Raw genomic sequence first — 40,846 nt, forward strand, 5'->3', positions numbered from 1 at the left:
AAAGCAAAAGTTTTGACTGCCAGCCGGAAACCCATTCCGTCAATCACGAAAGACGTGGGCTATTCGTTGCGCTCACGATTGATTGTTCCGGCTGGCATCTTCAACTGCGAGAGTTCGCCAACCCTCCCCGCATTCGACAAGCCGACAGTGGCAAGGCAGGCGGCATGGGCTTCGCCGGAGCGCCGCGTTGCGACATGATGCTTTTGCACGCTACGCGAGGTCATCATCTGCACCGCTTCGCCATACCCGGCCTGTGCCAGTCTTTCCTGCAATAAGACTGCCGGATCGACATCCAGCGTCAGATCGTCATTGCGCACTTCCAGCCAGGCGACGGACTGCGCCGAGACGAAACCCGGACATGTCAGTGACCAGCTCAGAATGTTTTGCCGGTCTGGAAATTCAGCCGTGAGCACCGGGCCGGAACAATGGATCGTAAAAGGCAGCATGACCAACCTATCGCAGATCGCTGCGGAGTTCGCGACCAGCGCCTTCCAGCCATCCACAAGACTGCCCATAGGACTGGGATGTTGGAATGGGACCGGCGCGGCGATAAAGCACGCCTTCGTGACTTGGCCACGGTTTCACAAGACGGTATCTATCTGCGAATATTGTTTCGCGCGTCACGGAAACGGACAAGCGGTTTGCTCTGGATTGGGACATGATTAACGATCTCACCGATGAGATATTCTGGATATTCACCATCGGGTGCTGCATCCTTTTTATCATGCGCCTTCTTTCGCCTCCCCCGCGTCATAAGGTCGATCAAACACAAGACCTGACTGCATTGCGCCCTCGCCGCCGTTCACGTCGCCGTCGCTTTCAGACACCGGACTGATTTTAAGCCTGCTGACCACATCAAGCTTAAAAGCGTCAATCCTTCGTAAGCTGTTCCGGCATCCGCCTATAGCCCTGGCGTCAATTGCCGTTATGAAGCGCCAATTTCAGTGATTATTTAATCGATCACACCGCTGAAAGACGCTGCCAAACAATCCGCTTAGGCCACAGTTCTCTGGCTTCCCTGTTCATTTTGCTGTTGATGCAGGATCAGTTGATCTCCTTGGGCTTCATGAACGATACGAAACCTAAATGGCTCTTTGGTTCTGTCAGTCTGATTGAGCTTTATGGTTAACGATTTTGCCCATTCAGCGCTGCCATAAGCATTGGTCTGATCGAGAATGAGCCATTGGCAGCCTTTTCCGTCAGAATTCGCAAATAGCCACCAGCGGACTGAATCTGCTCATAGCGCTGCAGGATATAAGCGATCACGATGGATGCATTATGTGTTCCCAGCGTTTTCTTTGCGAGATCATAGAGCTTTCCATCGATCCCGAGGAAGGAGCGTACTCTCTCTGCCGTATTGGCCAAATCGTGCCAATGTCGGATGGATGAAAGGGCATAGGCCGTGATCTCTGGACAGGAACGAAGCACCATGTCGAGCGAAACCGTTGGCTCAACTGGAGCGCTGGTGATGTCTTTTACGCGCTGGTCGATAAAATCAGGCGTTGCCATTTCAAAATGGGAATCTGGATTCGATTCAATTTGCTGCCGCTCATTTTGAGATTCATTGGCGTGCAATTTTTGAACATTTTCATGAAGTTTCAATGCGTTATCGATTTCCGCACGAATGCGCAGCAAGGATTCGACCAGCGCTGCCAGTTCTCGATGCTCTGCACGACGCGGAATGCTGTCGACGATCAGGCGGAAACGATGATGGATGTCCTGCCAGTTACCGGCAAGATTCTCCTGAGCGGCGAATTCAACAAGCTTGGTGATATCACGGCGCAGCAAGGTCAGGCGTTCGCGCATTTCACGTAACGCTGTCTTTTGGGCCCTCACCTGCTCTGCAGCTGTTTCCAGTTCACAGGCACGGGCCAAGAGCGGTGTCAGTGAAAAGCCGAATGCAATCTGCACGTCTCCACCCTTGGCACGACGCGCATAGCGCTTGCCATTCGGGCTGTCCTGTCGAAGGATGAAACCGGCATCGACCAGCGCTGCCAGATGACGGCGCAAGGTTGCGTCTGCCATGCCATGGGCACGTAATGCCAGTTGCTTATTGGACGGGAACACAATCAGGCTGCTCTGCGCATTCAGTTCTGCTTCCGGATAGAATGATAAAAGCGCCGAAAGAACCGCCAGAGAACGATCATTCAGATTGAAATGCGTCTTTGCTTCACACAGCCAGCGATGCAGTTGCCATTTATCGGCAACCGTTCCCGGTGCGATCTGCTGTGTGTTCTGTTGACTTGCCAACAAGGCAAGCGTCATCCTTCGACTGCCAAACGGCGTCGAGGCCAATTGAATCTCCATTTTCTTTCACCTTCCACAAGGCAAAAGAAATCCACCCGCCGAAATGACGCTAATTACACTTGACAGTGATTCGTGGATTTGCGATTCTCTAGCTGCTAAACCAATGAGAAGGGCTTCCACACGGCGACGTTTGGGGGCCTTTTTCTTTTGCTGTCTCGTTCCTCTTCCTGAACAGTTTCGACGCAAATACACTTACTATTGAACGCTACACAATCGAACCACGGCAACTGCCATCGTTCGTTACGCTTACTTACTTCTCCTCACTCTGGAATGACGCATAGAGCTCATCCAGGTTGCGAGAAAGCCAATCGGCAAAACGAGGCCCGTTGGCAGCACTAAGCGCCAATGTAGCCGATTTGCCATTTTGTTTGATAATGGCGCTGACCGACTTGTCTGAAGCCGTCCAGCTGCTTCCGGGCCGCTGAGCCGCCTTGGTGACGGGCTTCTTCTGCTTGCTGCCCTTCAGATAGCCGTAAAGCTGCTCAAAGCGATCAACGGATGATGCATTTTCGAATGCCGATGTTGCCAGCAACTCTTCCGCGGCATCCTTTTTACCGGGGATTTCGATCAGCTTGCGCAGTTCCAGCCAGCGGTCACGCCCAATGCCCTTCGCTGCGCCGATGGCGAGAAGAATATGCTCCGGTATGGCCTTCGGAATGGTCAGCATCTTCGACAGCGTTTGATAATCGATCGTCAGTGCTGCCTGAATGGCCTCACGTTCAAAGCCGAGCGCTTCGAGGCGCGCCGCAAAGAAAACACGTTCAATGAAGCTCAGATTAGCTCGGGCGGAGTTTTCCTGACCCTGGCTCAATATATGTTCCAGATCGGCGAGGGGCTTGATGACCGCCCTAACCTTGATGCCCAGTTCCTTGGCCACCCGCGCGCGGCGATGACCGAAAACGATCATATAGCGGTCGCTGGTCTCGGGATGCGGACGCACGAGAATAGGGCTGTCCTGTCCGCGCTCGCGGATGGCTTCCAGAAGTTCCTGGTATTCTTCGTCATTCGTTTCAGGCAGGCGGTCCGCTACGAAGGAAACATCCAGATTGGCGGGATCAAGCTCGACAATGGCTTCCCCGTCGAGCTTTTGGGCAGCCTGTTTTGCGAGTTCGTCTATCGAAGCGGATAGAGACTTGGCGGCACCGAACCGGCGCGATACGTTTTCAACCGGCTGCGAAGCCTGTTCGGCAGCCGGTTCGTCCCGCATAACGCTTTCAAATATGTTCTTTCTTGCCATTCTCATGTCCTCAAACCGGTCAGAGACCTGATTTTATTCAATATTCGCCGCTTTAGACGGCAGTCTAGCGCCCCCATGCCTCGTGAATGAGGCCGCGAATTTCGGCGTTGACCGCTTCCATGGCTTCCATGGCGCGATCATAGGTGCCGCGATTCATCGATGAACGCTCAACCTCGTAAAGCGTCTGCTTGGTCAGGCCAGCGTCCGAAATCGCGGTTGATTTCAGCATCTGATGCTTCAGCATATGTGAGGCGAGCATGCTCTGCATGAAACCGACCATCTGTGCCTGGGGAACGTCGGTCGGCTCGTAACGGGTGATCAGATAGCGGAACCAGTCGAGCTGCACCGCACCACCTGCCTGACGAACGGTCTTCAGAATGTCACCAAGCATCAGGAGGAACTGCGACATCGACATGAGGTCGAGCATCTGCGGGTGAACAGTAATCAGGACGGAAGTTGCAGCAGAGAGTGCCGTCAGTGTCAGATAGCCAAGCTGGGGAGGGCAATCGATGACGACCACATCATAGTCACTATCCACATCGGAGAGAGCCTGCGCGATACGGTTCCAGAACGTTTTGCCCTCACCGCCATTCTGCATGGCGAGTGGCGTATCATATTCATACTCCTGAAGCTCCAGCATGGCCGGAATGATATCGAGACCGGGGAAATTCGTCCGGCGAATAACCTCGCGAATAGACTTCTTTTCGGAGTCGTAACGAATAGCCTCATAGAGTGACGGAAATTCATCCAGCTCCGGCTGGATGCCGTGCAGGGCCGAAAGCGAAGCCTGCGGATCGAGATCGATTGCAAGCACGCGATGACCGGTCAGAGCCATATGTTGCGCCAGATGCGCAGCTGTGGTGGTTTTGCCGGAACCACCCTTGAAGTTGACGACGCCGATGACCTGAAGTTTTTCATTGCCGCGGCGATGCGGAACGTAGCGCTTCACCTCGGCGCGCCCGTTCTGGTCAAGCCATTGGCGCAGTTCTTGAATCTGTTCGACGCTATAGGCACGGCGGCCACCTGTCAGAATGGTTGGCTCGACACCTTTGCCTTCCAGGTGTAGTTTCTTGAGATTGCTCGGAGAGACACCAAGGAAATAAGCAGCCTCGGCCATCGAAAACTGGCGCAGCATGCTTTTGCGCGCATCCGGCGGAAAGTTTTCGTGACGCAGCAGATTGAGCTTGCGAGAAATCTCGCGCCCTTGCGATAGTATCATGTCGTCAAACGACAAAGCTGCTGCTGGATTTGCGATATTCATTACTTGGGATCCCTAGTGACGGCATTGGAACTGTTACCGCCTAAATACCGTCATTATGTCCGATTCTTATTCTATCGCAAGAGGCAGCCGCATTAACAAAGAGTTAGCGCGGACATTAAAATTAAACAAAATTTTATCGATTCTACTGGGATGGCTCTATCCTATTGTTTTTATGATGTTTTATGCGTTTTAGTCGGCCGTCTATAATTCAAGGATATCATCGGTTGCGAAATTTCAATCGAGAAGAGTCTATTTCCACACGGGAATAGGGCGGTTTCTCCAGCCGGCCAGAGAATTCAACCGATTCTGTGTGGCGCGAACCTTGATGGCAACATTCCGATGTCGGATCGATAAGATCGGAGCCGAACGGGGTCGTTTTTAGTTCTGTTGCTGGTCAGGGAAACTGAACCATGCGCCGCTTTCCATTGAGTGTCGCAATCGGAAATGCGCTGGCGCGAATGACCGAGACCGGTTGCAGGCATATGATAGCTCGTTATGTCGACCCTGCGTCTCTTTGGTTTTTGGGGCGATTGCGGGTGATGGTTTACTTGGTTGTTTTAGCCATCCGCTGTACCTGTGTCTCGATGCATGAATGGTGGGGGGCTGCATTGCATGCGGGGGAGGGCGACCATTGTACTTATGGAGTCCTGCTCCGAAACTCCGTAACGGTGTTCAGCCATGTCGAGCTTTCTCAGATCGTTCAAGGCGGCAGTGTGCGACATGAAATTACGCTATGGCGGGCCCAAGCCCCAAATGAACGCGCCGGCCTTGAGCTTGTGCATCAGGAGGGGGGCAGACTTCGGGAGGCGATAGCGATCTTATCCGGCTGGCGGTTGGTTCGAGATGAGAGACTGGATTTCAGGACTGAAAGCCAGTCTGCAATAACACATTTGATTTTTGTCGCTGTTAGAGCGCGTTTCGATCTGATTGAAACAGATCGGCGCTCTAATCATTTGTTTTTACGCGCATCTTTTCCGAAAACCGTTTCACACTTTTCGGGATGCGCTCTAATGTGGTTTTCCACTTGGTGCGGGATGGATTTCTTAACCAAATCAGGGTAGCATCCAGACTATCAAAAGTGCTTGCCTATTTCGCCGCCTGCAGGCCGTTGCGGCACCAATATAATCTTCCTAAAGAGCCGATTCAGACCGTCAGACTAGCGAAAGCTAATTGTCGTTTTGCTTTAGCGTGATTTTAGATGGCTATATTTTTCAATAGGATGCCCGGAGGCATTCTCTCGCCTCCTAGGGGTGAGCGGGGCAGATTTGATGGGATGCCACTTCGCTGAGCACGGTCTCTCGGAGAATGGCTGATTGCGCATCTTGTCTTGGAGTTTCATAACATGATGAGATGACGCTACTCGGGAGGCATGCCGATGCCCCAGATCGATATTGATGGCTTAAGCGAAGAGGAACTCTATGCGTTGAGCGGCCGGATTTAGGATCAACTCGCGGCATTAGAGCGTTTCATCTTTAACGGAACCATATCCGACATTTTCGAGATAGTTTTGGCATTCGGCGGACTGGATGGTTTCGACCAGCCTGCCGATATGACGCCATGTGTCGTCGATGGTGCGCTTTTGTGCATTTCTCATCCAATGTTTAATCTTGGAGAAGGTCTGTTCGATCGGATTGAGGTACGGCGAGTAGGGTGGCAGGAACCAGGGCCGCGTCGGCGGCTTTAATCAATTGGCGGATGGTTGCGGTCATCGGATGCTGGCCTCCATCCAGCCAGCATCAATGAATCAGAACAAAGCTGATTTGGGAATCGCATTCGATTCAGAAGACCCGAAAATGCTCTACCGTACGATTTTTGACTGCTCTTGTTCCGCCCCGATCTTGGCATCCCGCGTCTTCACATCAACCGAGGGCCCCGGTTTCTCTGCCACCTCGTCCAGAAGCTGCTTTCTCCAATCCGCGATCTGGTTCGGGTCCACGTCGAATTGCTGCACCAATTCCGCAGGCGTCTGTTCCCCCTTGATCGCGGCCAAGGCTACTTTTCCTTGAGCGTGGGGCTGTGGTTCGCCGTGGCCGTTTGCTCAACTTGATTCTCCTGTCGCGGCTATCTCACCGCTTTCAGGCATCGAACGTAAAAGAAAACGGCGTAAAGGATGACACTTTTAGGAAAATGAGCCCCTTTGAAATCGATTGCCATACCCTGTCACCTCACTCAATTATGCGCTCCGAAGGGACAGTAGTGCAGCAGAAGTGAAAATTTCGCGACAGAACCAGTCAAAATCATATCAATTTGGTATAAGCCGTATTTCCTCCAAATCATAACTTTGCGCCAGAACCTTGCGTTCGCCCGGCGCGCAAGGCGCACCTCGCCAAGCCCGTTAAGCGCTATCGCGCGCAAAGGCATGACGCTCACTCTTGCTGAGAAATCCACCGCGAATCATTGTATATTGACCCACCAAGAAACACCGTTGTCGTCGATGTATGGATCTCCACGGGCTGCACGTACACGTGCTAGTTCGTCTTCAAGTCTCTCTTGGTTCCTCGTAAGACTTAAACCATGCTCAAAATCCTGGGTAATATTTGGGTGCAAACCCCTCCCAAGGCTTCGAATATTTATAAGTTCGTGTATCGTAGATGGACCGGTGTAATTCCGACGCCACTCATTCAACGCTTGACTGTTAACTAACTCATCAGCGTTCAACTGATCAAACCTATTTTGCAATGATTCATCTGGAACGTTGCGCGGGACATCTATAAATTCATCGCTACTATAATGACTAATACTACTACTTCTGCTACTACTTCTGCTGCTGCTGCTTATGCTACTACTTCTGCTACTACTTCTGCTACTATTTTGGTCGCCGCCGCCGTGGAGCCGAGATCTTTCGCAAATTCTGCAGCAGGAGCTGGAAATCCGCCACGTGCTGGATTCCTCATGTTGAACCAACCAAACGCGAGGCCGGAAATCAAGGCGCCACCACCGGATCCCAATGACAGCTCCCAGCCACGGATGTTGAGCGAGAATTGACCAAGAAGAAGGCCGACGACGATACCGAGGCCGAGAAAGACAAAGTCCGTACTGCCGACTTTGGGCAGTGGCTTACCCAATGCATGTATCGCGCGTGTGACGGGCTCATCCTGACCATAAAGGGTCAGGACGTCTCCTTCATGGAGAACTGTACCCGGTAATGCCGGAATGGTCTGACCCAAACGGCGAACGTTGGATATGAATATTCCGCGCCGAAGATCCGGCGACGCTAATTGGCGCAATTGGCGGATCTGACGTCCAAAAGCTTCTTTTCGAATGAGAACGACTTCGCGGGTAACAAGCGCCAGACTGGTGCCGTCCGGTACGGGCACTTCCTCGCCAAAAAAGTCCTGAACTGCGATAACCGCGTTGCGGCGTCCATGGACAATAACAATATCACCTGGCTTCAACAGGAAATTGGGATCTGTTTGAAGGATTCTTCCATGACGACGAACACGTTCAATCGTGACTGCCCAGTTCCAGTCTTTCTCCACCCCACTAATCGTCTGCCCGGCAAGGGACCCTGCGCGAAAAGCACGGGCCACGAACATGGGTAAGCCCTCAACCTGATTCTCCTCATCGTCCTCAGAACCAAGTTTGCGGGCGAGAACCTGGGCTTTGGTTTTGAGGTCGACTCTTAAAAGCATTGGTGCAAGCTGGGTGGTAAACAATACAATCGCGATCAGGCCGAACAGATAAGTAAGACTATAGGCCGTAGCGACATTGGCCTGTAGCTGTTCGATTTGTTCTGGCGAAATAGCCAAATGTGAGATTGCTTGAGATGCTGTTCCGATAACCGCAGATTCAGTCGCAGATCCAGCAAAAAGCCCAGTTGCTGTTCCAATATCGAGCTTGAACAGAATGATAGCCGTCGAGACAAGAAAGGTGACGCATACAACTTCGATTATGGAAAAGACTCCATAACGCCATCCGCCTCTGATATTGGCAAAGAACTGTGGCCCGGCAGTAAACCCCAGCGCGTAAATAAAGAGGGTGAACGCGCTGTCCTTCAGGTCCGCAGACATGCGAACACCGAGCTGTCCTATAGCCAGTGCCGCCAATAACGTCCCGCAGACTCCACCTAATCGGATAGGACCGACGCGCAGCTGACCGATGAGGTAACCAATCGCGAGTGAGACAAAGAGCGCTACGACAGGGTCCTTGAGAAAATACATCGTTGATCCCCATCTCAGCGCTTTTATATTCTATATGTGATGCATAGAAAATATAATAGTGGTGTTTTTCTATCTGTCCATATTCTGAAAAGCGTTTCTAGAATAATTATCCAATCTGTTACTTGCCGGGACATCATTATTGTCAGATTTCATTAACGGCCTTGAGTGGAACCGAAAACCCGTGCCAATTAGTGGAACGCTGTTACAAAAGCGAATTCCTGATGCGTGCCACTTTCGGCTTCACGAAACTTGTCTTTAAGCGAGGGCTGCAATGCTAGGTCTCCTGCTGTCTAGAAGATTAGTAGTCAGCGGAGAATAGTCGCATTTTGTGGTCGACATGACTGCGCGAACCAATCTCAGCTACACGAGCCTAGGGAATTCGTCACGATTCCTGACTGGCAATCAACTTGGAACGTATTCACACGGATGATATAACTAAGCTGTTACGTTTCAGAACCCATGAAATCCATATTAATCGCGTATCTTATCTCGCCGTTAGAATTGACGATAACGTTCGAGAGGTAAGCCATTTGCTTCGACGTATCCATTTGAGCTGTGCATCGTCGCGCGATTATTTTCTTTCCAAAGTGCTGACTTAGCAGCAGCCAACGCTTGCGCAATCCCAATCTGGGCTGCAGGCGAATTATCTATCTTGTGGCGACGTGCTTCAGAAAGAAGTTCACTGTAACTTCTGGCCAGAGAATGGCAGCAGACCGGTCGCACTGCTGTGCTTGGTCTGTCATCCAACGAGATGTCGATGCGTCGTCATGCTTTCTATATAAGGAGCTACCAACCAGTTCAGTAGATCTCTGCTTTCCGATATTGACGTGGAGCTCAGCATCGGAACAATTTCGGCGTTTCATGAGTTTGTCTCCGTATAAAAATGTATGTTTCGGCGCCAGTATGGAGGAGGGCGAGATGGGAGAATTGTTGTTCTGGATTGTTCTGGTTGGACTGCCAGTGCTTCTCGCGGGCGGCTTCGCATATGCGCGCTATATGCAGCGTACAGGTGGTACGAGTTCGGGCGAAGATGGTGCTTAACGAAAGCAGGGATAAATCGATGGCACCCCGCGCAAACTGGAAAGGCCAGCTGAAAATTGATCAGCTTTTGTGTCCGGTCGCACTTTTCACGGCGGCATCGACCTCTGAGCGTGTTTCGTTTCATCTGATTAATCGCAAAACCGGAAATCGCCTCAACCGGGAATTCGTAGACAGTGATACAGGCAAACCAGTACCGCGCGAAAATCAGGTCAAGGGCTATGAAGTGTCGTCGGGCACCTATTTGAGTTTCGACGAAGCGGAAATCGCCGGGGCCATTCCCGAAAGCGACAAGACGCTGAATGTCACCCGATTTGTCAAATGCGGCGAAATCGATGATGTCTATCTCGACCGGCCATATTATCTTGCCCCGGCTGGAGACAGCGATAGTTTCGTACTCGTTCGCGAGGGCATCAAATCTGAAAATGTAGCCGCAATTGCCGAGACTGTCCTTTTCCGCCGCGCGCGACAAGTTCTGATCCGTGCCGACGATGATGGTCTGATAGCTACGACGCTTAATTTCGAATATGAGGTACGAGCGGCAGCGGAGGCATTTGCCGACTTGGGCACTTTCAAGTTCGATCAGGAAATGCTCGACCTGGCGCAGCATATTATCGACACCAAGATGGGCAGTTTCGACCCCACAGGCTTTGATGACCGTTACGATGCAGCACTGGCAGATTTGATAAAGGCCAAGATTGAGGGGAGACCGCTCAAGAAGCCGGTTGCGCCGAAGACTGCCGAGGTTATCGATCTCAAGGAGGCTCTTCGCAAGAGTGCAAGCCTGGGTCGGGCGGGGCAGGCGCCGACCAAAGCAATAAAAGGCAAAGCCAAGTCCGGGGCAACATCTGGGACAAAGTCTAGAAAAAAGGCCGGTTGATCATGGGACAGCCGCTTGAAACCTATCGCAGGAAACGCGATTTTACGCGGACTAAGGAACCACGCGGTAAGTCCTCACGAATGAAAGGTGATCTCTTCGTCGTGCAGAAACACGATGCCAGAAGATTGCATTATGATTTTCGCCTTGAGATGGATGGCGTGTTGAAAAGCTGGGCCGTGACGCGCGGTCCAAGCCTTGTTTCCGGTGAAAAGCGACTTGCTGTGCATGTCGAGGACCATCCTCTTGAATATGGGGGCTTCGAAGGCACGATCCCGAAAGGTGAATATGGGGGAGGTACAGTTATCGTCTGGGATACAGGGCGCTGGAAACCCATTGGCGACCCACATAAGCAATACAAAAAAGGACATCTTGAATTTGAGCTCTACGGGGAAAAGCTCAAAGGTCGCTGGCATTTGGTCCGGATGCACGGAAAGCCAGACGAGAAGCGAGAGAATTGGCTCCTCATCAAGGGTGAGGATGAATTCGTCAGAAATCCAGATGAACCTGACATTCTCGAAGAGATGCCGAAATCAGTAAAAACCCGTCGCGTCATCGCCGATGTCGAACACGAAGCGCCAGGTTGGTCGTCGAAAACTGGTCCGATCGACAAGAAGTCGACCGCTCAAGAGAAGGGTGGGGGCGCAAATATCAAAAATGCGAAGAAGCGACCGATGCCGAATTTCGTCAAACCTGAGCTCGCTACGCTCGTGTCATCTGCTCCAGATGGAAACCGCTGGCTTCACGAGATTAAGTTCGACGGTTATCGCATCCAGGCTCATATTGCGGGGGGCAAGGTCGCCCTTTATTCGCGTGGGGGACTGGATTGGACTGAAAAATTTGGCCAGCAGATCGCCAGCGATCTTGTTGGTACGGGTGTGAACGAAGCCATATTTGACGGGGAAATCGTTGTCGAAAACCAGTCGGGACTGTCCGACTTTTCAGCTTTACAAGAGGATTTAAGCGAAGGGCGTTCGGATCGGTTCGTCTATTATCTCTTCGATCTTCTGCATGTTGATGGCGAAGATCTCCGCCAGACTCCTCTGGTTGAGCGCAAAACGTTGCTTGAAAAATTAATTTCCGGATCATCGTCAACGCTTCGCTTCAGCGAGGCTTTTGATGCCGATGGGGCTGCGGTACTGAAGAATGCCTGCGGACTTGGCCTTGAGGGCATTGTGTCGAAGCTCAGGGAGGCCGCTTATAGAAGCGGTCGCAGCAACGATTGGCGTAAGTCGAAATGCATTGGACGACAGGAATTCGTCATTGCAGGCTATGTTCCCTCGACGGCAACGCGAGCGGCAATCGGTTCGCTCCTTTTAGGTGTACAGGATAAAAAGGGGCTGGTTCCCGTGGGCCGGGTGGGAACGGGCTTTTCGGTTAGGATGGCAAAAGAACTTTACAAACAGCTGCAAGCCATGCGGCTGGAAGAAAGCCCATTCGCTGTGCAACTGACGGCAGATGAAAGGCGCGGTGCCAAATTCGTCACGCCGCAGCTGGTAGCGGAAATTGAATTTCGTGCCTGGACTGCCGATAAGCGATTGCGTCACGCGTCCTTCAGGGGGGTACGCGACGATAAGGCTGCCAAGGACGTCATATGGGAGAAGCAAACCATGTCACCTCGTATTTCCAGTAACGGCCCCGAGGAGATCGACGTGAAGCTCACACATCCCGACCGGGTTTACTGGCCGGGCGAGGGTGTCACAAAACAGGGTCTCGCAGATTATTATTCCGCTATCTGGTCTCGCATCGAACCTTTCATCGTCAACCGCCCCCTCGCATTGTTACGCTGCCCAACCGGAATTGACGGAGAACACTTCTTTCAAAAGCACGCGTGGAAGGGGTTGAATGAACATATTATCGAGGTTCAGGACCCAAAGAACAAGGAAGAGGAGCCTTATATCAGCATTCGGGACTTCAACGGGCTGATCGGTTTGGTGCAAGCCGCGACGCTGGAAATTCACCCATGGGGTTCGACTCTCAAAAATTGGGAGCTACCGGATACATTGACGATGGATCTCGATCCGGGTGAGGGGGTTCCCTGGCCGCGCGTGATCGAAGCCGCAACCGAGATCAAGGAACGTCTAGAAAAACTCGGATTGACGACGTTTGTTAAAACGTCCGGCGGCAAGGGACTGCATGTGGTCGCGCCATTGAAGCCGAAGGTCGACTGGGACGCCCTCAAGAGCTTTACAAAAGCTATTGCCGACCAGATGGCTGCAGACAGCCCTGATCGCTATGTTTCGACGATTTCCAAGGCCAAGCGTAAAGGCAAAATTCTCATCGATTATCTGCGCAATCAGCGCGGCATGACTGCTGTAGCACCCTATTCGCCGCGGGCACGTCCCGGTGCCGCAGTTTCCATGCCGCTTGGGTGGGAGGAAGTGACGTCAGCAATAGGCCCGGCCCATTTTACTATTCTCAACACACCGACCCGGCTGGTCGCATTGAATAGCGATCCCTGGCAGGATTTTCGCAGCGCGGAAACGCCGCTGCCTAAGCTGAAGAAATAGGCAGAGCTCTTCGCATCAGCTTTTTTTGTTTTCACCGGCGAGGCTTTTTCGTAGAGCATCCATGATGTTGATAACATTGCCTTCGGTTTCTGGTGCAGTCTTGCGCGGCTTCGACCCCGTTGCCGTTTTCTTTTTCTTCTTTGCAGCAATCATCGACTGAAGGTTCTTCTGCATTGGGTCCTGAAGGAAATCGGGATTCCAATCTTCCGTCTTGCCCTTGATGAGCTTGCGGACCATGGAAAGAAGCTTCGTATCGGGTTTGCCTTCCTTAGTATCTGAAAAATAGTCGGTCGCTTTCCGCACTTCATCGCCGAAGCGCAGCGTCCACAGGACGATCCCGTGTCCGCGTGGCTCAAGCAGCACTGCTCTTTCGCGTCGGTACATGACAAGGCGGGCCAGACCGAAGACTGCGCTTTTTTCCATTGCCTCCCGAATGACGGAAAAGGCTTCCTGGCCTACTTTGTCGGATGGCGCGAGATAATGCGGTTTGTCGTACCAGATCCAGCCAATGCTGTCGCGCGGTACAAATTTGTCGATGTTTATAGTTCTGGTGCTCTCGAGTGCCACAGCCTCCAGCTCATCCTCTTCAAGAATGACATAGCTGCCGTCGCCTTTCTCAAACCCCTTGACCTCGTCATCATCCCGCACGGGCTTGTGCGTAACCGAATCTACGTACCGGCTGATCACCCGGTTGCCGGTCTCCGCATTCAAGGTGTGAAAACGCACCTTCTCGCTGTCGCTGGTCGCAGGCGTCAGCTCCACCGCACAGGTGACAAGCGAAAGTTTGAGATAGCCTTTCCAGAAACTGTGGGGCACGACCTGATCCTCCGGGAAGAACAGGATAACCTGTTTGACGCCCGATAGTTCCCGATCAGATTTGTTCAGCCTGGGAACCAGTCGCGGTTTTTAGTGGTTATACGGCAAGGAAAATACGACTGGGGTTACCCATTGCTTAAAAAGTCTTCCGCTGTCCCACAGCTCAAAAACGCTGCTACTCAGGACGGGCTGCTTCACGTCAGCGACACCGCGCCGGGAATTAGACGGCTGCGTTGTGGGAGTGGTTTTCGTTATGTCCGTTTTGATAAAAAGGCGATTTCCGCTGCTGATCGAAACAGGATTGCTAAGCTTGCCATTCCACCTGCATGGAGCGATGTCTGGATATGTTGCGATCAGCGCGGACACATACAGGCGACCGGTCGCGATGCGCGCGGAAGAAAGCAATATCGTTACCATTCCGCGTGGATGGCGATGCAGGAGGAAACCAAATTCTCAAGTCTGCTAGACTTCGCCCGTGCACTCAGCCGACTGCGTAAAGCACTTGATGCCGATATGCAGCGACGCTCGCTCTGCCGTGAAAAGGTCATAGCGACCGTCATCTGGCTGATGGATCGGCTATTGCTGCGGGTTGGAAATCCAGATTATGCGCGGGACAACAAGAGCTTTGGGGTTACTACCCTTCGCAATCGGCATCTGCGGGATGACGGTAAGGAATTGCGGCTCGTCTTTACCGGCAAATCAGGCAAAACGTGGAGTCTCAAGCTTTCCGACAAACGGGTTGCGCGTATCGTGCGCTCCATACAGGAACTGCCTGGGCAGCAGTTATTTCAATATATTGACGAGGCGGGTGATCGCTGTCCTGTTTCTTCCCAGGATATAAATGACTATCTGCGGGTGACCATGCGAACCGATTTCACGTCGAAGCATTTCCGGACATGGGCTGCAACGGCAACTGCCCTTGAGTTGCTACGCTGCCTCGATTTGCCTGACAGTGACAGGGTGCAAAAGGAGAGGCTAAATAGCGAAATCGATAAGGTTGCGCACCTGCTCGGCAATACCAGAGCGATATGTCGGAAGTCTTATATACATCCTGCCATCCCCGAATACTGGCTGGCCGGAAAACTTGGCTCGCAGATCGATGCCGCTGGAACTATCCGGCTAGTTGCGCCTGAGCTTAGCGATGCCGAGCGTCGCACTTTGAAATGGCTGCTTTTCATCGAGGCGGAAAAGAGCTGACCAACGGATGACGATGGCTGTTGACGGTTCACGATCTCGCGGCACGATGCGGTTATTGATTGGCAGGCGCAGAACGCCATTGGTCAATGATGGCTCGATCAGTATGTTTTAGGTTAGTGGAAAGACTTAATTAACCGCTTTTAACAGCAGGTGGCGAAATGTCGGCTCTCGATCTGGTTGTGACATTAATACTACAGACATATTTCATTCATGAGTTATCCTTTAAATAACGAAATAACCTTAGGCTATTAGATCACGGAGAAATGCCATGAAAATTAAGTCTCTTCTTTTGGCGTCAACTGTTGCTCTTATTGCTACAACCGGTGCGAAAGCTGCTGACGCTATCGTTGAGGAGCCTGCGCCAGTAATCGTTGCTGAACCTGTTTTTAGCTGGACTGGCGCTTATATTGGTGGGCAGATTGGCTACGGGTGGGGAAAATCGGAATTCGAAGATGCTTTCCGTGTGAAACCGGACGGTTTTCTCGGTGGTATTTATGCCGGTTATAACTTTGATGTCGGCAATAACTTCATTCTCGGTATCGACGGCGATATCACCTATAATAATCTAAAGGACAACTACAGCGCTACTGACGGAGATATTGCTGGTGACCTTGAGAGCAAGTTGCGGTGGTCGGGTGCTGTTCGCGCACGGGCTGGTGTCGCATTTGATCGCTTCATGCCCTATATCGCGGGCGGTGTTGCCTTCGGTAGCGTGAAAAACACGCTTTCAGCAACGGACGGTGTGGATGAAATCAGCGTATCGCAAAGCAAAACCTATACTGGCTGGACGGCTGGTGCGGGTGTTGACTACGCTGCTACTGACAACCTCATTCTGCGCCTTGAATATCGCTACACTGATTACGGTAAGAAGGACTTTGATTTTGGCACGGATGTAAGTGTCGAAGACAAGTTCAAAACACATGACGTTCGTTTGGGCGTAGCTTACAAGTTTTGACAAGCGTAATCTCGGAAATATAGAAAGGCGGCCTGTGGGGCCGCCTTTTTGTTGCAGAGGCTCTTACGAATAATATTCGCCTGGCATTTACGGCTTGAACCCAATATGTTTTTCCTTGGTCGCCTTTGAATCTTCCGCATACCGGTATGGAAAAATTTATGGATAGTGCAGTGCTTTTCTTGCATGCGCATGGACAGTCGGCCGATGAAATCCGGATGTTGGATTGGAACAGCAATCCAATCGGAAAGCCAGAAAAGTGGCCCACTTCTCTGATAACTGCGGTTCAGATGATGCTGGCTTCGCATTTCCCAAAGGCTATTATCTGGGGACCGGAATTCACCACGATTTATAACGACGCCTTCCGACAGATTCTCGGTGAGAAAGAGAACTGCATGGGAGCATCATTCCGCGATATTTGGGCCGAGGCTTGGGATGAAATTCAACCGATGGTCCAGAAGGCCTATGCGGGTGAGGCCATTTTTATAGAAGACTTTCCCTTGGTGATTGATCGGCACGGATATCCTGAGCAATGTTATTTTACTTTCTGCTACAGCCCGATTTACGATGAAAGAGGGCGAGTGGCTGGCATGATGGATACCGTCATCGAGACCACGACAAAGGTTGAGGCGGAAAAGCATGCTCGCATACTGAATGCCGAACTCGCTCATCGAATCAAGAATACCTTTAGCGTTGTAGCAGCGATTGCTGGCCAGACCTTCAATAACAATGCTGATGAAGAGGTGATCAACACCTTTACCAGGCGCCTGTTTGCACTCGGAAATGCACACGATGTGCTGCGATTGGGCAAAAGTTCTGAAGGTTCCCTTCGTCAGATTGTGAGCGGAATAACAAACGCGCTGGCGGTGGCGGATCGCGTGCAGATAAGCGGACCGGACGTTCTGATCGGCCCTAAAGGAGCTTCAACGCTTTCGCTTCTAATCCACGAACTGACCACCAATGCGATCAAATATGGCGCTCTTTCAAACAGTGAGGGGCGTGTGCTGTTGGAAGTGGCTGTCTCAAAAAGGCAAGACGATGCGGTCTTCTCGTTGCATTGGGCTGAGTTTGGCGGGCCACCTGTTATCGCGCCAACTAAGACCGGATTTGGCTCCAAGCTGATAAGAATGGGGTTGTTGGGCGCCGGCGAGGTTGACGCTGACTACCGAACAGAAGGGTTTGCTGTGAAATTCTCTGCCCCTCTTCGCCAATTGCAGGGTGAGGGTCGTCTTTTTGACTCTACTTAGTTGGATCAGGAATGCTTCATTCCAGTCCCTTTTCGTGATGATCTCCCTTATGAGCAGCAGACAGATGGGTATTTGACGTGTTTGGGCCGCCTTGAGATCGGTTCTGAAAGGTCATGCTCGGCCAAAGAGTTACGCCAGGATTCCTGACATCGAAGCGGCCTGTTCGAAAGCAAGTCTCGCGTCTTCGGTACTTCCAATGTCGTGCGTGCATAAAAGGCAAGCCTTGATAGCGACGCCGAGACTATCTAATTCGAACCTATTCCATTGAGACAGTAGTATATTCTCGGCATCTGCTACGGTTCTCACCGTCTGCGTAATGCCGTCCGCAATTTCAATGACGACAGCGTCATCCCAGTGCACCTGTTCCATGTCGAAATCCTTTATACAGTGAACCCTTCACCAATTCGAAAGTTCCGTGGTTCAACAAGTTTATCGCCAGGAGTCGATCAGCTCACCCGTGCAGACGAGTTCCAATTGCTCACTAAATCGTTGGTGACAAAGAGAGATAATTGCATCGTGGGTTTGATTGGAAACGCTGCATACTGCGTCGTGGACAATGATCACCCGATATCCGCGATCTACCGCGCCCAATAGTGTTGCAAGAACACAAAGATCGGTCTCCGCTCCGCTGACGATCACAGTATGAACGCGCCGTTTGTGCAGATATCGCTGGAGGAAGCCTTCGGTCCAGGGGGAGTAAACAGTCTTATCAAGTACAACAGCAGGTGGCGAAAAATCTCCTAACGGGTCGACGAGGTCGATGAATGACGGATCAATACGATTGAGAGTAAGGGTTTCCCACTTGCGGTAGTAACCTTTCCATGCTCCTAGGGCAGCGTCGGGTGACCTTGGAGGTATAAAGCGGGTAAAGATCGTTTCTTCACTGCGCTGGGAGCAGATATCCACGATATTGGGCAAGATCGCGTCAATCCATGGCACGTGCCAAGGCGAAGCAGGTCCGAAAAGATTCTGCATGTCTATGCATAGATGCATGCAGCCGTCTCGCAAATCTCCGCGTAGAAGCCCGGTTTCCAGAGGCATGTTATCCTTCAAGTCTTTCTACGACGATCTGCCCACAGGCTCCCTCAAGCAGACGCAACATCCGCGCCCTTGCTTCGTTCACCGCGTCGGCTGTTGACAAGTGAACATGCTGCGGGTTCTGGAAGTAGACAGAAACGGCAGTTCCTGCATCGTCAAAAAACTGAACCGTATAGGCTTCATCGTCTTCCATCGAAACGACTTGGGTTTCCATAGTCATTTGCCAAACTCCTGCCAAATATGCCGAACCAGCCAGCATTGCTTTCGTTCCAGATTGAAATTCTCGGGGTTTCAGCGACGAGGCGAAGCCGAATACGGCTGGTTCCAACGCTCATCGCGTTCCGCTTCAAAAACCGTACGCTATCGTACAGACAGTCCTTGAGGAGGAACTAACTGGCTGGCTGGGCCTTACCTTACCTGGGGAAGGAGGAGACAAATGCCCTCGATATCCGAGTTCGAAGAAGAGTTGCTGGCACTTGGACCTGCGCTTCACCAGTTCGCCAGAACGATGTGCCATCAGCGTTCCGACGTGGAGGACCTTGTTCAGGAAACGCTATTAAAAGCTCTACGCCATCGCGATAAGTTCGTCCCCTATGGATCGCTCAAATCCTGGCTGTTCACCATCATGAAGAACACATTCTGCACCAGGATCAAGAGATCCCGCCGCGAAGATGCAATTGAGGAGTGGGAGGGGCCAAAAATCAGCCCATCGCAGGACTGGGCTATGGAACTGCAGGATGTCGGGCGGGCTTACAGTAAACTGTCGCCGGCACATAAGAGCGTTCTCGATCTGGTGATATTTAGCGGGCTGAGTTACGAAAAGGCAGCGATGGCGACAGGCTGTACGGTCGGAACGATCAAGAGCAGGCTTAATAGAGCCAGAGCGCAACTCGAGAGCAGCTTGTATACGGCTGAAAAGAGTCTTCGGAAACGATAGCTTAAACGAACTTCTGCAAGTGATTAGAGTTGGCCGCGAAATCCTGATGTCGGGGGGCAAATCGTGGGGGAGTAAGTCTTGCTGCCAGCTCTGAAATGTAATCAAGGTCGCGCAAGCCGCTTTCATATAGTCGTATGATGCATCCTGCAAGCTCAGAGGCTGAATAAGGACGGTCGCTTTCTTCGAGAATTATCGCAGACCGAGAAAAGCAACTACGCATGAAATTAACTTCATCTGAGGAGTAAATCCTGCTGGCTTCATTAAATAACGGCATAACAGTCTCCATCAAGAAACGAAGCTTCAACGATACGCCGTTTACTGCACATAGATAGTCTTAAAACTTCTTCTTTCGCTTTGGTACGATAGCGTACGGAATGGAGACGGTAACCGGTGGGTTTTGGGAACCAACCTTTGTTCCGCGTGTTCCTCTTCATGATGATGGAATGAGGTTCACCATATGCCGTTTCCGCCACAAAATACCATGGCCAACAAACTCTTGGCTTTGCTTCCGTCGTCGGATTATGAGGCCATCATCCGCGACACGATCTATGTGGAACTTCCGCGTGGGACGATACTTGCAGAAACGGGAAAACCGATCGCGAAGGTTTATTTTCTCACGACAGGTATCGGTTCGGTTATTGTGACGACCGCCGAAGGAAAACGTGCAGAAGCGGGAATTTTCGGCTTCGATGGGTATATTCCAACCTCTGCAATCGCTGGCGTCGAAAACAGTTCTTATGATGTCCTGGTTCAGGTTGCTGCGCAAGGTTATGAAATGCCTTATAAGAAGTTTCGGTGGTGGATGGACGAAAACCGCAGTTTTTCCAGGATCATGATCCGCTCCATCGAAGCGTTTTCCGTTCAGCTTGCCTATACCGCCGTCTCGAATGCCATTCATGAAGTCACGCAACGATTGGCCCGATGGCTCCTGATGTGTGATGATCGAATATTAGGCAATGAAATAGCAATCACTCACGAGTTTCTGTCGATAATGCTTGCCATTCGTCGTCCAAGTGTCACGACTTCTCTTCATGTTCTTGAAGGATTGGGCTTGATCAAGTCCAAACGAGGAGTTGTCTTTATTCGGAATCGTCACGGGCTGGAAAGCTATGCTCGAGACGCCTATGGCTGGCCGGAAAAGGAATACTTGCGGCTGATGCAGGGATTTCGACCTGTCGGTGACGCCTAGTTTTGAGGGCCGAAAAGCTGGCTATATTCTTCTTCGGGTTTTCCATAGGCTTCGCCGGCGAAATCTTCGAGCCCTCTCCGGTCACGTATTGTGATGCGGCCTCGCTCTGATCGCACCAGTTTTTTGCCTTCCAGTAGGTGAAGTCCTGTCGTAATGCTGGGGCGTCTTACACCGAGCATGAGAGCTATGAAGTCGTGGGTCAGGATAATTTCATCCCCGTCAACACGATCGTGCGACATCAAGAGCCAGCGCGCCAGCCGTTCGTGAATATGCAAGTTTACGTTCGCCCAGACAGTATAAGAAACCTGTGAGGCGAACGTCTGAATGTAGCGAGCCAATAAACTGGCAAACACGCTGTTGCGATTGATTTCCGCTTGTGCAGCACTGACGGCTATCCGATAACCATATCCGCTGACTTGCATGATCACTTCATGAATGCTGGTTGTAGCCCCAACCGCTCCTGAGGTTGGTGAAAACCCTTCGCGTCCGACCATGCCAGCCTCTGCCAGCTGACCTCTGGTCGTTACGGCGATGACCGAACTGATCCCGCCGCAAAGAAAGTAGAGATAGTCGATCGGTTGATTGGCCCTGACAATAACCTGACCGCGCTCAAGCGTGACAGGTTCCAGGGACGAATAAATACTATTGAGAATATCTGGCGGCAGACGCTTCAACAGGCGGTTGTTCAGTTTAGATTCGTCGTACATCTGTGCTACTTCGGGCAAAGTATCAGCTATTCGCCGTCGTGCCCCCCCACTCTCTTTGACGGTTGGGATTCTATAACACTCTGATCCGGCAAATGATTTTTGGTACGGTAGCAGACAAATCTGGAAATGTGCTGCGATCGAATTTTCCTTTGACGGCAAGCTGAAACTTTTTGTCCCGCTATTGGTTGCATCTTCACAACCCGAAAACAGGAGGCCCAGATAATGCAATTCAAACTGCTGGGAGAGGGAGCGGGGCAGCGGATCTTCGTCGTCATTCTCGTTCCGGAAGAAGCGGTGGTCGCGACACTTACCCGGTTTGTCCGGGAACAGGATCTAACGGCAGCCTCGGTGACCGCGATTGGAGCTTTCCGACGCGCTACGCTTGGATTTTTCGACCTTGAGCAACAAGACTATCACCGGATCGAACTTGACGAGCAATGCGAGGTACTCAGCTTGCTGGGTGATTGCGCTCTGGACGAAGAGGGCAGTCCAAACCTTCATTTGCATGTGGTTTTGGAAATGCGCAATGGTGAGGCGAAAGGCGGGCACCTGATTGAAGCCTTGGTGCGACCGACGCTCGAAGTAATTATCAAGGAAAATACCAGCACTATGGTGAGGACCTATCGACCGGAATTCGGCATAGCGCTGATTGATCCACGAAAATAACAATGCAGGGGAGCGATGGCCGCAAAGCGAACGAGTACGCATCACAAAATTGGCTTGCCACCCGTGACTGCTATGGTGGCGCCGGATGTGAAACTCGATAGCGGGTCCGCCAGCATGACATAAGCCGAAGCGAGTTCCGCCGGTTGAGCAGGTCTTTTCATCGGTGTCTGTTTACCAAAACTCCGCACCGCATCCTCTGGCAGAGTCGACGGTATGAGCGGGGTCCAGACCGGACCGGGCGCAACCGCGTTGGCGCGGATTCCCTTTTCTGCAAGAAGCTGTGCAAGACCTGCGGTGAAATTCTGGATCGCACCCTTTGTCGTCGCATAGGCCAAAAGGGTTGGATTTGGCATATCCGAATTGATGGAGGCCGTGTTGATAATGGCAGCGCCGGGTTTCATATGGGGAAGGGCTGCTTTTGTCAGATAAAACATCGCGTGAATATTGATGCGAAATGTCAGCTCCCATTCTTCGTCGCTGATATCATCGAGTTGGGAGAAACTTGCCTGATGAGCCGCGTTGTTCACCAGAATATCGATTCCGCCTAGTTCGCCTACCGCACGATCAATCAACTCGCGACAGGTTTGGGCATGCTGGATATCGCATTTCATCAAGACGGCTTTTCGACCCTCTTTCTCGATAAGTCCTTTGGTCTCAAGCGCGTCTTCATCTTCTTCCAGATAGGCGATCAAGACATCCGCACCTTCCCGCGCAAATGCAATTGCAACAGCGCGACCAATGCCGCTGTCTCCTCCGGTGATGATTGCTCGCAGCCCCTTCAGTTTTCCTGAACCCTTATAGGTGGCTTCTCCGTGATCCGGCTTTGGGTTCATCTTATCGGTAATGCCCGGCATCGGCTGGTGCTGGGTTGCGAACGGCGGTTTGGGATATCGGCTTTCCATCTCGGCTTGTCCTTCCTTTTCGCCCTATCGCCCTAACAACGAAATACGCTGCCTGTTCCAGGCGTTCAGAAGCATTTGAAGGAGAAACAGTGATCAATCGATTTGGAAGGACTATTACTGTTCCACATTACGATGAAGAAACAGTGCTTCCGCTATCGTGGATAGGTCATTGTTGCGAGCGCTGAATATAAACCCAGCGAAGCGCTGGCCATCCAGCCTGGGATTGTCCGACAGGGCAAATATAAAGGGTACGGCGCCTCGTTCCAGTTCGGAGATGAGTGGAAGTACCGCTTCCGGCTCCAGAGCGACATCCATAACGACGGCGTCAATGGCTTCGCATTCCAGATAGTCCAACGCCTGGCTGGCCGTTGTGACAGGACCGAGTATTACGGCGCCAGCATTCGCTAATCTGAATTTCGCTTCTTCCGAAAGCAGAAATCCATCTTCGAAAACCAAAATGCGCTTTCCTGCGAAAAGACGCATAGCATCATTATTAGGACTAATCATTACAAGCAGTTGGCCATGTCTATTACCGAATGACAAGATGTCTCGTGCAGAATTTACATTCCGAGCGATGACACGATTTCGGGAGTGCCGATGCTTGGATAACACCATCTAGGCTCCATCCACGATATCGTGAAGTTTATGACGGGCGCGGTGCAGACGGCTTTTGACCGTTCCAATCGAGCAATCGCAAAGCTTGGCTGTGCGTTCATAACTTTTGCCTTCCAACGCCACCAGCATCAGAACGCGGCGATATTTAAGGGGCAGCGTTTCCATTGCTGTTTGCACGTCGTGCGCCTCAAGCGTGAACTCTTGAGAAGGTTTGACCGAGGCTGTTGGCGATACACATTCGGTCAGGCCCGGTGCCTCGCGCTTTTGAATGCGAATACGCGTGCAGAACGTGTTGCGCATGATGGTAAAAAGCCAGGATTTAAGCGGCGAATAGGGTATGTATTTTTCCCGGTTAGCGAGCGCCTTCATCAGTGTTTCCTGCACCAGATCCTCTGCATCTTCTCTTTGATTATAGAATGTGCGGGAAAACGCGCGCAAAGCCGGTATCATCTCAACGAGATGTTCCGGCTCCAGCATGTAGTCGGGATTTGGCTTGAAAGACATCGTCTTAGCCTTTCCGAACAAAAGTCCGGTTTGAGAATGGGGCGGCACGAGGCCGCCCCTTTGAATTACGAATTCTTATGGCTCTGTTGACCTGCCTTTACATGCTGCTCATGGGTTCCCCCACGGGAAGACGTCTGCTGTTGCTTGTCGCCGCCTCCGCTGCTCGCATGCTTGCCATCGTTTTTGTGGCTCTGCTGGCCGGCTTTCACGTGTTGTTCGTGTGTGCCACCTTGCGTGTGGTTCTGTGCCATTCTCTTTCCTTTCAGTGGTTTTAGACCATTGATTGTTGGGAGTGGAATTTGTCGCGCGTGACATAAGCCTAACCAGAGATAGCAAATGATGTTCCGGGAAAACGACTGTAATAAACTTCACGTTTCGGCGGCGCGCTCGAACTCCGCGACTTTGGCCAGTTCTTTGAGAAACATCGCCCGTTCGCGATCAAAGCCGGTCTGGGCACGTAAACGTAGCAGATAGGATGGGTGGATCGTCACAAGGATAAGGTGGTTCCCGAACTCGAGAGGGATGCCGCGCGCTGCCGCGATTTTAACCGGCTTGCCGAGAAGGGAGCGGGCGGCAACTGCGCCCAGCGCAACGATGATCCGGGGTTCGACCAGTTCAATTTCACGCTGAAGCCACCAGCGACAGGCCTCGATATGGCTGGTCGACGGGCGCTGGTGAAGACGTCTCTTACCGCGCTGGGTGTGTCGAAAATGTTTAACCGCATTGGTGATGTAGCATCGCTCTCGTTTGATCCCGACTTCACTGAGGCACCTATCGAAGAGTTGGCCAGCCGGGCCGATCAAGGGGCGGCCTCCGATATCTTCCTTGTCGCCGGGTTGTTCGGCAACGAAGAAAATTCGGGCATCAATGGGCCCTTTGCCGAAAACGGTTTGTGTTGCATTTCGATAGAGCTCGCAACGCTGACAAGTCTGCGCTTCTGTGCAGACTTGTTGAAGGATGTGCTGGCGACGCGTGATTGCTGAAGATGTCATTGCCGACCTGTGGCCGAAGGTGGCGACTGCGATTCCGTGGATGCAGGTGGTTTGCTGTTGTCATCCATGAAACCACGACCGGGGCGCATTTTTCCGTAGAATTCAACGGCGCCCCAGACAATCATTGCCAGTGTAAGACTGGAAATGAGTATTGTGAGAAAACGTCGTCCATTCAGACCTTGTCTGGCCTTGCGTGGATCTACCTCTTTCATAGAACAATCCACCTAGCACCAGCGCTGGCGTTCGCGTTCAATTTCGTCTGCGGTGTAAGGTGCGCCCGACGCATTGAAACTTTCCCATCCTTCTTCAAGATAAGCGTCACGTCTCTGACCGATATTGACGCGTCCCCAATCTTCCAGAATAGCTTCGACTTTCCTTCGCTCGGCTTCATCGCAACGAACTGCAACCAGCGTGCTACCACGGCGAATGGCTTCGCTATAGGCCTGCGCCTCTTCTTCCGGCACGCCGGTTTCGATAAGCGCACCCACAATACCGCCAGCCGTGGCGCCGCCGACCAGCCCGACCAGCGTGGCTGTCAGCCAGCCACCGGCCACGACCGGACCGACCCCCGGGATGGAAAGCAGGCCCAGCCCGGTCAACAATCCTGCACCCCCACCTGCGACGGCGCCGAGACCGGCACCAGCTTCTACGCCTGTGACGGCACTCTGTTCGTCCTTGAGAGCTTCGCCTGCATATCGGCCGTCGGTGTTATTCGAGATCAGGCTGATATTTTCAGCCGGAATCCCTGCTTCTTCGAGCGCACGAACGGCATCGGCCGCTTCGTCGTGGTTGTCGAATAGACCCGTGATATATGCCATTTTAATCTCCTGTTTGGTTTTCCGATCTCAGCCCGTCATTGCGTGGTGATATTTCCTTGAAAATCGAGAAGGACCTTCACGGGCTGACCGTCGCGCGCAGCATCGGCGCGCCAAACGCCATCTTCACCGAGTTGAAGATTCATGACGTTGGTGAAACCCTCTTCGGTCAGGCGTTCCTTTGCCTGATCCTCGGTAAAACTGTTCTGCCCAGGCACCGGTGCCTTCGGATTTTTCTCTCCGGGCGTGGTAACTGCGGGAGTCTGAGGTTCCTCAGTAGGTGTGGTTTGGGCATACGCCGCTGGCGCGAGCAGCAAGAAGGTTGCCTCTGCGAGATATCGAATAGACCGTTTCATCGTTGGCTCCCTTGTTTCTGAGGGACTGCCCCAACCAATGAACCCGTCCATTGTTCCGTTAGCGTGCGCCTAGAACCATTTCTCTGATCCAGCGGGTCAAAAGCTGATTGTAAATCTTTTGATGATGGTCTTCGGTTAGTGCGTGATCCGCGCCACCCAACATCCGAACGGTCAACGAACGGGAATTGATGAAAGCAGTTTGATAACTTGCGACCGTCGGATGGGGAACGATGGTATCATGCTCGGACTCGACCAGCAGCACATCGCCATTAAATTCTCGGGCCTGTCGGAGTGCGCGGTTGTCATCAAAGCTTATGAGCGCGGAACGATAGGATTGCAGGTCATTGCGATCGAGCCTTGCTTTAGGGACTTGCCAAAGCTGGTCGCGATAAAGTGCAGGGGCTCTTAGTGCCAACCAACGGACGGGCCGGAACTCGGTCAGCAAAGTTGCGAGATAACCGCCATAGCTGCTGCCTATGACGACAATCGACCCCTCTTCGACCATCTTGAGACTGGCCAGTCGGTCATAAGCGGCAATGGCGTCATCAAGATTTTCCCCGCGCGTTACCGTTTTGTTGCCAGACTGCAATTCGCCGTGGCCACGCATGTCGAAGGTGAGGCAAACGCAGCCGAGAGAGGATATCGCATTTGCTCTTTCGATATCGCGTTCCTGGCTACCGGCCCAACCGTGCAGAAATAGAACGCCTGGGATGGTGGTATCCGGAGAGATGACAGTCGCGGCCAGTTCGTACTGGTCGACGCTGACGGCGGTGACGTTACGGATCATGATAGATTTTCTCAATTCGCGCATATTTGTGGAGAGGTCGCCCGAAATCGTCGTCACCGACATAGACGACGAAATCGTCCTCGTTGAATGTAGATGGCTGACCATAGCTCTCGCGCAATACTGCCTGTACGGCGGTAACAGTTTCGTCCTGCGCCAGTTTTTCCAATGCCAGAACTTCGGCAGGGGAGGCACCTCCCACACGCCATGATTGTTCCAATACGCCGCAGCGGACGCCATTTTCCGTTATCGGCCCGACAAGAACGTCGTAGTTTCTGCGCGACGCAACGAGACCGAGATGTTGCAGAGCTGCTTCATCGTAGCGTCTGGCATTCTCTACGATCCTGCGTGCAACGGGCGATTGGACTTGGTGAAGCAGAGCGTCCCAGCCGCCGCGCACCACACGCAAACGGCTACCCGCATAAACTTTACTCCCGTCCTCGTCGTGCGAAGTATATTGACGGCCTAGATAACTTCCGATGTGATTTTCGATCTGGACCTGTCCGACGGAATAGGTGGTGGAGTTTTCAACGTCCTCTTCGACGACGAGCCCGTTCGCAATTTCGCGATCAGACACGGTTTCCAGAAATCCGTCGAGGGCGCGAACGGTTTCGATGACGGTCTGGTCTTTGCCGCCGGACGCATAGGGATTTTTGAATCGAACCTTGTGCTTTTTTAGCAGGGCACCAGCGGCATCCAGTGCATGGCCATGTGAAAAGACCGAAAAGCCGGGTAGAACACAATCCTGCAAACAAGCTGCAAAGTTTCCCACCCAACCTTCCGGCAAATCATCATCGTCGCGCCAGTGTGGATGGGTAACGAGTTTTGTTGTCATAAAACCGTGGTGAACGATGCCACCGTAAAAACTATCAATGCTCATTTCGGGGTGCCCGTCCTGGCGGACTAAAGCAAAAGTCGGGATGAAAAAAGTTCCATTACTCTCGTCAAAGGCTTGCAGAGTGGGTAATAACTGTCTCCCGGTCAGTGAAGATAGGCGTGCCGCCAATGCTTCAACGCTAGCTACATTATGAAAACTATCGGAAGACCGGCAGACGACGCGAATTTTTCGCACGGGATCATCGCGGAACTGTGCGCTTTCCATGTCCTCACCTCGCTGCCGGTCTTGAAAAGTCTGCAATCAGGCGGCTTCCGCGCGGAGATTGGCAGAGGACTCGGCGAGTTTCGTGAGATCCTTATCGGTCTGGCCTTCTTCCTGCAGGGTCTGGTCGAGGAGTTTCGCCATATCCTTGTGGCCCAGGGTTTCGGCCCAACGCTTCAATGTGCCGTAACGCGTGATTTCGTAATGTTCGACCGCCTGGGCCGCAGATATCAAACCGGCATCAAGGGCGGGACTATTCGCAAACTCCTCGATGATTTCCTCACCTTCAGCAATAATGCCTTCAATGGCGTCACAGGTCTTGCCCTGCGCACGCTTACCGAGAATCTCGAAGCATTGTTGCAGTCGTTCCACGTGTCCTTCGGTCTGTTCCCGGTGTTTTTCGAACGCGCTCTTCAGCTTTTCATCTGTGGCTGCACGGGACATCTTGGGAAGCGTTTTAAGAATCTTGCGCTCCGCATAATAAATGTCCTTGAGCGTGTCATAGAAAAGATCGTCAAGATTGCGTTGCTTGGTGCTGGCCATTTCCGGCTCCTCCTTGGTAATGAACTGTTCTTGTCGTGCGGTTGAAAATTGCGACGACGGTGCACCTAACCCGCTAGGAATAATTTTGTTTCGCGCGATCGAAAAAACAGGCGAGCAGTCGCAATCAGGGTTGCGTCGGGGAACTGGACGGTTGGGTGGGACTTTCTGGAGAGACGCCCCCCTTGTCCGATGTGATGAACAGGGTTCCCAGCCCGAACAATGCGGCGGCGAACATGATGACGGCAAGCCACTTCAGGATAATCATCGTTATTTCCTGTTCGTTCTGTCAGGACTTCGATTTATGCTCCGGCTTGCCCTTCTGTCTGGTGGAGGCCAATCTTTCGAGCTCTTTCTCGCTCATGGACTTGGCCATTTCCCTGGATGCTCCACGGAGTTGACTTTTTGATTTGTCTCCGCGTTTTGCAGCCAAGGCCGCGCCCGCAGCCTGTTGTTGTGCTTTGGATTTTGAAGGCATCTTCATCTCCTGTGAGGGTTCAATCGGTCTCGACCGTTGTTTTCGCGTCTCATTTTGTGCGGACGGGGTTGGCAAGATCATTTGGGCGCTCGCCATTGGAGCGTTCAAAGTCGAAGTTCTTTTGCGGGTCGTTCGGTTGAGGATGACATGGATTGCCGGGCGTGCCTGATGGTCCCGTGTTTCGTGCTGGGATGGTTCGCCCGCTCCGACGCGATCCTTGTTGAAGAAGAGTAAACAGATGTTTGAGGGTGCAGTGTTGAACATTGTGCTTTCTCCGTTCCGACGTCCCGATGGTTAACAGCGCTCCGAACAAGCTTGCAGGCACATTGTTCCACCAAGAGCAGCGAAACTCTGGGGCGCTGGATCTTGGATCACGGTTGCAGACAAGTGAAAGGGAACATGAGCTGCCCTCAGCGGTTATCGAAACTTGCAACAGAGGAGTTTTGATATGGTCCAGGCAAAGAAATGGTCAGCCGACGTGACCAAACACAGCGACGCTCTAGATCTCGAACCGCATGTATTCGAGCAGGAGGATCCGAAGAAAATTGCAGCTTCCCTGAAACGCTCGGCTGACAAGAGCCACAAACGCAAGGCGGAACCGTTTCGCTCGGCCATGTCCATGCTGACCTTCTACATCAACCGCGCTGGCAAGAACTTGCCGGAAAAGCGCAAGCAAGTGCTGGAAACCGCCAAAGAAGAATTGCGCAAGGCTTACGGCAAACCAGATCAGGCTTAACCTGCTTTGGACAAGGGAGAGACCAATGAAAATCTATATCGCTGAATGGTGGACAATCGCTCTATCTGCGGGTTCCGCGACAGCGTCCGACCCGCCGGAAATTCCCGAAAATGAACCTGAAGGCATTCCGGTCGAGCCGCCGGAGACCATTCCGCAACCAGATAAGGGGCCATTCAGCCCCGACGAACCCGAACAGATACCGCCCCTTCCGACACCAGAACATCCATCACCCGGGCCGGTCAATCCGGGCCAGCCGACAATGCTTTGCGCGCCACCCTCCTGTTATTCTGAACCGGGATAAGGAGCGGCCTTCAACAATCGTGCCAGATGTACGCAATTGGCAGCCAGTATTTTGGTAGCGGAAACGACTGTTTCGGGTACTTCTTCCAGATCGACGAAATTGGTTGATTGCATCGCCTTGCCCACCCAATAGGTTACGCCGTTGGCAGGCAGGGTGAAGCCCACATCGTTCAACGCCTGATAGAGCTGGGATGACACGAAATGCGCGCCGTCCTCGTTGCCGACCACGGCCGCGACGGCCACACGCCCGTAAGACGGCATTCGGTTGGCATCATCGGTCTCTGAAAGAAATGCATCCATACGTTCCAGCACGCGCTTGCAGAGGCTTGATGGTTGTCCGAGCCAGATCGGCGTGCCGAAAATAAGAATATCCGCATCTAGGATTTTGGTTCTGAGTGCCGGCCACTCGTCGTCTTCGCTTTCGCGCGATGTGACACCGGGTTCGATGTTGAATTCACTCAGCCGCACATGCTCCGTTTGCACGCCATAAGGAACAAGATGCGTATCGAGATAATGTAGCATCCTGTCAGTCGAGGATGGATTCTGGTCGGCACTTCGTTTCAAGGTGGCATTGAGCGCGATAGCTTTGAGCGGAGGAAGGGGAGACACAGTCATTGTCCACCTCCCTTTCTCCTAGTGTGCTTGGGTTCACTTAACGCATCAGCAACGTTCTTGCGGTCTGGGTCGGCAAGACTGTGCCCGGCGGCATCGCGTTTCTTTGCGGGATCGTCGTCAGCGGGTTCGTAACCACGAGGCCGGTTTTCCGGCGGGCCTTCCCATTTCGGCTTCTGATCGGTGGTGCCGGCTTTCGGATCGTGTTTCATGGAAACCTCCGTTTATTGAGACCGCGGCCCAACCTTTCAAACCTCGGATTGTTTCATTGAATGAAAAGGAGCACCGAATGATGGAGCGGGAAATGGCAAGGTTGAAGCAATGAAATTCTGCGGAACAATTGGTTTTCCTCATGGTTTGGACCGGGAGGCCTACGATGATGAAAACAGTTCCACCGGATAAAAGCTCTGGCGCTCGAGCAAGAGGGGCAATCCAACGGGGTGAAACCGGCGACAAGGTTCCCGGCTTTGATCCTGCGGCAGCACCAATGGAAACAGATGCAGAGGCTGGCGGTAGCTTTCAACCGGCTGAGGATCACGGGACACGGCCGTTAACGGCTCCGGTAAAACCCGATGACAGCAGCGCTTCCAGTCATGCGTCCGGCCTGCGCGCATGGGCATCGAAAGAGAATGCGCGATCCGCAAGAAAAACTACGCAGATGCGTGAAGGTCCAGCCTACATGGTTTGGTGGTTCATCATTGCCGTGGTTGTCATCGGATATTTTGTAGTCTCATGGATGTGGCCATGAACAAGCGATCAGAACATGAACGAGGGGAGGGACGTAAGGCTTCGCCGCGAGCGCTCGGATATTTTCCGCGCTTCGCATTAGTCATAGTGGCAGTTCTGCTCCTTCTCCTTCTCGGGTGGAGCCTGACCGGTGGCGGCTCGGTGTCGCAAAAGAAAGGCATCCAGACACGTTCTCCCATAGGCTCCGCCGACCAGCCGAAGTCCAAGCCGCCGGTAAAAAATGACCGACCACAAACCGGCACGGGCGGCGACCAGCCGGTGCAGCCGCCCGCTCACCAGAAATGAGGATTAATCATGAACGAGAAATCAACCACCCCACTGACGGATGATGAAGACATCAAGTTCCTGGCCGAGAACTCGGATATTTCTCCGCTGCAGGCCCGCCAGTTGATCGAGCGTTTTGGAAGAGATCGACAAAAATTGCTTGAAGGAGCAAAGAAATTTAAAGCGGAAGGGTAGAACCATGGCTCAGATCACACGTGACCACGATGAGATCCGCCAGTGGGCTGAAGACCGAAACGGGCGGCCCGCAATGGTGGAAACCGGTAGTGAAGGCGGTATATTGTGTATCGATTTCGCAGAAAAAGACCAGAATCTGGAGGAAATCAATTGGGATGATTTCTTCGCCATCTTTGACGATAGAAAGCTGGCTTTTCTCTACGAAGAAACGGAGGATAGCCGCTTTAACAAGCTTATAGATGCTGAGCAGAATTCCTGATTGCGACTAACCCGCAAACCCTAGTTCGGCTGGGAATTCAGGAAGGGGCCTTCGAACCGGGCAGAACGTTCACATTCGCTGCGACAGGCGTATCAGGGTGACGCTCCATATATCTCTTGTGAGCAAGTCGCGACGCCAGTTCCGCGATGTAGGTCAAATCCCTCAGCCCGTTCTGGTAAAGCATAATGATTGCAGACGAAAGGTCAGTCGCAGCATATTCCCTGTCGCTTTCTTCAAGAATGATCGCGGCGTTGGAAAAGCAGCTGCGCATGAAGTTCACTTCTTCTGGCTTATAAATGCGGCTCGCTTCGTTGAAGAGTGGCATCTCCTTCTCCTTTCGGAAGCATCAACGATACGCTTCCTGACTGTTTAAGATAGCCCCATTTGATCACTTCGTGTTTCGAGCGTGCCTAGGGATCAAGGCAAGCGTCCGCTGCCGTCTTCGGGGTGGCGTTCGAGATTCTGTCGGTTGAGACAGTCGAGAACCCGCTTTGCCTCGTCTTCATTCAATGCGATCTGTAGCTTGCCTTCGAAAGTGATCGGATTGCCCTTAAAGGCGTCGATCACCGACCAGGTCCCATCCCCATCTTTCTGAAGTTTGTATCCGTTCTCTACCATGGTCTTCTCCTGTTCTTCGCGGCCTAAATCATGTCAGTCCATGTCGGGCCAGGCCTTGTCTCCCACAAGCGGTACGAACATCACGCCGCCAAGGTCCTCCTCGTCGAATTCCACCGTAGATTTACGGGTGATGCGTAGAAGGCGTTGGGCTCCCGCCATACTGCCGACGGGTATGATGAGCCGCCCGCCTGTTTTGAGCTGTTCCTTAAGAGATTGAGGGATGTCCGGCGCGCCTGCTGCAACAATGATCGCATCGAAAGGAGCCACTTCCGGCCAACCATTGCTGCCGTCGCCCGTACGCACATGGATATTATTGCAGCCGAGGTCTTCGAAGCGTTGTTGGGCGGCTTCGGCAAGGGTGGAATATCGTTCGACAGTAAATATCTGACCGGCAATCTGTGCCATGATCGCTGCGGCATAGCCAGAGCCGGTTCCGATTTCAAGAACGCGCTCAGCCTCACCTAGCCGGGCCGCTGCGATCATGAAGGCGGTCATATATGGTTGTGAGATCGTCTGGCCATTTTTGATTGGTAGAGGTGTGTCTTCATAGGCAAACTCGATAAAGCCTTCATCGATGAATTTCTCACGAGCCACCGTGCCCATCGCTTCCAGCACGCGCGTGTCATGTATGCCGTGATGGACAAGCTGCTCCACCATTTGGACACGAGCTTTCTCAAGATTTCTCATGGTCGCTCTCTCGGATCGAAATGGACTGAATTCATTCTCTGTAAACATCAGCACCAAGGCCAGAGAAACAGGAAAAACGAAAGGCCTATCCAAATGGTTCCAATGAACGGCTCATAAGCGGGCGTGGTACCAGCATCGCGCCAATTAAATGTGACGCAGCATGTTTTCATGAGAAAAGCCGAACTTTGACTATGATCATGACAGCCCGATAGATCACCTTGTCGGTTATCAATTTTCGGCTTTGAAGGTCGCGTCGGGGCGAGGGAAGTATACTAGACTGGCAATCAAGTCGGTGAACTGACCTGACGAAAGCTTCATGCTTGTGCTGTAGTATCTGTAACGTTATGTGATAGCGCCAAATCAAGCACAGAAACGCTGACATGCGTTTTACCCCAGTCAATCAGTGCGCTTCGGACAAGTTGGTGCCGTTGCCGGTAAGCGGTTCGGGATGTCTGATGTCTACCGTCTTCATATAATGAGTTTTCCAAGCCGTTCAGGTAGTTTCCACGACGGCAGATTAACGAGCAGCTATACAGACTTGGAGTATCATGTCCGTGGTTTGCGGATGGCTCTGACGAGGCGAAACACGGCAAAAGCAGCTGAAGCGAGATACAAAAATCCGCCGATGAACATGATGCCGTATACGCCGGCGAACAATTCGCGGTCTTCTCTGAACCTGTCGGGCGTCCCGGTTACAGGATAGACAAAAGCCGCGATGATTTCGCCTATCCCATATCCGACGAAGAGGCAGACCGGCACCAGCAGCAGAAGGCTGATGAGAAAAAAGAAGATCGGTTTCAGCATTGTCCCTTACCTCCCAACATCGATCAGCTTGTCGAGCGAAAAGCGTTCGGAACTCGCGTCGCAGCGGTGCCAATCCATCTGCGCGTTCGGTTCATCGCGGTGCCCGTAGCACCAGTCCCTTTCATTCAGCGCTACGCCATAAATCCTCATTGATGCGCAGGCGACGACGATCCGGACATCATGGCTTATGCTGTGCAGGCAGATGTCACCAGTCTGGTTGAAGAGCTGTTTGAGCTCATCGTCAGTCTCGGTGGCTTGTGCAAACAGCCTGTCAGCAGCCACGGTGGGACATGCCATTTGCGATCCGATGAAGAACAGGGAAAGTCCAAGCAGCGGCCGGTTCATCGTATTGTCCTTTCATCATGGCGATCAGAAGGCAGAGGTTGCAATCCGTCGTCGATGCCTCGATCGGTCGGCTTGAAGCATTGGGCCAGCCGCGCAGCCACCGCGTTATAGGTTTTTACCTCATTGGCAGGATAGATCAGGCGAAAGACACGAACTATGTCGACGCCGTCCGCCGCATTTCGTTCTAGCAGGAGCTTGGCGTAGAAAACATTGCCTTTCCCGTGAGCGGAGACGACGGCCCAGTCCATTGTAGCGCGGCGATAGGTGACGGTGGCGCCAGCGTCGGAAAGGCCGCCAATGAGGGTATCCATGTCCTGCTCGAGGACATTGTCGCTGCCCCAGACCGCCAGTTCTGCGCCCGACTTGCCGGTGAACTTGCGGCCGTCGCCATTATCGGCCTCGGGCTGAGCAGTCAGAAGATCTGCCGGGTAGCAGATGGAATAACCGAAGCGCACATTTTCATAGACATCCCATTGATGGTCCGATGCCACAGCTGGCATGCACAGGAATGAAATGGTTAAGGCTCCGGCAAAGGATCGTTTCAAAATATTCATCCTTCTCTCCAGTTGATAATCGCCTTCGGGAGCTGAGGTTCAGTTCAAATGAAATGCATCATGATCGCGGCGCTAAGCCCGACAAGGACGCCACCGCTAACCCTCGGAATCCAGTCAGCGAAACCGGGGGAAGAAATGCGTGGCGATGCGAAGGAGGCGATTGCCACAGATGCAAGATCGCCGAGCGAAAAAGCCCCGTTCACGATGATACCAAGCAGCAGAAACTGAAGCCAACCGGGCATCGCTCCTTGCGGATCGACGAATTGGGGCAGGAACGTCAGAAAAAACAACGCAGTCTTCGGGTTGAGGATCTCGACTACGATGCTGTCGCGTAGAACGCGTCTGTGCCGCGAGGGGATTTCGGTTGCGTCGTTTGCGACGGAGGCAAACATCATCCTACCACCCAGCCACAACATGTAGAAGGCTCCCGCCAGCCGCAGGAATGAATAGAGTACCGGGGCATGGTGCAGGAGTGCAGCCAGCCCCGCAGAGGCGGTCGCGATATGAACGTAGCAACCCAGATGAATACCGAGGGCTGCCATCAAGCCAGCTCTTTGCCCGTAAGCCAGGGTTTGCGCTGACATATATAAAATGGCCGGACCCGGCATGAAAGCAAACACCAGTGTGGCAACGACGAATGGTATCCAGGTTTCCAGCAGCATGCTGCCGACCTCCTATCTCCCGCCGAGAAAGAATGAACCAAACTTTATTCATCATGAGAAACGATTTATCGTCATGCTATTCATGACAATCTGAGGTGAAACAGTGTTCGATATTGTACTGTTGCGGACCTTCGAGGCAGTCGCCAGCCTATCGAGTTTTACAAAGGCAGGGCAGCAACTCAACTTGACGCAATCCGCCGTAAGCGCCCATATCCGGCGGCTGGAGGAACAGGCGGGAAACGTTCTTCTCGAACGCAATACCCGCACGGTGGCACTGACCCCACAAGGACAGGCGCTGCTTGGTTACGCAAAGGCGATCCTGCGCCTGAGCGAGGAAGCACGGACGCTAATGAAAGGCAGCGCTAACGCAGTTCATTTGCGGATCGGTGCATCCGATGATTTGACGAGCACCTGGCTGCCATCTGTATTGAAGAGGTTTCAGGATTTCCGTTCAGAACGAACTTTGGAAATCCAGATTTCGAATACAACCACTTTGCTGGAAACTATGGATAAGGGCGAGCTGGACCTGATTATCGGTTGTCGATGCCGGGGCGACCCATCCGGTACCCATCTGTGGAGTGAGCCGCTTAGATGGGTAATCGGAAAGACTCCGCTCGAAGCTGGAGCAACCGTCCCGCTCGCAGTTTTTCCTGAACCGTGTCCCTATCGGGACGCTGCTCTTGTCGCTCTGGCTGCGAAAAACTGTAAATGGACGATAGTCAGTGTCAGCCCCAGCCTCGGCAGTTTAACGGCTATGGCCGCAGCTGGCCTAGCGGTCACGCCGCTGAATTCCAGTTCCATCCCGGCAAAATTACAAACGGCAGGCGTCGATCAATCATTACCGCCCCTGCCAAAAGTTGAGTTCGTAGCACATATCAGACCGGGTCTGTCCGAAGACAATACGCTACTCACGCGCTCAATCATTAACTGGATCACTGTTAACAGGCCGAAGTCGACTTCATAGCTGGCGCACAAATCCAGTCTAAGCTGGGCTTTTGCGTCCAATTTCATCTACGCGAGCAGTCCGGGCAGGTTTCAGTTCCGACCTGAACGTGAGGAGGAAATGCCTGAAACAGCAAGAGGTTCATTCAAGCCGACGTTGATGGGTCACCGCCTAAAATCCGGCAATGAGCGTTGTTTCTGGGGCAGGCCGCAAGCGATCACATTTAGTGAGGGTGAGCTTTCAGCAGGAAAGGAGGACCAAACGATGAATCTGGACGAATTGGCCAGAAGGATATTTCTAAGTCAGCCCTTCAGTCAGTATCTGGGCGCGGAACTCGTTGCTGTCGGCGATGGCAGTGCAAATATCTCTCTGATTATCCGCGAGCATCATACCCAGCAACATGGCTTTGTTCATGGTGGCGTGATCAGCTATCTGGCAGATAATGCGCTGACATTTGCAGGCGGGCTCGCTCTAGGCGGTGACGCGCTTACCTCTGAATTCAAGATCAACTTTGTTCGACCTGCCAAGGGCCGTATATTGCTTGCAAATGCCTGGACATTAAGCAACGGGAAGCGGCAAGCTGTGTGTCAATGCAAGATTGTTTGCGATGAGATACTGGTGGCGGTCGCTCAGGGAACGATTGTTGCAGCTTAAGCGTCCTTCAGGGCTATTTTGCATGTAGGCTCATAAGTCAAGAAATCGCCCGCAACAATGCGAAATGTGGCTATTTGAGGACAGTCTATTATATCGAATGCGCTCGGTTTCATCTACGTCGGGCTCTTGTTTCAACAAGAGCCCGTGTAATGAGCATTGATAATTAAAAGGCGATCTAGACTGGCAATTTGGAAGTGGAGCTGCATGAACCCGTTGAATAGGCCGCACGGTTAATAGCTCCTAGTCAGCGTGCAGCAATAGCCAGTGGCCCTAGGCTCTTTATAGTCAGATCGATTGTTCGTCTGGTCGGATCCTGTTATGTATATCCCGTTGACATATCCCATTGGATGCACTATTTACATCATATCGATATGGATATGAACTAGGAGTGGCGCAGATGGAGCAGGGAGCCGTATTCCAGAGCAACCGAAGCCAAGCTATCCGCTTGCCAAAGGCCGTAGCTTTGCCTGCTGATGTGAAACGCGTCGATATTGTTGCTGTGGGGCGCACTCGAATTATAGCACCCGCTGGTGAGGTCTGGGACAGCTGGTTTGATGGCTTAGAGGCGACTTCCGACTTCATGAATGAGCGTGATCAGCCTGCTTCACAGGAACGCGAGGCGTTTTAATGCTGAAGTACATGCTGGATACAAATATATGCATTTTCACGATCAAGAACCGGCCCCAGCAAGTGCGCGAGGCCTTCAACCGCTTCCACGATCAGTTATGCATCAGCTCGGTCAGTTTAATGGAGCTGATTTACGGGGCGGAGAAGTCTGCCCATCCTGAGAAGAACCTTGCAGTCGTGGAGGGGTTCGCAGCTCGTCTTGAGGTGTTATCGTATGACGAACCGGCAGCAAACCATACAGGCCAATTACGTGCCGAATTGGCCCGCAGTGGAACTCCAATCGGTCCATACGATCAATTGATCGCTGGCCATGCTCGCTCGCGTGGATTGATAATCGTTACAAACAATCGTAGGGAATTTGATCGTGTTCCTGGCTTGCGAGTAGAAGACTGGACTGATTAATCCCTAACCTATTCACGGCATTCATTGATAATCCAAGATGATGTATTACTGTCCACATCATTGACGTGCCGTGGGCTCAATTCCCATCAAGGCGAGCGGTCTGCGCTCCATCGACACATGCGTTTCCTGACTGGCAATCTGACAACATGTCAGCTGGATGTGGTTTTGTGATAATCCAAATATCCGCAATGGTTCCTATGCTAAGCCATTTTGCCCGTTTCGCACGAGGCGCAGTCTCGTCAGCGGCAGCGGGAGATTGCGGGCACGCAAGGCTTTGTCAATCTGTGTAAACACGGCATCGCGGCAATCGATATCGTCGGCGAAGCTTCCGACCCAGAAACGCACATGATAACGGATCCCGTCCGATTCATAGGCTGCCACGCGCACATCTGGTCGCGGTGTTTCTGCAATTATATTGCTGTCAGCCGCGGCTTGAGTGAGAAGCATCTTGGCATCAGCAACTGATATTTCGTGATTGAGAAGTACCTGGACATGGGCCCGATAGTGCTGCCTTGGGGCGCTGTAGTTTGTCAGTTTCTGGCGCGCGATCTGACTGTTGGGTAAGATGACGTAAGTGCTGTCACGCGTTGAAAGCCTTGTTGTGCGCCAACCGATTTCCATCACACGCCCGCGTGTCACATCGTCGATGGAGATCCAGTCTCCAATTCTGTAGGGTGCTTCAATTCCAAGTGCTATACCGGAGAAAACATCGGCAAGACTGTTCCGCAAGGCAAATCCTAATATTGCAATGAGCAAACCGGACCCCGCAATAGCGCTGCTCCAGCTCTGACCGACAATTAAAAGAAATGTTGCAACACTGGCGATGAGAAAAAGGGCTGCTGTGACAAGCTCCAATAGGAGCTTAGGTACCGGTCGCTTTCTGGACCTGCTACGTTCAAGGGCAGTACCAACAAGCCGCCCTCCAAGCCATGCAGCTGAGAAGTATGTGAAACTGCCAGCTAACATCTGCAGAGGTCTTGCTGATGTTAGCGATAGCACATCAGCGAAGGTTTCCGCGAATACGGATGCGCCTACTCCCACAAATGTAGCCAGCGCTGGCAATACCAATCGTTTGGTAGGCTTTCCGATTTTGTTCATAATTGAGGCGCTCCAAATCAGCTTTCATTGTCTCCTTTTAGCAAGTTTTCAAACATCCGTAGTGAGCTTCCCAAATTCAGCCTGCAGCGAGCAAAGATCTTCAAAAATACAAGGTTGGCCGTCAGTAGCACTTTTTGTATAAATCACGCGTTACGGACAACTGCCCTTGACCTTATGATTAATATTCGGAAGGCTATAATCCAATGCTTTCGTTGGATGAGGACGCGCAATGATTACTGGTCCGCAATGCCGTGCTGGCAGGGCACTGGTTGAAATCACCCGGGCAAAACTCTCGAGGCGATCTGGTGTCGATGACGATGCTATCGAGAAATTCGAGCGTAAGCTTCAACATCTGGACCCCGGCATGGTTGAGGCTCTCCAGTCTGCCCTTGAAGCGCTTGGTGCGGTATTCATCAACGAAAACGGTGGCGGTATTGGGGTCCGATTGAAGTTCACAGAATCCGAGGCGCGACGTATCGCGCGTTTGGAAGGCGAAGGAGGGCTTGTCGCCAGCAACCGGGTCCCATGAAGCTTTTCTACGGCTGCGATCCTTTCAGTTTCTTCCAAGTTGATCTCCAGCGAGGAGCGTTGCGGGGCACACAGTGTCAAATTTCGTCGCCCATACAAGCGCAGGGAGTGGCTCAAGGGCCTGCACGAAGAGACATGGCGCCAGCACCTCGTCGCCCCATTTCATGAAGACACGTACGCGTCGTGACAGATTGCTCAGATGTGCGCCGACTAGGGACATAAGAAGCACCTGACGGTGGAACTCGCACAGGATCTCCACCGTCGCTTCGGGGCAAAGGCGATAGGACGCGGCACGTTCCAGCGTCGTATATCGCGGTTCTCATGTCTGCTGCGAGACCTGGCGCCGGATGTCGTCGGCCAGCGGATGTAACTCGTCGAGAGGCAGCGAGCCCGTGAGGCTGTATCCCATTCCGCTTGAAGCCCAGCCCCAGCCGTCAATGTTGCCTTGCGAGTGTGGAGTCATCTTTCGGTTCTGGTCGATCGCCATCGGCCTGCTCAACATGACGAGGCGTGTCCGTCGTCGAATGATTTGAGACTATTTGTGCTTTTGAAGATTGGAGTTTCCGGCTCGGTTTGGGGTTTGATTT

Annotated in this window: 57 protein-coding genes and 4 pseudogenes; 23 read left to right on the forward strand and 38 right to left on the reverse strand. The window is 52.5% G+C overall.

What is annotated here, in order from left to right; translation table 11 throughout:
• Positions 1 to 59: 59 nt before the first annotated feature.
• Positions 60 to 515, reverse strand: coding sequence for an adenosylcobinamide amidohydrolase (locus HWX93_RS19700; protein ID WP_235969152.1), 456 nt, complete (start codon positions 513 to 515; stop codon positions 60 to 62).
• Positions 516 to 658: 143 nt separating this feature from the next.
• Between HWX93_RS19700 and HWX93_RS19705 the strand changes: the two genes are divergently transcribed.
• Positions 659 to 835, forward strand: a complete 177-nt coding sequence (locus HWX93_RS19705; RefSeq protein ID WP_176038438.1) for a hypothetical protein — start codon at positions 659 to 661, stop codon at positions 833 to 835.
• Between the two features lie 290 nt (positions 836 to 1,125).
• Here the strand turns inward: HWX93_RS19705 and repC are convergent, their stop codons facing one another.
• The 3 genes from repC to repA all read right to left on the reverse strand — a co-directional run bounded on the left by repC (position 1,126) and on the right by repA (position 4,805).
• Entirely contained in the window at positions 1,126 to 2,307 is a 1,182-nt protein-coding gene (gene repC, locus HWX93_RS19710) for a plasmid replication protein RepC (protein WP_176038439.1), read from the reverse strand.
• A 250-nt stretch (positions 2,308 to 2,557) separates the two neighbouring features.
• Positions 2,558 to 3,544 carry a plasmid partitioning protein RepB gene (gene repB / locus HWX93_RS19715; RefSeq protein ID WP_176038440.1) on the reverse strand — a complete coding sequence of 329 codons (987 nt, stop codon included), beginning with the start codon at positions 3,542 to 3,544 and terminating at the stop codon, positions 2,558 to 2,560.
• Positions 3,545 to 3,608: 64 nt separating this feature from the next.
• Positions 3,609 to 4,805, reverse strand: coding sequence for a plasmid partitioning protein RepA (repA, locus tag HWX93_RS19720; RefSeq protein ID WP_109989903.1), 1,197 nt, complete (start codon positions 4,803 to 4,805; stop codon positions 3,609 to 3,611).
• Positions 4,806 to 5,215: 410 nt separating this feature from the next.
• Between repA and HWX93_RS19725 the strand changes: the two genes are divergently transcribed.
• On the forward strand, positions 5,216 to 5,866 hold the full coding sequence (locus HWX93_RS19725) for a hypothetical protein (RefSeq protein ID WP_176038436.1): 651 nt from the start codon (positions 5,216 to 5,218) through the stop codon (positions 5,864 to 5,866).
• A gap of 395 nt (positions 5,867 to 6,261) precedes the next feature.
• Here the strand turns inward: HWX93_RS19725 and HWX93_RS19730 are convergent.
• The 5 genes and pseudogenes from HWX93_RS19730 to HWX93_RS19750 all read right to left on the reverse strand — a co-directional run.
• Positions 6,262 to 6,474, reverse strand: a pseudogene (locus HWX93_RS19730) (transposase); the annotation flags it as partial.
• 162 nt (positions 6,475 to 6,636) lie between these two features.
• Positions 6,637 to 6,847: pseudogene (locus HWX93_RS19735) on the reverse strand (IS3 family transposase); the annotation flags it as partial.
• Between the two features lie 40 nt (positions 6,848 to 6,887).
• Positions 6,888 to 6,959 (reverse strand): annotated as a pseudogene (locus HWX93_RS19740) (IS6 family transposase); the annotation flags it as partial.
• Between the two features lie 620 nt (positions 6,960 to 7,579).
• Complete coding sequence (locus tag HWX93_RS19745; protein ID WP_176038442.1) at positions 7,580 to 8,965, reverse strand: TrkA C-terminal domain-containing protein; 1,386 nt, start codon at positions 8,963 to 8,965, stop codon at positions 7,580 to 7,582.
• Between the two features lie 495 nt (positions 8,966 to 9,460).
• Entirely contained in the window at positions 9,461 to 9,688 is a 228-nt protein-coding gene (locus HWX93_RS19750; protein ID WP_176038482.1) for a type II toxin-antitoxin system CcdA family antitoxin, read from the reverse strand.
• Between the two features lie 195 nt (positions 9,689 to 9,883).
• Here HWX93_RS19750 and HWX93_RS23190 point away from each other — a divergent pair, with 195 nt between their 5' ends.
• The 3 genes from HWX93_RS23190 to ligD are packed head-to-tail and all read left to right on the forward strand — an operon-like array spanning position 9,884 to position 13,390.
• Positions 9,884 to 10,006 carry a hypothetical protein gene (locus tag HWX93_RS23190; RefSeq protein ID WP_268904591.1) on the forward strand — a complete coding sequence of 41 codons (123 nt, stop codon included), beginning with the start codon at positions 9,884 to 9,886 and terminating at the stop codon, positions 10,004 to 10,006.
• A 19-nt stretch (positions 10,007 to 10,025) separates the two neighbouring features.
• Complete coding sequence (locus tag HWX93_RS19755) at positions 10,026 to 10,883, forward strand: Ku protein (protein WP_176038443.1); 858 nt, start codon at positions 10,026 to 10,028, stop codon at positions 10,881 to 10,883.
• A 2-nt stretch (positions 10,884 to 10,885) separates the two neighbouring features.
• Positions 10,886 to 13,390, forward strand: coding sequence for a DNA ligase D (ligD, locus tag HWX93_RS19760; RefSeq protein ID WP_176038444.1), 2,505 nt, complete (start codon positions 10,886 to 10,888; stop codon positions 13,388 to 13,390).
• A 15-nt stretch (positions 13,391 to 13,405) separates the two neighbouring features.
• Here the strand turns inward: ligD and HWX93_RS19765 are convergent, their stop codons facing one another.
• On the reverse strand, positions 13,406 to 14,206 hold the full coding sequence (locus tag HWX93_RS19765; RefSeq protein WP_176038445.1) for a Ku protein: 801 nt from the start codon (positions 14,204 to 14,206) through the stop codon (positions 13,406 to 13,408).
• A gap of 93 nt (positions 14,207 to 14,299) precedes the next feature.
• Between HWX93_RS19765 and HWX93_RS23230 the strand changes: the two are divergent.
• From HWX93_RS23230 to HWX93_RS19780, 4 genes and pseudogenes are all read left to right on the forward strand, one after another.
• Positions 14,300 to 14,581, forward strand: a pseudogene (locus HWX93_RS23230) (DNA topoisomerase IB); the annotation flags it as partial.
• A 57-nt stretch (positions 14,582 to 14,638) separates the two neighbouring features.
• Positions 14,639 to 15,403: a DNA topoisomerase IB gene (locus tag HWX93_RS19770; RefSeq protein WP_235969153.1), complete on the forward strand. Its 765-nt coding sequence runs from the start codon at positions 14,639 to 14,641 to the stop codon at positions 15,401 to 15,403.
• A gap of 268 nt (positions 15,404 to 15,671) precedes the next feature.
• Positions 15,672 to 16,358, forward strand: coding sequence for an outer membrane protein (locus HWX93_RS19775; RefSeq protein WP_176038447.1), 687 nt, complete (start codon positions 15,672 to 15,674; stop codon positions 16,356 to 16,358).
• A gap of 158 nt (positions 16,359 to 16,516) precedes the next feature.
• Complete coding sequence (locus tag HWX93_RS19780; protein ID WP_235969154.1) at positions 16,517 to 17,602, forward strand: HWE histidine kinase domain-containing protein; 1,086 nt, start codon at positions 16,517 to 16,519, stop codon at positions 17,600 to 17,602.
• A gap of 129 nt (positions 17,603 to 17,731) precedes the next feature.
• Here HWX93_RS19780 and HWX93_RS19785 read toward each other — a convergent pair whose 3' ends face one another.
• The 3 genes from HWX93_RS19785 to HWX93_RS19795 are packed head-to-tail and all read right to left on the reverse strand — an operon-like array spanning position 17,732 to position 18,860.
• Positions 17,732 to 17,971 carry a DUF982 domain-containing protein gene (locus HWX93_RS19785; RefSeq protein ID WP_151679043.1) on the reverse strand — a complete coding sequence of 80 codons (240 nt, stop codon included), beginning with the start codon at positions 17,969 to 17,971 and terminating at the stop codon, positions 17,732 to 17,734.
• A gap of 60 nt (positions 17,972 to 18,031) precedes the next feature.
• Positions 18,032 to 18,643: a cysteine hydrolase family protein gene (locus HWX93_RS19790; protein WP_176038449.1), complete on the reverse strand. Its 612-nt coding sequence runs from the start codon at positions 18,641 to 18,643 to the stop codon at positions 18,032 to 18,034.
• A gap of 1 nt (position 18,644) precedes the next feature.
• Positions 18,645 to 18,860: a hypothetical protein gene (locus HWX93_RS19795; RefSeq protein WP_176038450.1), complete on the reverse strand. Its 216-nt coding sequence runs from the start codon at positions 18,858 to 18,860 to the stop codon at positions 18,645 to 18,647.
• A gap of 216 nt (positions 18,861 to 19,076) precedes the next feature.
• Here HWX93_RS19795 and HWX93_RS19800 point away from each other — a divergent pair, with 216 nt between their 5' ends.
• Positions 19,077 to 19,577 (forward strand): RNA polymerase sigma factor, encoded by a 501-nt coding sequence (locus HWX93_RS19800; RefSeq protein ID WP_176038451.1) that lies wholly within the window; start codon positions 19,077 to 19,079, stop codon positions 19,575 to 19,577.
• Positions 19,578 to 20,034: 457 nt separating this feature from the next.
• Positions 20,035 to 20,766: a Crp/Fnr family transcriptional regulator gene (locus tag HWX93_RS19805; RefSeq protein WP_094515391.1), complete on the forward strand. Its 732-nt coding sequence runs from the start codon at positions 20,035 to 20,037 to the stop codon at positions 20,764 to 20,766.
• Here HWX93_RS19805 and HWX93_RS19810 read toward each other — a convergent pair.
• Positions 20,763 to 21,473: a Crp/Fnr family transcriptional regulator gene (locus HWX93_RS19810; RefSeq protein WP_109988292.1), complete on the reverse strand. Its 711-nt coding sequence runs from the start codon at positions 21,471 to 21,473 to the stop codon at positions 20,763 to 20,765. The two genes, HWX93_RS19805 and HWX93_RS19810, sit on opposite strands and share 4 nt — an antisense overlap.
• Positions 21,474 to 21,695: 222 nt before the next feature.
• On the opposite strand from HWX93_RS19810, the gene HWX93_RS19815 reads away from it, so the two are divergent.
• Positions 21,696 to 22,139 carry a PPC domain-containing DNA-binding protein gene (locus tag HWX93_RS19815; protein WP_176038452.1) on the forward strand — a complete coding sequence of 148 codons (444 nt, stop codon included), beginning with the start codon at positions 21,696 to 21,698 and terminating at the stop codon, positions 22,137 to 22,139.
• 41 nt (positions 22,140 to 22,180) lie between these two features.
• On the opposite strand, the gene HWX93_RS19820 is transcribed toward HWX93_RS19815, so the two are convergent.
• The 13 genes from HWX93_RS19820 to HWX93_RS19880 all read right to left on the reverse strand — a co-directional run bounded on the left by HWX93_RS19820 (position 22,181) and on the right by HWX93_RS19880 (position 29,224).
• On the reverse strand, positions 22,181 to 23,041 hold the full coding sequence (locus HWX93_RS19820; protein ID WP_176038453.1) for an SDR family oxidoreductase: 861 nt from the start codon (positions 23,039 to 23,041) through the stop codon (positions 22,181 to 22,183).
• Between the two features lie 114 nt (positions 23,042 to 23,155).
• Positions 23,156 to 23,497 carry a transcriptional regulator gene (locus HWX93_RS19825; RefSeq protein WP_235969155.1) on the reverse strand — a complete coding sequence of 114 codons (342 nt, stop codon included), beginning with the start codon at positions 23,495 to 23,497 and terminating at the stop codon, positions 23,156 to 23,158.
• A gap of 159 nt (positions 23,498 to 23,656) precedes the next feature.
• Positions 23,657 to 24,160, reverse strand: coding sequence for a sigma-70 family RNA polymerase sigma factor (locus HWX93_RS19830; protein ID WP_176038454.1), 504 nt, complete (start codon positions 24,158 to 24,160; stop codon positions 23,657 to 23,659).
• Between the two features lie 65 nt (positions 24,161 to 24,225).
• Positions 24,226 to 24,411 (reverse strand): hypothetical protein, encoded by a 186-nt coding sequence (locus HWX93_RS19835; RefSeq protein ID WP_109988297.1) that lies wholly within the window; start codon positions 24,409 to 24,411, stop codon positions 24,226 to 24,228.
• A gap of 117 nt (positions 24,412 to 24,528) precedes the next feature.
• Positions 24,529 to 25,152, reverse strand: coding sequence for a UdgX family uracil-DNA binding protein (locus HWX93_RS19840; protein ID WP_176038455.1), 624 nt, complete (start codon positions 25,150 to 25,152; stop codon positions 24,529 to 24,531).
• A complete protein-coding gene (locus tag HWX93_RS19845; RefSeq protein WP_176038456.1) occupies positions 25,149 to 25,364 on the reverse strand; it encodes a hypothetical protein in 216 nt (71 codons plus the stop codon). Before HWX93_RS19845 ends, HWX93_RS19840 begins: the two co-directional genes overlap by 4 nt.
• A 12-nt stretch (positions 25,365 to 25,376) precedes the next feature.
• Positions 25,377 to 25,970: a DUF1269 domain-containing protein gene (locus HWX93_RS19850; RefSeq protein ID WP_176038457.1), complete on the reverse strand. Its 594-nt coding sequence runs from the start codon at positions 25,968 to 25,970 to the stop codon at positions 25,377 to 25,379.
• 35 nt (positions 25,971 to 26,005) lie between these two features.
• Positions 26,006 to 26,323: a PepSY domain-containing protein gene (locus HWX93_RS19855; RefSeq protein WP_176038458.1), complete on the reverse strand. Its 318-nt coding sequence runs from the start codon at positions 26,321 to 26,323 to the stop codon at positions 26,006 to 26,008.
• A 58-nt stretch (positions 26,324 to 26,381) separates the two neighbouring features.
• Entirely contained in the window at positions 26,382 to 27,110 is a 729-nt protein-coding gene (locus HWX93_RS19860) for an alpha/beta hydrolase family protein (protein ID WP_176038459.1), read from the reverse strand.
• Complete coding sequence (locus HWX93_RS19865; protein ID WP_176038460.1) at positions 27,100 to 28,209, reverse strand: DUF3182 family protein; 1,110 nt, start codon at positions 28,207 to 28,209, stop codon at positions 27,100 to 27,102. The genes HWX93_RS19860 and HWX93_RS19865 overlap by 11 nt, the downstream gene beginning before the upstream one ends.
• A gap of 36 nt (positions 28,210 to 28,245) precedes the next feature.
• Complete coding sequence (locus HWX93_RS19870) at positions 28,246 to 28,749, reverse strand: ferritin-like domain-containing protein (protein WP_109988304.1); 504 nt, start codon at positions 28,747 to 28,749, stop codon at positions 28,246 to 28,248.
• A 124-nt stretch (positions 28,750 to 28,873) separates the two neighbouring features.
• Complete coding sequence (locus tag HWX93_RS19875) at positions 28,874 to 29,014, reverse strand: hypothetical protein (protein ID WP_176038461.1); 141 nt, start codon at positions 29,012 to 29,014, stop codon at positions 28,874 to 28,876.
• 21 nt (positions 29,015 to 29,035) lie between these two features.
• Complete coding sequence (locus HWX93_RS19880) at positions 29,036 to 29,224, reverse strand: DUF3008 family protein (RefSeq protein ID WP_176038462.1); 189 nt, start codon at positions 29,222 to 29,224, stop codon at positions 29,036 to 29,038.
• Positions 29,225 to 29,672: 448 nt separating this feature from the next.
• On the opposite strand from HWX93_RS19880, the gene HWX93_RS19890 reads away from it, so the two are divergent.
• Both HWX93_RS19890 and HWX93_RS19895 read left to right on the forward strand, forming a co-directional pair.
• On the forward strand, positions 29,673 to 29,960 hold the full coding sequence (locus HWX93_RS19890; RefSeq protein ID WP_176038463.1) for a DUF3175 domain-containing protein: 288 nt from the start codon (positions 29,673 to 29,675) through the stop codon (positions 29,958 to 29,960).
• Positions 29,961 to 29,985: 25 nt separating this feature from the next.
• Positions 29,986 to 30,261 carry a chitin-binding protein gene (locus HWX93_RS19895; RefSeq protein ID WP_176038464.1) on the forward strand — a complete coding sequence of 92 codons (276 nt, stop codon included), beginning with the start codon at positions 29,986 to 29,988 and terminating at the stop codon, positions 30,259 to 30,261.
• On the opposite strand, the gene HWX93_RS19900 is transcribed toward HWX93_RS19895, so the two are convergent.
• A complete protein-coding gene (locus HWX93_RS19900) occupies positions 30,243 to 30,875 on the reverse strand; it encodes a flavodoxin family protein (protein ID WP_176038465.1) in 633 nt (210 codons plus the stop codon). The two genes, HWX93_RS19895 and HWX93_RS19900, sit on opposite strands and share 19 nt — an antisense overlap.
• The gene (locus HWX93_RS19905) at positions 30,872 to 31,084 is read right to left on the reverse strand and encodes a hypothetical protein (RefSeq protein ID WP_176038466.1); all 213 of its coding nucleotides are present in this window, start codon (positions 31,082 to 31,084) and stop codon (positions 30,872 to 30,874) included. The genes HWX93_RS19900 and HWX93_RS19905 overlap by 4 nt, the downstream gene beginning before the upstream one ends.
• Before the next feature lie 164 nt (positions 31,085 to 31,248).
• Between HWX93_RS19905 and HWX93_RS19910 the strand changes: the two genes are divergently transcribed.
• The 4 genes from HWX93_RS19910 to HWX93_RS19925 are packed head-to-tail and all read left to right on the forward strand — an operon-like array spanning position 31,249 to position 32,337.
• Positions 31,249 to 31,620, forward strand: coding sequence for a hypothetical protein (locus HWX93_RS19910; protein WP_176038467.1), 372 nt, complete (start codon positions 31,249 to 31,251; stop codon positions 31,618 to 31,620).
• The gene (locus tag HWX93_RS19915; RefSeq protein WP_176038468.1) at positions 31,617 to 31,904 is read left to right on the forward strand and encodes a hypothetical protein; all 288 of its coding nucleotides are present in this window, start codon (positions 31,617 to 31,619) and stop codon (positions 31,902 to 31,904) included. The genes HWX93_RS19910 and HWX93_RS19915 overlap by 4 nt, the downstream gene beginning before the upstream one ends.
• A gap of 9 nt (positions 31,905 to 31,913) precedes the next feature.
• Positions 31,914 to 32,078: a hypothetical protein gene (locus HWX93_RS19920; RefSeq protein ID WP_176038469.1), complete on the forward strand. Its 165-nt coding sequence runs from the start codon at positions 31,914 to 31,916 to the stop codon at positions 32,076 to 32,078.
• A gap of 4 nt (positions 32,079 to 32,082) precedes the next feature.
• Entirely contained in the window at positions 32,083 to 32,337 is a 255-nt protein-coding gene (locus tag HWX93_RS19925; RefSeq protein WP_176038470.1) for a hypothetical protein, read from the forward strand.
• Positions 32,338 to 32,374: 37 nt separating this feature from the next.
• Here HWX93_RS19925 and HWX93_RS19930 read toward each other — a convergent pair whose 3' ends face one another.
• The 7 genes from HWX93_RS19930 to HWX93_RS19960 all read right to left on the reverse strand — a co-directional run bounded on the left by HWX93_RS19930 (position 32,375) and on the right by HWX93_RS19960 (position 36,007).
• Positions 32,375 to 32,662 (reverse strand): hypothetical protein, encoded by a 288-nt coding sequence (locus HWX93_RS19930; protein WP_176038471.1) that lies wholly within the window; start codon positions 32,660 to 32,662, stop codon positions 32,375 to 32,377.
• A gap of 92 nt (positions 32,663 to 32,754) precedes the next feature.
• Positions 32,755 to 32,955, reverse strand: a complete 201-nt coding sequence (locus HWX93_RS19935) for a hypothetical protein (RefSeq protein WP_176038472.1) — start codon at positions 32,953 to 32,955, stop codon at positions 32,755 to 32,757.
• Between the two features lie 33 nt (positions 32,956 to 32,988).
• Positions 32,989 to 33,642, reverse strand: a complete 654-nt coding sequence (locus HWX93_RS19940; RefSeq protein ID WP_176038473.1) for a protein-L-isoaspartate(D-aspartate) O-methyltransferase — start codon at positions 33,640 to 33,642, stop codon at positions 32,989 to 32,991.
• 546 nt (positions 33,643 to 34,188) lie between these two features.
• Positions 34,189 to 34,446: a hypothetical protein gene (locus HWX93_RS19945; protein WP_176038474.1), complete on the reverse strand. Its 258-nt coding sequence runs from the start codon at positions 34,444 to 34,446 to the stop codon at positions 34,189 to 34,191.
• 6 nt (positions 34,447 to 34,452) lie between these two features.
• A complete protein-coding gene (locus tag HWX93_RS19950) occupies positions 34,453 to 34,791 on the reverse strand; it encodes a hypothetical protein (protein ID WP_176038437.1) in 339 nt (112 codons plus the stop codon).
• Positions 34,788 to 35,345 carry a hypothetical protein gene (locus HWX93_RS19955; RefSeq protein ID WP_176038475.1) on the reverse strand — a complete coding sequence of 186 codons (558 nt, stop codon included), beginning with the start codon at positions 35,343 to 35,345 and terminating at the stop codon, positions 34,788 to 34,790. Before HWX93_RS19955 ends, HWX93_RS19950 begins: the two co-directional genes overlap by 4 nt.
• Before the next feature lie 44 nt (positions 35,346 to 35,389).
• Positions 35,390 to 36,007: a LysE family translocator gene (locus tag HWX93_RS19960; protein ID WP_176038476.1), complete on the reverse strand. Its 618-nt coding sequence runs from the start codon at positions 36,005 to 36,007 to the stop codon at positions 35,390 to 35,392.
• Positions 36,008 to 36,110: 103 nt separating this feature from the next.
• On the opposite strand from HWX93_RS19960, the gene HWX93_RS19965 reads away from it, so the two are divergent.
• The 4 genes from HWX93_RS19965 to vapC all read left to right on the forward strand — a co-directional run bounded on the left by HWX93_RS19965 (position 36,111) and on the right by vapC (position 38,633).
• The gene (locus HWX93_RS19965) at positions 36,111 to 36,971 is read left to right on the forward strand and encodes a LysR substrate-binding domain-containing protein (protein ID WP_176038477.1); all 861 of its coding nucleotides are present in this window, start codon (positions 36,111 to 36,113) and stop codon (positions 36,969 to 36,971) included.
• A gap of 99 nt (positions 36,972 to 37,070) precedes the next feature.
• The gene (locus tag HWX93_RS19970) at positions 37,071 to 37,604 is read left to right on the forward strand and encodes a PaaI family thioesterase (RefSeq protein ID WP_235969156.1); all 534 of its coding nucleotides are present in this window, start codon (positions 37,071 to 37,073) and stop codon (positions 37,602 to 37,604) included.
• Between the two features lie 397 nt (positions 37,605 to 38,001).
• The gene (gene vapB / locus HWX93_RS19975) at positions 38,002 to 38,232 is read left to right on the forward strand and encodes a type II toxin-antitoxin system VapB family antitoxin (protein ID WP_078341299.1); all 231 of its coding nucleotides are present in this window, start codon (positions 38,002 to 38,004) and stop codon (positions 38,230 to 38,232) included.
• A complete protein-coding gene (vapC, locus tag HWX93_RS19980; RefSeq protein ID WP_029928525.1) occupies positions 38,232 to 38,633 on the forward strand; it encodes a type II toxin-antitoxin system tRNA(fMet)-specific endonuclease VapC in 402 nt (133 codons plus the stop codon). Before vapB ends, vapC begins: the two co-directional genes overlap by 1 nt.
• Before the next feature lie 195 nt (positions 38,634 to 38,828).
• Here vapC and HWX93_RS19985 read toward each other — a convergent pair whose 3' ends face one another.
• Positions 38,829 to 39,731: a mechanosensitive ion channel family protein gene (locus HWX93_RS19985; RefSeq protein WP_176038478.1), complete on the reverse strand. Its 903-nt coding sequence runs from the start codon at positions 39,729 to 39,731 to the stop codon at positions 38,829 to 38,831.
• A gap of 229 nt (positions 39,732 to 39,960) precedes the next feature.
• Here HWX93_RS19985 and HWX93_RS19990 point away from each other — a divergent pair, with 229 nt between their 5' ends.
• Positions 39,961 to 40,260 (forward strand): XRE family transcriptional regulator, encoded by a 300-nt coding sequence (locus HWX93_RS19990; RefSeq protein WP_176038479.1) that lies wholly within the window; start codon positions 39,961 to 39,963, stop codon positions 40,258 to 40,260.
• 318 nt (positions 40,261 to 40,578) lie between these two features.
• Here HWX93_RS19990 and HWX93_RS19995 read toward each other — a convergent pair whose 3' ends face one another.
• Entirely contained in the window at positions 40,579 to 40,746 is a 168-nt protein-coding gene (locus HWX93_RS19995) for a hypothetical protein (protein WP_176038480.1), read from the reverse strand.
• Positions 40,747 to 40,846 lie beyond the last annotated feature (100 nt).

The organism is Brucella tritici (assembly GCF_902825325.1).
Classification (GTDB): domain Bacteria; phylum Pseudomonadota; class Alphaproteobacteria; order Rhizobiales; family Rhizobiaceae; genus Brucella.

Excerpts from the sequence above, each read along its gene's own strand:
- HWX93_RS19790 (WP_176038449.1), bottom strand. The coding sequence starts at position 18,643 with ATGCCTCTGGAAACCGGGCTTCTACGCGGAGATTTGCGAGACGGCTGC.
- HWX93_RS19725 (WP_176038436.1), top strand. The coding sequence starts at position 5,216 with ATGCGCCGCTTTCCATTGAGTGTCGCAATCGGAAATGCGCTGGCGCGA.
- HWX93_RS19850 (WP_176038457.1), bottom strand. The coding sequence starts at position 25,970 with ATGGCATATATCACGGGTCTATTCGACAACCACGACGAAGCGGCCGAT.
- HWX93_RS19835 (WP_109988297.1), bottom strand. The coding sequence starts at position 24,411 with ATGGCACAGAACCACACGCAAGGTGGCACACACGAACAACACGTGAAA.
- HWX93_RS19900 (WP_176038465.1), bottom strand. The coding sequence starts at position 30,875 with ATGACTGTGTCTCCCCTTCCTCCGCTCAAAGCTATCGCGCTCAATGCC.
- HWX93_RS19990 (WP_176038479.1), top strand. The coding sequence starts at position 39,961 with ATGATTACTGGTCCGCAATGCCGTGCTGGCAGGGCACTGGTTGAAATC.
- HWX93_RS19930 (WP_176038471.1), bottom strand. The coding sequence starts at position 32,662 with ATGCCACTCTTCAACGAAGCGAGCCGCATTTATAAGCCAGAAGAAGTG.
- HWX93_RS19780 (WP_235969154.1), top strand. The coding sequence starts at position 16,517 with ATGGATAGTGCAGTGCTTTTCTTGCATGCGCATGGACAGTCGGCCGAT.
- HWX93_RS19775 (WP_176038447.1), top strand. The coding sequence starts at position 15,672 with ATGAAAATTAAGTCTCTTCTTTTGGCGTCAACTGTTGCTCTTATTGCT.
- HWX93_RS19865 (WP_176038460.1), bottom strand. The coding sequence starts at position 28,209 with ATGGAAAGCGCACAGTTCCGCGATGATCCCGTGCGAAAAATTCGCGTC.
- HWX93_RS19840 (WP_176038455.1), bottom strand. The coding sequence starts at position 25,152 with ATGACATCTTCAGCAATCACGCGTCGCCAGCACATCCTTCAACAAGTC.
- HWX93_RS19985 (WP_176038478.1), bottom strand. The coding sequence starts at position 39,731 with ATGAACAAAATCGGAAAGCCTACCAAACGATTGGTATTGCCAGCGCTG.
- repC (WP_176038439.1), bottom strand. The coding sequence starts at position 2,307 with ATGGAGATTCAATTGGCCTCGACGCCGTTTGGCAGTCGAAGGATGACG.
- HWX93_RS19935 (WP_176038472.1), bottom strand. The coding sequence starts at position 32,955 with ATGGTAGAGAACGGATACAAACTTCAGAAAGATGGGGATGGGACCTGG.
- HWX93_RS19805 (WP_094515391.1), top strand. The coding sequence starts at position 20,035 with ATGCCGTTTCCGCCACAAAATACCATGGCCAACAAACTCTTGGCTTTG.
- HWX93_RS19950 (WP_176038437.1), bottom strand. The coding sequence starts at position 34,791 with ATGAACCGGCCGCTGCTTGGACTTTCCCTGTTCTTCATCGGATCGCAA.
- HWX93_RS19880 (WP_176038462.1), bottom strand. The coding sequence starts at position 29,224 with ATGCCTTCAAAATCCAAAGCACAACAACAGGCTGCGGGCGCGGCCTTG.
- HWX93_RS19970 (WP_235969156.1), top strand. The coding sequence starts at position 37,071 with ATGCCTGAAACAGCAAGAGGTTCATTCAAGCCGACGTTGATGGGTCAC.
- HWX93_RS19895 (WP_176038464.1), top strand. The coding sequence starts at position 29,986 with ATGAAAATCTATATCGCTGAATGGTGGACAATCGCTCTATCTGCGGGT.
- repA (WP_109989903.1), bottom strand. The coding sequence starts at position 4,805 with ATGAATATCGCAAATCCAGCAGCAGCTTTGTCGTTTGACGACATGATA.
- HWX93_RS19785 (WP_151679043.1), bottom strand. The coding sequence starts at position 17,971 with ATGGAACAGGTGCACTGGGATGACGCTGTCGTCATTGAAATTGCGGAC.
- HWX93_RS19700 (WP_235969152.1), bottom strand. The coding sequence starts at position 515 with ATGGGCAGTCTTGTGGATGGCTGGAAGGCGCTGGTCGCGAACTCCGCA.
- HWX93_RS19925 (WP_176038470.1), top strand. The coding sequence starts at position 32,083 with ATGGCTCAGATCACACGTGACCACGATGAGATCCGCCAGTGGGCTGAA.
- HWX93_RS19770 (WP_235969153.1), top strand. The coding sequence starts at position 14,639 with ATGCAGGAGGAAACCAAATTCTCAAGTCTGCTAGACTTCGCCCGTGCA.
- HWX93_RS19960 (WP_176038476.1), bottom strand. The coding sequence starts at position 36,007 with ATGCTGCTGGAAACCTGGATACCATTCGTCGTTGCCACACTGGTGTTT.
- HWX93_RS19830 (WP_176038454.1), bottom strand. The coding sequence starts at position 24,160 with ATGTCTTTCAAGCCAAATCCCGACTACATGCTGGAGCCGGAACATCTC.
- HWX93_RS19945 (WP_176038474.1), bottom strand. The coding sequence starts at position 34,446 with ATGCTGAAACCGATCTTCTTTTTTCTCATCAGCCTTCTGCTGCTGGTG.
- HWX93_RS19855 (WP_176038458.1), bottom strand. The coding sequence starts at position 26,323 with ATGAAACGGTCTATTCGATATCTCGCAGAGGCAACCTTCTTGCTGCTC.
- HWX93_RS23190 (WP_268904591.1), top strand. The coding sequence starts at position 9,884 with ATGGGAGAATTGTTGTTCTGGATTGTTCTGGTTGGACTGCCAGTGCTT.
- HWX93_RS19955 (WP_176038475.1), bottom strand. The coding sequence starts at position 35,345 with ATGAATATTTTGAAACGATCCTTTGCCGGAGCCTTAACCATTTCATTC.
- HWX93_RS19745 (WP_176038442.1), bottom strand. The coding sequence starts at position 8,965 with ATGTATTTTCTCAAGGACCCTGTCGTAGCGCTCTTTGTCTCACTCGCG.
- HWX93_RS19875 (WP_176038461.1), bottom strand. The coding sequence starts at position 29,014 with ATGATTATCCTGAAGTGGCTTGCCGTCATCATGTTCGCCGCCGCATTG.
- HWX93_RS19920 (WP_176038469.1), top strand. The coding sequence starts at position 31,914 with ATGAACGAGAAATCAACCACCCCACTGACGGATGATGAAGACATCAAG.
- HWX93_RS19890 (WP_176038463.1), top strand. The coding sequence starts at position 29,673 with ATGGTCCAGGCAAAGAAATGGTCAGCCGACGTGACCAAACACAGCGAC.
- HWX93_RS19755 (WP_176038443.1), top strand. The coding sequence starts at position 10,026 with ATGGCACCCCGCGCAAACTGGAAAGGCCAGCTGAAAATTGATCAGCTT.
- HWX93_RS19800 (WP_176038451.1), top strand. The coding sequence starts at position 19,077 with ATGCCCTCGATATCCGAGTTCGAAGAAGAGTTGCTGGCACTTGGACCT.
- HWX93_RS19795 (WP_176038450.1), bottom strand. The coding sequence starts at position 18,860 with ATGACTATGGAAACCCAAGTCGTTTCGATGGAAGACGATGAAGCCTAT.
- HWX93_RS19845 (WP_176038456.1), bottom strand. The coding sequence starts at position 25,364 with ATGAAAGAGGTAGATCCACGCAAGGCCAGACAAGGTCTGAATGGACGA.
- ligD (WP_176038444.1), top strand. The coding sequence starts at position 10,886 with ATGGGACAGCCGCTTGAAACCTATCGCAGGAAACGCGATTTTACGCGG.
- HWX93_RS19915 (WP_176038468.1), top strand. The coding sequence starts at position 31,617 with ATGAACAAGCGATCAGAACATGAACGAGGGGAGGGACGTAAGGCTTCG.
- HWX93_RS19820 (WP_176038453.1), bottom strand. The coding sequence starts at position 23,041 with ATGGAAAGCCGATATCCCAAACCGCCGTTCGCAACCCAGCACCAGCCG.
- HWX93_RS19870 (WP_109988304.1), bottom strand. The coding sequence starts at position 28,749 with ATGGCCAGCACCAAGCAACGCAATCTTGACGATCTTTTCTATGACACG.
- vapB (WP_078341299.1), top strand. The coding sequence starts at position 38,002 with ATGGAGCAGGGAGCCGTATTCCAGAGCAACCGAAGCCAAGCTATCCGC.
- HWX93_RS19860 (WP_176038459.1), bottom strand. The coding sequence starts at position 27,110 with ATGATCCGTAACGTCACCGCCGTCAGCGTCGACCAGTACGAACTGGCC.
- repB (WP_176038440.1), bottom strand. The coding sequence starts at position 3,544 with ATGGCAAGAAAGAACATATTTGAAAGCGTTATGCGGGACGAACCGGCT.
- vapC (WP_029928525.1), top strand. The coding sequence starts at position 38,232 with ATGCTGAAGTACATGCTGGATACAAATATATGCATTTTCACGATCAAG.
- HWX93_RS19940 (WP_176038473.1), bottom strand. The coding sequence starts at position 33,642 with ATGAGAAATCTTGAGAAAGCTCGTGTCCAAATGGTGGAGCAGCTTGTC.
- HWX93_RS19810 (WP_109988292.1), bottom strand. The coding sequence starts at position 21,473 with ATGTACGACGAATCTAAACTGAACAACCGCCTGTTGAAGCGTCTGCCG.
- HWX93_RS19910 (WP_176038467.1), top strand. The coding sequence starts at position 31,249 with ATGATGAAAACAGTTCCACCGGATAAAAGCTCTGGCGCTCGAGCAAGA.
- HWX93_RS19995 (WP_176038480.1), bottom strand. The coding sequence starts at position 40,746 with ATGGCGATCGACCAGAACCGAAAGATGACTCCACACTCGCAAGGCAAC.
- HWX93_RS19905 (WP_176038466.1), bottom strand. The coding sequence starts at position 31,084 with ATGAAACACGATCCGAAAGCCGGCACCACCGATCAGAAGCCGAAATGG.
- HWX93_RS19705 (WP_176038438.1), top strand. The coding sequence starts at position 659 with ATGATTAACGATCTCACCGATGAGATATTCTGGATATTCACCATCGGG.
- HWX93_RS19815 (WP_176038452.1), top strand. The coding sequence starts at position 21,696 with ATGCAATTCAAACTGCTGGGAGAGGGAGCGGGGCAGCGGATCTTCGTC.